Annotated in this window: 57 protein-coding genes (3 of these 57 cut by a window edge); 33 read left to right on the top strand and 24 right to left on the bottom strand. The window is 66.3% G+C overall.

Annotation, left to right across the window (positions count from 1 at the left end; genetic code table 11):
• Positions 1–48: the 3' portion of a bifunctional 3-(3-hydroxy-phenyl)propionate/3-hydroxycinnamic acid hydroxylase gene (locus AU185_RS22820; protein ID WP_059102013.1), read on the top strand. It extends 1,632 nt beyond the left edge of the window; only the last 48 of its 1,680 coding nucleotides appear in the window; its start codon lies off the left edge, out of view; it ends in the stop codon at positions 46–48.
• Positions 1–916, top strand: the 3' portion of a protein-coding gene (locus AU185_RS22815) for a 3-carboxyethylcatechol 2,3-dioxygenase (protein ID WP_082684040.1). 29 nt of this gene lie to the left of the window's left edge; 916 of the gene's 945 nt are visible here — the last part of the coding sequence; the start codon falls outside the window, past its left edge; the stop codon is at positions 914–916. Before AU185_RS22820 ends, AU185_RS22815 begins: the two co-directional genes overlap by 77 nt.
• Positions 909–2,678, top strand: a complete 1,770-nt coding sequence (locus tag AU185_RS22810) for an FAD-binding protein (RefSeq protein WP_059102011.1) — start codon at positions 909–911, stop codon at positions 2,676–2,678. The genes AU185_RS22815 and AU185_RS22810 overlap by 8 nt, the downstream gene beginning before the upstream one ends.
• A complete protein-coding gene (locus AU185_RS22805; protein WP_059102010.1) occupies positions 2,675–4,015 on the top strand; it encodes an LLM class flavin-dependent oxidoreductase in 1,341 nt (446 codons plus the stop codon). The genes AU185_RS22810 and AU185_RS22805 overlap by 4 nt, the downstream gene beginning before the upstream one ends.
• 50 nt (positions 4,016–4,065) lie before the next feature.
• Complete coding sequence (locus AU185_RS22800; protein WP_059102009.1) at positions 4,066–4,884, top strand: coniferyl-alcohol dehydrogenase; 819 nt, start codon at positions 4,066–4,068, stop codon at positions 4,882–4,884.
• 39 nt (positions 4,885–4,923) lie between these two features.
• On the top strand, positions 4,924–5,922 hold the full coding sequence (locus AU185_RS22795) for a cyclase family protein (protein WP_059102008.1): 999 nt from the start codon (positions 4,924–4,926) through the stop codon (positions 5,920–5,922).
• Positions 5,923–5,932: 10 nt separating this feature from the next.
• Complete coding sequence (locus AU185_RS22790; protein WP_059102007.1) at positions 5,933–6,523, top strand: NADPH-dependent FMN reductase; 591 nt, start codon at positions 5,933–5,935, stop codon at positions 6,521–6,523.
• Positions 6,520–7,374, top strand: a complete 855-nt coding sequence (locus tag AU185_RS22785; protein ID WP_059102006.1) for an alpha/beta fold hydrolase — start codon at positions 6,520–6,522, stop codon at positions 7,372–7,374. The genes AU185_RS22790 and AU185_RS22785 overlap by 4 nt, the downstream gene beginning before the upstream one ends.
• Positions 7,371–8,180, top strand: a complete 810-nt coding sequence (locus AU185_RS22780) for an SDR family NAD(P)-dependent oxidoreductase (protein WP_059102005.1) — start codon at positions 7,371–7,373, stop codon at positions 8,178–8,180. The genes AU185_RS22785 and AU185_RS22780 overlap by 4 nt, the downstream gene beginning before the upstream one ends.
• On the top strand, positions 8,177–8,887 hold the full coding sequence (locus AU185_RS22775; protein WP_059102004.1) for a TetR/AcrR family transcriptional regulator: 711 nt from the start codon (positions 8,177–8,179) through the stop codon (positions 8,885–8,887). Before AU185_RS22780 ends, AU185_RS22775 begins: the two co-directional genes overlap by 4 nt.
• 1 nt (position 8,888) lies before the next feature.
• A complete protein-coding gene (locus AU185_RS22770; protein WP_059102003.1) occupies positions 8,889–9,083 on the top strand; it encodes a ferredoxin in 195 nt (64 codons plus the stop codon).
• Positions 9,084–9,094: 11 nt separating this feature from the next.
• Positions 9,095–10,333 carry a cytochrome P450 gene (locus tag AU185_RS22765; protein WP_059102002.1) on the top strand — a complete coding sequence of 413 codons (1,239 nt, stop codon included), beginning with the start codon at positions 9,095–9,097 and terminating at the stop codon, positions 10,331–10,333.
• A 35-nt stretch (positions 10,334–10,368) separates the two neighbouring features.
• Positions 10,369–11,559: an amidohydrolase family protein gene (locus tag AU185_RS22760; RefSeq protein ID WP_059102001.1), complete on the top strand. Its 1,191-nt coding sequence runs from the start codon at positions 10,369–10,371 to the stop codon at positions 11,557–11,559.
• A gap of 68 nt (positions 11,560–11,627) precedes the next feature.
• Positions 11,628–12,803 carry a M24 family metallopeptidase gene (locus AU185_RS22755; protein WP_502688001.1) on the top strand — a complete coding sequence of 392 codons (1,176 nt, stop codon included), beginning with the start codon at positions 11,628–11,630 and terminating at the stop codon, positions 12,801–12,803.
• Positions 12,803–13,945: a M24 family metallopeptidase gene (locus tag AU185_RS22750; protein ID WP_059102000.1), complete on the top strand. Its 1,143-nt coding sequence runs from the start codon at positions 12,803–12,805 to the stop codon at positions 13,943–13,945. The genes AU185_RS22755 and AU185_RS22750 overlap by 1 nt, the downstream gene beginning before the upstream one ends.
• A gap of 100 nt (positions 13,946–14,045) precedes the next feature.
• Positions 14,046–14,987 (top strand): enoyl-CoA hydratase/isomerase family protein, encoded by a 942-nt coding sequence (locus AU185_RS22745; protein WP_059102112.1) that lies wholly within the window; start codon positions 14,046–14,048, stop codon positions 14,985–14,987.
• Positions 14,987–17,452: a CaiB/BaiF CoA-transferase family protein gene (locus AU185_RS22740; RefSeq protein WP_059101999.1), complete on the top strand. Its 2,466-nt coding sequence runs from the start codon at positions 14,987–14,989 to the stop codon at positions 17,450–17,452. The genes AU185_RS22745 and AU185_RS22740 overlap by 1 nt, the downstream gene beginning before the upstream one ends.
• A 122-nt stretch (positions 17,453–17,574) precedes the next feature.
• Positions 17,575–18,384 (top strand): SDR family NAD(P)-dependent oxidoreductase, encoded by an 810-nt coding sequence (locus tag AU185_RS22735; protein WP_059101998.1) that lies wholly within the window; start codon positions 17,575–17,577, stop codon positions 18,382–18,384.
• 8 nt (positions 18,385–18,392) lie between these two features.
• On the opposite strand, the gene AU185_RS22730 is transcribed toward AU185_RS22735, so the two are convergent.
• A complete protein-coding gene (locus AU185_RS22730; protein ID WP_059101997.1) occupies positions 18,393–19,235 on the bottom strand; it encodes an SDR family NAD(P)-dependent oxidoreductase in 843 nt (280 codons plus the stop codon).
• Positions 19,236–19,253: 18 nt separating this feature from the next.
• A complete protein-coding gene (locus tag AU185_RS22725; protein WP_059101996.1) occupies positions 19,254–20,339 on the bottom strand; it encodes an NAD-dependent epimerase/dehydratase family protein in 1,086 nt (361 codons plus the stop codon).
• 92 nt (positions 20,340–20,431) lie between these two features.
• Between AU185_RS22725 and AU185_RS22720 the strand changes: the two genes are divergently transcribed.
• Both AU185_RS22720 and fadD12 read left to right on the top strand, forming a co-directional pair.
• Positions 20,432–21,238 (top strand): lysophospholipid acyltransferase family protein, encoded by an 807-nt coding sequence (locus AU185_RS22720; RefSeq protein WP_059101995.1) that lies wholly within the window; start codon positions 20,432–20,434, stop codon positions 21,236–21,238.
• A gap of 2 nt (positions 21,239–21,240) precedes the next feature.
• A complete protein-coding gene (gene fadD12 / locus AU185_RS22715) occupies positions 21,241–22,848 on the top strand; it encodes an acyl-CoA ligase FadD12 (protein ID WP_059101994.1) in 1,608 nt (535 codons plus the stop codon).
• Here fadD12 and AU185_RS22710 read toward each other — a convergent pair.
• The 5 genes from AU185_RS22710 to AU185_RS22690 all read right to left on the bottom strand — a co-directional run bounded on the left by AU185_RS22710 (position 22,845) and on the right by AU185_RS22690 (position 28,469).
• Positions 22,845–24,281 (bottom strand): WS/DGAT/MGAT family O-acyltransferase, encoded by a 1,437-nt coding sequence (locus tag AU185_RS22710; protein WP_059102111.1) that lies wholly within the window; start codon positions 24,279–24,281, stop codon positions 22,845–22,847. The genes fadD12 and AU185_RS22710 overlap by 4 nt on opposite strands.
• A 73-nt stretch (positions 24,282–24,354) precedes the next feature.
• A complete protein-coding gene (locus tag AU185_RS22705; RefSeq protein ID WP_059101993.1) occupies positions 24,355–25,425 on the bottom strand; it encodes a phosphotransferase in 1,071 nt (356 codons plus the stop codon).
• Positions 25,426–25,431: 6 nt separating this feature from the next.
• Positions 25,432–26,268, bottom strand: coding sequence for a mycofactocin-coupled SDR family oxidoreductase (locus tag AU185_RS22700; protein ID WP_059101992.1), 837 nt, complete (start codon positions 26,266–26,268; stop codon positions 25,432–25,434).
• A gap of 44 nt (positions 26,269–26,312) precedes the next feature.
• Positions 26,313–27,440 (bottom strand): cytochrome P450, encoded by a 1,128-nt coding sequence (locus tag AU185_RS22695; protein WP_156425643.1) that lies wholly within the window; start codon positions 27,438–27,440, stop codon positions 26,313–26,315.
• A 312-nt stretch (positions 27,441–27,752) separates the two neighbouring features.
• On the bottom strand, positions 27,753–28,469 hold the full coding sequence (locus tag AU185_RS22690) for a TetR/AcrR family transcriptional regulator (RefSeq protein ID WP_082684037.1): 717 nt from the start codon (positions 28,467–28,469) through the stop codon (positions 27,753–27,755).
• A 122-nt stretch (positions 28,470–28,591) separates the two neighbouring features.
• Between AU185_RS22690 and AU185_RS22685 the strand changes: the two genes are divergently transcribed.
• The gene (locus AU185_RS22685) at positions 28,592–29,767 is read left to right on the top strand and encodes an acyl-CoA dehydrogenase family protein (RefSeq protein ID WP_059101989.1); all 1,176 of its coding nucleotides are present in this window, start codon (positions 28,592–28,594) and stop codon (positions 29,765–29,767) included.
• A 12-nt stretch (positions 29,768–29,779) separates the two neighbouring features.
• A complete protein-coding gene (locus tag AU185_RS22680) occupies positions 29,780–30,562 on the top strand; it encodes an enoyl-CoA hydratase (RefSeq protein ID WP_059101988.1) in 783 nt (260 codons plus the stop codon).
• Between the two features lie 87 nt (positions 30,563–30,649).
• Here the strand turns inward: AU185_RS22680 and AU185_RS22675 are convergent, their stop codons facing one another.
• The 7 genes from AU185_RS22675 to AU185_RS22645 are packed head-to-tail and all read right to left on the bottom strand — an operon-like array spanning position 30,650 to position 36,509.
• Positions 30,650–31,438: an acyl-CoA dehydrogenase family protein gene (locus AU185_RS22675; protein ID WP_059102110.1), complete on the bottom strand. Its 789-nt coding sequence runs from the start codon at positions 31,436–31,438 to the stop codon at positions 30,650–30,652.
• A gap of 14 nt (positions 31,439–31,452) precedes the next feature.
• On the bottom strand, positions 31,453–32,592 hold the full coding sequence (locus AU185_RS22670) for an acyl-CoA dehydrogenase family protein (protein WP_059157012.1): 1,140 nt from the start codon (positions 32,590–32,592) through the stop codon (positions 31,453–31,455).
• Positions 32,589–33,053 (bottom strand): nuclear transport factor 2 family protein, encoded by a 465-nt coding sequence (locus tag AU185_RS22665; protein ID WP_059101986.1) that lies wholly within the window; start codon positions 33,051–33,053, stop codon positions 32,589–32,591. The genes AU185_RS22670 and AU185_RS22665 overlap by 4 nt, the downstream gene beginning before the upstream one ends.
• Positions 33,037–34,320, bottom strand: coding sequence for a metal-dependent hydrolase family protein (locus AU185_RS22660; protein ID WP_231740454.1), 1,284 nt, complete (start codon positions 34,318–34,320; stop codon positions 33,037–33,039). Before AU185_RS22660 ends, AU185_RS22665 begins: the two co-directional genes overlap by 17 nt.
• Entirely contained in the window at positions 34,296–34,625 is a 330-nt protein-coding gene (locus tag AU185_RS22655; protein ID WP_059101985.1) for a hypothetical protein, read from the bottom strand. Before AU185_RS22655 ends, AU185_RS22660 begins: the two co-directional genes overlap by 25 nt.
• On the bottom strand, positions 34,618–35,961 hold the full coding sequence (locus tag AU185_RS22650) for an aromatic ring-hydroxylating oxygenase subunit alpha (protein WP_059101984.1): 1,344 nt from the start codon (positions 35,959–35,961) through the stop codon (positions 34,618–34,620). The genes AU185_RS22655 and AU185_RS22650 overlap by 8 nt, the downstream gene beginning before the upstream one ends.
• Positions 35,962–35,966: 5 nt before the next feature.
• The gene (locus AU185_RS22645; RefSeq protein WP_059102108.1) at positions 35,967–36,509 is read right to left on the bottom strand and encodes a carboxymuconolactone decarboxylase family protein; all 543 of its coding nucleotides are present in this window, start codon (positions 36,507–36,509) and stop codon (positions 35,967–35,969) included.
• Positions 36,510–36,768: 259 nt separating this feature from the next.
• On the opposite strand from AU185_RS22645, the gene AU185_RS22640 reads away from it, so the two are divergent.
• The 9 genes from AU185_RS22640 to AU185_RS22600 all read left to right on the top strand — a co-directional run bounded on the left by AU185_RS22640 (position 36,769) and on the right by AU185_RS22600 (position 45,743).
• Positions 36,769–38,064 carry an amidohydrolase family protein gene (locus AU185_RS22640; RefSeq protein WP_059101983.1) on the top strand — a complete coding sequence of 432 codons (1,296 nt, stop codon included), beginning with the start codon at positions 36,769–36,771 and terminating at the stop codon, positions 38,062–38,064.
• A gap of 138 nt (positions 38,065–38,202) precedes the next feature.
• On the top strand, positions 38,203–39,369 hold the full coding sequence (locus AU185_RS22635; RefSeq protein ID WP_059101982.1) for an acyl-CoA dehydrogenase family protein: 1,167 nt from the start codon (positions 38,203–38,205) through the stop codon (positions 39,367–39,369).
• A 19-nt stretch (positions 39,370–39,388) separates the two neighbouring features.
• A complete protein-coding gene (locus tag AU185_RS22630; protein WP_059101981.1) occupies positions 39,389–40,147 on the top strand; it encodes an SDR family NAD(P)-dependent oxidoreductase in 759 nt (252 codons plus the stop codon).
• Entirely contained in the window at positions 40,144–41,355 is a 1,212-nt protein-coding gene (locus tag AU185_RS22625; protein ID WP_082684036.1) for a CaiB/BaiF CoA transferase family protein, read from the top strand. The genes AU185_RS22630 and AU185_RS22625 overlap by 4 nt, the downstream gene beginning before the upstream one ends.
• Positions 41,352–42,146 (top strand): enoyl-CoA hydratase/isomerase family protein, encoded by a 795-nt coding sequence (locus AU185_RS22620; protein WP_059101980.1) that lies wholly within the window; start codon positions 41,352–41,354, stop codon positions 42,144–42,146. Before AU185_RS22625 ends, AU185_RS22620 begins: the two co-directional genes overlap by 4 nt.
• A gap of 2 nt (positions 42,147–42,148) precedes the next feature.
• Entirely contained in the window at positions 42,149–43,294 is a 1,146-nt protein-coding gene (locus AU185_RS22615) for a thiolase family protein (RefSeq protein WP_059101979.1), read from the top strand.
• Positions 43,295–43,312: 18 nt separating this feature from the next.
• Positions 43,313–44,461 (top strand): acyl-CoA dehydrogenase family protein, encoded by a 1,149-nt coding sequence (locus AU185_RS22610; protein WP_059101978.1) that lies wholly within the window; start codon positions 43,313–43,315, stop codon positions 44,459–44,461.
• 164 nt (positions 44,462–44,625) lie between these two features.
• Positions 44,626–45,243: a TetR/AcrR family transcriptional regulator gene (locus tag AU185_RS22605; protein WP_059101977.1), complete on the top strand. Its 618-nt coding sequence runs from the start codon at positions 44,626–44,628 to the stop codon at positions 45,241–45,243.
• Positions 45,240–45,743: a hypothetical protein gene (locus AU185_RS22600; RefSeq protein ID WP_059101976.1), complete on the top strand. Its 504-nt coding sequence runs from the start codon at positions 45,240–45,242 to the stop codon at positions 45,741–45,743. The genes AU185_RS22605 and AU185_RS22600 overlap by 4 nt, the downstream gene beginning before the upstream one ends.
• A 5-nt stretch (positions 45,744–45,748) precedes the next feature.
• Here the strand turns inward: AU185_RS22600 and AU185_RS22595 are convergent, their stop codons facing one another.
• From AU185_RS22595 to AU185_RS22560, 7 genes are all read right to left on the bottom strand, one after another.
• Positions 45,749–46,714, bottom strand: coding sequence for an NADPH:quinone oxidoreductase family protein (locus AU185_RS22595; RefSeq protein ID WP_059101975.1), 966 nt, complete (start codon positions 46,712–46,714; stop codon positions 45,749–45,751).
• Positions 46,711–47,703 carry a phosphotransferase family protein gene (locus tag AU185_RS22590; protein ID WP_059102106.1) on the bottom strand — a complete coding sequence of 331 codons (993 nt, stop codon included), beginning with the start codon at positions 47,701–47,703 and terminating at the stop codon, positions 46,711–46,713. Before AU185_RS22590 ends, AU185_RS22595 begins: the two co-directional genes overlap by 4 nt.
• A 32-nt stretch (positions 47,704–47,735) precedes the next feature.
• Positions 47,736–49,037: an acyl-CoA dehydrogenase family protein gene (locus AU185_RS22585; protein ID WP_059101974.1), complete on the bottom strand. Its 1,302-nt coding sequence runs from the start codon at positions 49,035–49,037 to the stop codon at positions 47,736–47,738.
• Between the two features lie 34 nt (positions 49,038–49,071).
• Positions 49,072–49,731: a TetR/AcrR family transcriptional regulator gene (locus tag AU185_RS22580; RefSeq protein ID WP_172800178.1), complete on the bottom strand. Its 660-nt coding sequence runs from the start codon at positions 49,729–49,731 to the stop codon at positions 49,072–49,074.
• Positions 49,732–50,303: 572 nt separating this feature from the next.
• Entirely contained in the window at positions 50,304–51,281 is a 978-nt protein-coding gene (locus tag AU185_RS22570) for an LLM class F420-dependent oxidoreductase (RefSeq protein ID WP_059101972.1), read from the bottom strand.
• Positions 51,282–51,293: 12 nt separating this feature from the next.
• Positions 51,294–52,037 carry a hypothetical protein gene (locus tag AU185_RS22565; protein ID WP_059101971.1) on the bottom strand — a complete coding sequence of 248 codons (744 nt, stop codon included), beginning with the start codon at positions 52,035–52,037 and terminating at the stop codon, positions 51,294–51,296.
• A 12-nt stretch (positions 52,038–52,049) separates the two neighbouring features.
• On the bottom strand, positions 52,050–52,970 hold the full coding sequence (locus tag AU185_RS22560) for an NAD-dependent epimerase/dehydratase family protein (protein WP_502687999.1): 921 nt from the start codon (positions 52,968–52,970) through the stop codon (positions 52,050–52,052).
• 45 nt (positions 52,971–53,015) lie between these two features.
• Here AU185_RS22560 and AU185_RS22555 point away from each other — a divergent pair, with 45 nt between their 5' ends.
• Positions 53,016–54,194 carry an acyl-CoA dehydrogenase family protein gene (locus AU185_RS22555; protein ID WP_059101969.1) on the top strand — a complete coding sequence of 393 codons (1,179 nt, stop codon included), beginning with the start codon at positions 53,016–53,018 and terminating at the stop codon, positions 54,192–54,194.
• Positions 54,195–54,289: 95 nt separating this feature from the next.
• Positions 54,290–55,036: an alpha/beta fold hydrolase gene (locus AU185_RS22550; protein ID WP_059102104.1), complete on the top strand. Its 747-nt coding sequence runs from the start codon at positions 54,290–54,292 to the stop codon at positions 55,034–55,036.
• A 69-nt stretch (positions 55,037–55,105) separates the two neighbouring features.
• On the opposite strand, the gene AU185_RS22545 is transcribed toward AU185_RS22550, so the two are convergent.
• The 3 genes in view from AU185_RS22545 to AU185_RS22535 are tightly spaced (each overlapping or abutting the next) and all read right to left on the bottom strand, a layout consistent with a single transcriptional unit that may run on beyond the window.
• On the bottom strand, positions 55,106–56,809 hold the full coding sequence (locus AU185_RS22545) for a VWA domain-containing protein (protein WP_082684035.1): 1,704 nt from the start codon (positions 56,807–56,809) through the stop codon (positions 55,106–55,108).
• On the bottom strand, positions 56,806–57,654 hold the full coding sequence (locus AU185_RS22540) for a CbbQ/NirQ/NorQ/GpvN family protein (protein WP_059101968.1): 849 nt from the start codon (positions 57,652–57,654) through the stop codon (positions 56,806–56,808). Before AU185_RS22540 ends, AU185_RS22545 begins: the two co-directional genes overlap by 4 nt.
• Positions 57,655–57,671, bottom strand: the final stretch of a protein-coding gene (locus AU185_RS22535) for a spirocyclase AveC family protein (protein ID WP_059101967.1). 1,147 nt of this gene lie beyond the right edge of the window; 17 of the gene's 1,164 nt are visible here — the last part of the coding sequence; the start codon falls outside the window, past its right edge; the stop codon is at positions 57,655–57,657.

Genomic DNA, 57,671 nt, shown 5'->3' with positions numbered 1-57,671 from the left:
GCACAGCCCGCTACTGAACCTTCCGGGACCGTCACGGGGACTCCTTGACGACATCGAATCCGCGCTGACCGAGGCCCGCCGGTTTGTCAGCGACTACGACCCCGAACTCGTCGTCGTCTTCTCCCCGGACCACTACAACGGGTTCTTCTACCGGACGATGCCGCCGTTCTGCATCGGCACGGCGGCCCAGGGTGTCGGTGACTACGGCTCCCATGCCGGTGCTCTGGATGTGCCCGCAGACCTCGCGACGGACTGCGCCCGAGCGGTTCTCGAGTCGGGTATCGATGTCGCGATCTCGGCCAGCATGGACGTCGACCACGGAACGGTCCAGCCGCTGCAGAACCTGTTCGGGGATGCAACGGCGCGTCCGATGATCCCCGTCTTCATCAACTCGGTGGCCACCCCACTCGGGCCGGTACGCCGCGTTCGTGCGCTCGGCACCGCGATCGGCACCTTCCTCGCGACCCTCGACAAGCGAGTGCTGCTCCTCGGATCCGGCGGGCTGTCCCACGATCCGCCGGTGCCGACGCTGGCCACCGCCCCGCCCGCGGCGCTCGAACGGATCGTGCACGGGACGCCGATGACACCGGAGCAGCGGCAGGCCCGGCAGGTCGCGGTGATGGACGCCGCCAAGGCGTTCGCACACGGGGACAGCCCGTTGCAACCGCTGAATCCCGAGTGGGACGCCGCGTTCCTCGAGTTGGTCGACGCCAACCGACTCGCCGAGGTGGACGGCTGGTCGAACGACTGGATCGAGCGAGAGGCGGGACATTCAGCGCACGAAATCCGCACATGGATCGCGGCTTTCGCCGCACTCGCCGCGCACGGCCGGTACCGGACCGAGCAGCGGTTCTACCGGGCGGCGCCGGAGTTGATCGCTGGATTCGCAATCAGGACGGCGGTACTGGATGTCTGAGAACTTCGACCACGTCGTCGACGTGCTCGTCGTCGGCTCCGGCGGTGGGGGGATGACCGCGGCACTGGCAGCCGACGCGTTCGGCCTCGACACCCTGGTGGTCGAGAAGGCGGCGCACTTCGGTGGCTCCACCGCGTTGTCCGGCGGCGGCATCTGGGTGCCCGGCGCACCGGCGCAGCGCAAGGCGGGTTACGTCCCGGACCGCGACGGTGTCGTCGAGTACCTACGCCGGATCACCGGCGGGCTGGCCAGCGACGCGCGGCTGCGCCAGTACGTCGACACCGCACCGGAGATGATGGAGTTCCTGGAAAAGCTCAGCCCGTGGTTCGAATTCGTCTGGAAGCCCGGCTATGCCGACTATTACCCGGAACTGCCGGGCGGCTCCGAGCAGGGCAGCACGATCAACGTGCCCGCCATCGACCTGCGCGAGCTGGGTGACGAGGAACAGCACCTGCTTCAGCCGCTCGCGATGGCGCCGAAGGGAATCTGGTTCGCGCCAAAGGATCTTCGACTGTTCTACCAGGTCCGCCAGAACTGGCGGGGCAAAGCCGTGCTGGTCAAGTTGATCTGGCGGATGTTTCGGGCGCGGGTGTTCGGCGACCGGATGGCGGCCATCGGCCAGTCGCTGGCGGCTCGGATGCGCCTGGCGCTGCGGCAGCAGGACATCCCGCTGTGGCTCAACTGTCCGATGACCGAATTGATCACCGACGTCGACGGCACCGTGACCGGCGCGGTGGTCGAGCGTGACGGACGTCAACAGCGCATCGGGGCCCGCCACGGCGTGATCCTGGCCGCGGGCGGGTTCGACCACGACATGGAATGGCGCCGACAGCATCTGCCGGTGCTGGAAGAAGATTGGAGCTTCGGCAACCCGGCCGCGATGGGTGATGCGATCCGGGCCGGGGAGAAGGTCGGCGGCTCAACCGATCTGCTCGACGAGGCGTGGTGGTTCCCCGCGATCTGCTGGCCGGACGGCCGGTTGCAGTTCATGCTCAACGAACGCATGATGCCGTCGCAGTTCGTCGTCAACGGCGAGGGCAAGCGGTTCATCAACGAGGCCGCCCCCTACATGGACTTCGCCCACGCGATGATCGAAGGACAGAACGCCGGGGTCACGCACATCCCATGCTGGCTGATCACCGACATCCGGTCGTTCCACCGCTATGTGGTCGCCGGGCACCTCCCGATTCCCAAGGTGCCGTTCGCGCCCGTGCCCACCGGCCGCAGGGTACCCAAGGCGTGGCTGGAATCCGGTGTCGTGCACGAGGGCGGCAGCTTCGAGGAACTCGCGGGCAAGATCGGTGTCCCGCCGGCGCAACTGCGTCAGACCGCCGAGCGGTTCAACGAACTGGCGTGCAACGGCCACGACGACGACTTCAACCGCGGCGACTCCGCGTATGACAACTACTACGGCGACCCGACGCTGGCGAACCCGAATCTGCACCCGCTGGGCAAGCCGCCCTACTACGCGTTCCAGATCATCCTCGGCGACCTCGGCACCTCCGGCGGCCTGCGCACCGACGAGCACGCCAGGGTGCTGCGCGCCGACGACAGCATCGTCAAACGCCTTTACGCAGTGGGCAATACGTCGGCAGCGGTGATGGGCCGCAGCTATGCGGGTGCCGGTGCAACCATTGGCCCCGCCATGACCTTCGGCTATGTCGCGGCCAAGCACATCGCCGAGCAGCTGTCCGACTCCGACGTCCCGGCGGGCACCAGTACCGATTCGACACTCGATACACATCGGAAGGTAACCAAATGAAGATCTCGCTGTTCTACGAATTCCCGCTGCCTCGGCCGTGGAGCGAAGACGACGAGCACAAGCTTTTCCAGGACGGTCTCGATGAGGTCGAGCTGGCGGACAAGGCTGGTTTCTCGACGGTGTGGCTGACCGAGCACCACTTCCTCGAGGAGTACTGCCACTCCACCGCGCCGGAGATCTTCCTGTCCGCGGCCAGCCAGCGGACCGAGAACATCCGCCTCGGATTCGGCATCATGCACCTGCCGCCGGTCGTCAACCACCCCGCCCGCGTCGCCGAGCGGATCGCGACACTCGATCTGATCTCCAACGGCCGCGTGGAGTTCGGCACCGGTGAGTCGTCGTCGGTCGGCGAACTGGGCGGCTTCGGGGTCGACCCGGCCGACAAGCGCGCGATGTGGGAAGAGGCGCTGGAGGTTTCGATCCGCTGCATGACCGAGGAGCCGTTCACCGGGTTCAAGGGTCAGCACATCGAGATGCCGGCGCGCAACGTCGTGCCCAAACCGCTGCAGAAGCCGCACCCGCCCGTGTGGGTGGCCTGTACGCGGCCGGCCTCGGTCGCGATGGCCGCGCAAAAGGGCCTTGGCGCATTGAGTTTCGCCTACACCGGACCCGGTCCGCTGACCGAGCGGGTGAACGGCTACTACAAGGAATTCGAGGAGAACGGCGCGCCCGTCACGCCCCATATGAACCCGAACATCCTGGCGATCGGCGGGGACCTGTCGATGATGGTGGCTCCCACCGACGAACAGGCCATCGAACGGCTCGGCAAGGGCGGTGGCTTCTTCGCGTTCGGCATCATGCACTACTACATGACCGGCATGCACACACCGGGCCGGACCGGAGTGTGGAAGCGCCACCTCGAGGAGATCGAGAAGGACCCGAGCATCGTCTACGGACCCGACCGCGGACCGATCGGCAGTCCCGACACTGTGCGAAAGTTCCTGCGCGGCTATGAGGAAAGCGGCGTCGACGAGCTGATCCTGCTGCTGACGCCCCGCCGCCACGACGAGACGATGGAATCCATCGAGCTGATGGGCAAAGAGGTGCTGCCCGAGTTCATCGAGCGCGACGAGAAGGCCCGGGCCCAGAAGGCCAAGCGTCTCGAGCCGATCATCGAGAAGGTGGAGGCGCGCCGGCCGGCATCGCAAGCGCCCGTCTTCGACGAGAGCTACGCCTTCGGCGGCCTGCCCACCGGACGCCAGAACTACACCGCCAACGAGGTCTCCCTGGCGATGGACGAGATGAACGCCGGCATCGAGGCTGCTGCGGCGAAACTCAAGTCGGGAGAAGGCTGGACCAGCCGCAACCCCGACGCGGACGTGAGGAGCACGCCGTGATCGCCGACGCGAGGAGCACCGAATAGGAAACCGGCGACGCGACATGAGCCATGAGCCCTACTGACGAACTGTGGCGCTACGACGGGCGCCGCGTCGTCGTCACCGGATGCGCGTCGGGTATCGGTGCCCACGTCGCGCGGCAGGTCGCCGATCTCGGCGCCGAGGTGATCGGACTCGACATCAAACCGCCCGCCGAGTCGTCCGGCGAATTCATCGGACTGGACCTGTCGGATCCGGCGTCGGTCGACCGGGCGGTCGGGGAGATCGGCGACCGGGTCGATGCGCTGTTCAACGTCGCCGGGGTGTCGTCGGGTATCAAAGATCCGCTGCGCGTGGTGACGGTCAACTTCCTCGGCACCCGGCGGTTCACCGAGGCGCTGATACCGAAAATGCCGCCCGGTTCGGCGATCGCGAACGTGTCATCGCTGGCTGCCTCGGCCTACCGGGAGAACGCGCCGGTCACCGTCGGCCTGGTCGACACGGACTCGGTCGACGCGGGAATCGAATGGTGTAAACGCAATCCCGAGGCACTGGCGGACGGCGGCGGTTACCGGTTGTCCAAAGAAGCGATCATCCTCTACGGCATGGCCCACGTCGCCGCTTTGGGCGCCAAAGGGATCCGCATCAACTGCACCGCCCCGGGGGTGACCGACACACCCATCCTCGACCAGTTGCGCAATGCGTACGGCCAGGGATTCCTCGACTCCTTCCGTACTCCGCTGGGCCGCGCCGCAGAACCCGAGGAACAGGCCAGCGTCCTGACCTTCCTGAACAGCAGGGCAGCCAGTTATCTCACCGGACAGGTGATCTGGGTCGACGGCGGCACGATGGGGGAGACGGACCTCGCGGGATCGGTGCAGCGACGATGAGAGGCGAGAATGGCTAAGACTTCTTCGATGACTTCTTCGATGACTTCTTCGATGAGCGACTTTCGCCGCGTCGCCGACGACGTGCGTAACTGGGGCCGCTGGGGTGACGACGACGAGCTCGGCACCCTCAACCTCATCACGCCCGAGAAGGTGGCCGAAGCCGCGTCGCTGGTGAAGAAGGGCACGGTGATTCCGCTGGGCGGCGACTTCGGGTCGAACGGTCCGCAGGGAGCGTTTCAGTTCCGGCCCAACCCCACCCACGTGATGACGGTCGACGGCGGGGACGCGAACACGCTGGCGCAGTACGGTCCGCAGTGGCTGCGTAACTCGGTGGCGCATCAGGTCAGCGAGTTCTTCGTGGACAACCCGTTCCGCTTCAACGACGACATGATCGTGATGCCGCTGCAGGCGGCCACGCAGTGGGACGCGCTTTCGCACGTCTACTACGAGGACAAGCTCTACAACGGATTCCCCGCGGACTCCGTGACCAGCTTCGGCGCCTTCCACTGCGGAATCGACAAGGTCGACGCCAAGGGAATCACCTCCCGCGGGGTCCTGCTCGACGTGGTGAAGCACCGCGGCGCCGACGTCTTCCTGGAGCCCGGAAGCCCCGTCACACCAGGCGAACTCGACGACATCGCCAAGGCGCAAGGGGTCACGATCACTCCCGGCGACATTGTCGTCGTACACACCGGATGGTGGACCAGATTCCTGTCGACCGGCGACGGGGCAGAACTCGGTTCCGGGCTGCACTGGACATGCGCCTCCTGGTTGCACGACCGCGACGTCGCGGCGGTCGCCGCTGACAACTTGATGGTCGAGGATCCCGACCCCGCCAACGGAGTCGAGGGCACGTTCCTGCCGATGCACATGATCTGTTTGCGTGACATGGGCCTGATGTTCGGCGAGTACTGGGACCTCACCGGCCTAGCGGCCGACTGCGCCGCCGACAGCGTCTACGAGTTCCAGCTGATCGCGCCTCCGCTGAAAGTCGTCGGCGCGGTGGGCGCTCCCGTCAGTCCGATCGCGATCAAGTAGTAGGTGAAACATGAGTGCACACACCGCAACCGGGGGCGCACCGTTCGTCGTCGGACTCGGCGGCACCCTGCGGGCCAACTCGTCGACCGAACGCGCGCTGCGCTGCTGCCTGGCGTCGGTGGAACAGCAGGGCGGTCGGACGCGGCTGTTCTCCGGTGAAGACCTCAACCTGCCGATGTACGCCCCGCACGAACTCGAGCGGACACCGAAAGCCCTCGAATTGGTCGGTGCGCTGCGCGACGCCGACGCCGTCGTCGTCGGTTCGCCCGGCTACCACGGGGCGATATCCGGGTTGGTCAAGAACGCGCTCGACTACATCGAGGACCTGCGCGAGGACCCCCGCGTCTACCTGGACAACACGCCGTGGGGGTGTATCAGCTGTGCCTACGGCTGGCAGGCGGCGGTCGGGACGCTCGGACAGTTGCGCTCCATCGGGCACGCGCTGCGTGCATGGCCGACCCCGCTCGGGGTGGCGATCAACTCCGCAGACCAGATCTGGGACGCGGACGGGCGGTTGGTGCACGACGCCACCCGCAGCCAGCTGGACATGCTCGCCACGCAACTGCTTTCCTTCGCCAGCGCCGCCCGGGAGAACGCGTGACCTCTTCCGGCGCTCGGGCAGAACGCAGGTCCATCCTGGTCGACGGGCTCGTCACCGGCTACCTCGAAGCGGGACAAGGTGATCCGGTGGTGCTGCTGCACGGCGGCGAGTTCGGGGCGGGCGCCGAGATCGGCTGGGAGCGCAACATCGCCGCACTGGCGGAGCAGCATCGCGTGCTGGCCCTCGACATGCTCGGCTTCGGCGAGTCGGCGAAGGTCATCGACTTCACTGACGGCCGGGGCATGCGGATCCGGCACATCGCGCGGTTCTGCGACGTCGTCGGTGTCGAGGCAGCGCACTTCGTGGGCAACTCGATGGGTGCGGTAAACCTGTTCGTCGATGCCACCTCCGAATCGCCATTGCTGCCGGCGCGCAGCCTGGTGACCATCTGCGGCGGCGGTGAGATCCAGCGCAACGAGCATTCGGCCGCCCTCTACGACTACGACGCGACACTCGCCGGAATGCGCCGGATCGTCGAGGCGCTCTTTTACGACGCGTCCTACCCTGCCGACGAGGCATACGTGCGGAGGCGCTACGACGCCAGCATCGCGCCCGGCGCGTGGGAAGCGTTGGCTGCGGCGCGGTTTCGGCGCCCCGGCCTGGATGCGCCGCCGATGCCGTCGAGCGAGCGGGCCTACGAGCGTATCGACGTGCCGACGCTTGTCGTCGAGGGCGGCGGCGACAAGCTGCTCCCGAAAGGCTGGGCGGCCGAGATAGCGGCCCGGATATCAGGTGGTCGCGCAGCGGTGATCGAGAACGCGGGGCACTGCCCGCAGATCGAGCAACCCGACGCGGTCAACGAACTGCTGCTCGGCTTCTTCGCCGAGATACACGAAGGGGTGGCGACATGACCGGCGAACTGGAAGGCAAGGTTGCGGTCGTCACCGGCGGTGCCTCCGGACTGGGTGAGGGCCTGGTGCGACGGTTCTGCGCCGAGGGAGCCAAGGTGGTCGTCGGCGACATCGACCGCGACGGAGGCGCGCAACTCGTCGCCGACCTCGGGGACCAGATCCGGTTCGTCGAAACCGATGTGGCCGAGGTCGATCAGGTCACCCGATTGGTCACGACGGCCGTCGAGGAGTTCGATGGCCTGCATGTGATGGTCAACAACGCCGGCGTGTCGGGCAAGATGTTTCCGAAGTTCCTCGACGATGATCTCGCGGACTTCCATCAGGTGATGGCGATCAACGTGCTCGCGGTGATGGCGGGTACCCGTGACGCCGCCCGGCACATGTCCCGACACGGTGGCGGGTCGATCATCAACCTGACTTCAATCGGGGGCATCCAGGCCGGTGGTGGGGTGATGACGTACCGCGCATCCAAGGCGGCCGTCATCCAGTTCACCAAGTCGGCGGCGATCGACCTGGCGCACTACGAGATTCGCGTCAACGCGCTCGCGCCCGGCAACATCCGGACCGCGATCGTGCGGAAATCGGCGGTGGGCGAGGACCTCCAGCGTCTGGAGGAGTTCGAGGAGAGGATCCGCGCGCAGATGCGCAACGATCGGCCGTTGAAGCGGGAAGGCACGGTCGACGACGTCGCCGAAGCCGCCCTGTACTTGGCCGGTGACCGGTCGCGGTACGTCACCGGAACGGTGCTGCCGATCGACGGGGGCACGAGCGCGGGAAAGGTGATCGTCCGCAAGTCACAGTCATGATTACTTTAAATCAGTCGCTTGACTTAACTGCGCGGCGGCGGTTGACTGTGACGGTGACCACCGCCAGAACTGTGCGCACCGAGCGAGCCAGCATCACCCGGGAAGCGATCCTGGCCGCCGCCGAGCGGCTGTTCGCCGAGCACGGTGTGTACGCGGTATCGAACCGCCAGGTCAGCGAGGCCGCCGGCCAAGGCAACAACGCCGCGGTCGGATACCACTTCGGCACCAAGGCCGATCTGGTGCGGGCGATCGAGCAGAAGCACCGCGTCTCGATCGAGCGGTTGCTCGACCGAATGGTGACCGCAATCGGGGACTCGACCGAATTGCGCGACTGGATTGCCTGCATGGTCTGCTCGCTCACCGAACACCTGGATCAGCTCGGCAACCCGACGTGGTACGCGCGGTTCGCCGCGCAGGCGCTGGCCGACCCCGCCTACCAGAAGATCGTCGTCAAGGACGCGCTGGCCTCACCGTCACTGCTGCAGGTCGTCGACGGCATCACCCGCTGCCTGCCCGACCTACCCATGCCCGTTGTCATCGAGCGGAACATCATGGTGCGCAACCTGATGATGCACACGTGCGCCGACTTCGAACGCGCCTTCGCCGAGGGCGCCGACATGCCCAGAACCACCTGGAGTTCGGTGGCATCGGGGCTCATCGACGCGATCGTCGGCCTGTGGCGGGCACCGATCACGGAGCAGCCCTGACATGAAAGTCGACGTCGACCAAGACAAATGCGTGTCCTCCGGACAATGCGTGCTCAACGCGAGCGACACCTTCGACCAACGCGACGACGACGGCGTCGTGGTCCTGCTCGACGACAGCCCCTCGGGGTCCCAGGCCGACGACGCCCGCAAGGCGGCCGCAGCCTGCCCCGCACTCGCCATCCACATCGAGGAGTGAGAAAGACACCCATGTCCGACACCTTGACCGGAACCCCAGACGTGTCCGCGGATATCCCCGAGTACCCGATGGAGCGCGACGCCCGCTGCCCGTTCGCGCCGCCGCCCCAGATGCTCGAGATGGGTGAGGCCAAACCGCTGTCGCGGGTGCGGATCTGGGACGGCAGCACGCCCTGGCTGATCACCGGTCACGCGGTGGCGCGCGAACTGTTCGCCGATCCGCGGGTCAGCGTCGACGACCGCCGTGAAGGGTTTCCGCACTGGAACGAACACATGCTGTCCACCGTGCACAAGCGGCCGCGCTCGGTGTTCACCTCCGATGCCGAGGAGCACACGCGGTTCCGCCGGATGCTGTCCAAGCCGTTCACCTTCAAACGGGTGGAGGGCCTGCGGCCGGCCATCCAGCAGGTGACAGACGAGTGCATCGACAACATCCTCGCCGGCCCGCAACCCGCCGACATCGTCACCGCACTGGCGCTGCCGGTGCCCACCCGGGTGATCAGCGAGATGCTCGGCGTGCCTTACGAAGACCACGAGTTCTTCCAGCACCACGCCAACGTCGGCCTGGCCCGCTACGCCTCCGCCGAGGACGGCCAGAAGGGCGCAATGAGCCTGGCGAAATACCTGAGCGACCTCGTCAAGGCCAAGATGGAGAACCCCTCCGAGGATGCGGTGTCCGACCTCGCCGAGCGTGTCAACGCCGGTGAGATCAGCGTCAAGGAAGCCGCGCAGCTGGGGACCGGGCTGCTGATCGCGGGACACGAGACCACGGCGAACATGATCGGTATCGGGGTGCTGGCGTTGCTGGAGAACCCCGAGCAGGCTGCGCTGCTGCGGGATTCGGACGACCCGAAATTCATCGCCAACGCCGTCGAGGAGCTGATGCGCTACCTGTCGATCATCCAGAACGGCCAGCGCCGCGTGGCCATCGAGGACATCGAGATCGCGGGCGAGACCATCCGCGCGGGCGAGGGCATCATCCTCGACCTGGCGCCGGCGAACTGGGATGCCGGCGCCTACCCCGAACCCGAAAAGCTCGACCTCGGCCGCGAGGCCGGCCAGCAGCTGGGCTTCGGCTACGGCAGGCATCAGTGCGTCGGGCAGCAGCTTGCCCGGGCCGAGTTGCAGATCGTGTTCCACACCCTGCTGCGGCGCATCCCGACACTGCGCCTGGCCGTCCCGATCGACGAGGTGCCGTTCAAACACGACCGTCTCGCCTACGGCGTCTACGAACTTCCGGTGACCTGGTAGCCAGGTCTTTTCACAGCCCGATTGGAGTGTCAACGATGTCAGCACATTCAACGACTCCCGCCCGCCCCCCGAGCACCACTCTTTATCCTCCCGAGGGATTCGGCGCCCCCAAGCACCGAAAGGGCCACGCCACGGGCGATTTCGGTCTCCCGGCGGGCACCGAGATCTTCTCGGCCGACAACCACATCTCGGTCGCCGACGACATCTTCTATGAACGCTTCCCCGAGGAGCTCAAGGGCGCCGCGCCGCGAATCTGGTACGAGGACGGCGCCTACATGGTCGGCATGAAGGGCAAGGCCTGGACCGGCGGCGATTTCGGGCGAGTGCTGATGCAGTACGACGACCTGGCTGGCGCCGCGTCCAACAACATCGAGGCCCGTGTCCGCGAGCTCAAAGAGGACGGCATCGACAAGGAGTTGGCCTTTCCCAACGCCGTGCTGGCGCTGTTCCATTACCCGGACAAGGCGTTGCGCGAGCGCGTGTTCCGGATCTACAACGAGCACATCGCCGATCTGCAGGAACGCAGCAACGGCCACTTCTACGGCGTCGGGCTGATCAACTGGTGGGACCCCAAGGGCACCCGCAGCACGCTCGAGGAGCTGAAATCGCTGGGGCTCAAGACCTTCCTGCTGCCGTTGAACCCGGGCAAGGACGACGAGGGCAACATCTACGACTACGGCAGCACCGACATGGACGCGGTGTGGGACGAAATCGAAGCGGCCGGCGTGCCGGTCAGCCACCACATCGGGGAAACACCGCCCAAGACGCCGTGTCAGCACAACAGCGTGGTGGTCGGCATGATGGTCAACGTCGACTCGTTCCGGGAACAGTTCGCCAAGTACGTGTTCTCCGGCATCCTCGACCGTCATCCGCAGCTCAAGATCGGGTGGTTCGAAGGCGGTATCGCCTGGGTGCCGACGGCACTTCAGGATGCCGAGCACATGTTCGCTTCGTACCGGCACATGTTCAACCACCAACTCGAACGCCCGGTCCGGCACTACTGGGACAACCACATGAGCGCGTCGTTCATGGTCGATCCGCTCGGGTTGGAGCTCATCGACAAGATCGGCGTGAACAACGTAATGTGGTCGTCGGACTATCCGCACAACGAATCCACCTTCGGCTACTCGGAGAAGTCGCTGAAAACCGTCGTCGACGCGGTCGGGCCCGAAGACGCCACCAAGATCGTCAGCACCAACATCAAGAACTTCCTGGGGCTCTCGTGACTGTGGGGTCTGCGGCGTCGTCGCTCAGCACGTGCTTCGACATACCCGAGCTGCCGGACCGCGCCCGGATGTACCGCGAATGCGGGGCCCGGCTGCGCGACTCGATGAACGAAAAGGGCGTCGATGCACTCGTTCTCATCGGCAACGGGAACGTCGTGTACGCGACGGGTGTCAGCTGGCCGCTGCTCGATGCCGGGCTGTCCCACGTCGAACGGCCGGTGGCGATCGTGCTCGCCGACGACCCGCACCCACACCTGTTCATGCCGCTGCGCGAGGGATCGGCCGCGCAGTACGAGGTGCCGGCCGATCACGTGCACGGCCCGCTGTACCTCGAATTCGACGAGGGCGTCGCACAATTCGCGAAGGTGCTGGCCGACCTGGTGCCCGTCGGTGGCGCCGTCGCGGTGGACGAGCTGACCGGTGCGATGCGCCGCGCGTCGGGCACGCTGTTCCCCGCCGGCCCGCCGTCGGACGCCGCGCAGGTCGTGGGACCCGCCAAGTTGGTCAAGACGCCCGACCAGGTCTCGTGCGTCCGCAACGCCTGCCGCATCACCGAAGAAGCCATGGTGGATGTGCAGAAGGCGCTCGCGCCCGGGGTTCGCCAGGTCGATCTTTCGGCGGCCTTCGTCCGGCGGGCGTTCGAACTCGGGGCGACGGCCAACATGCTCGAGGCCATCTGGCAGGTGATGCCGACGACGAAGACCAGCGGGTCTGTCTGGACCACCACCGGTGATCTCGCGCTGCCGCTGCTGACCACCGAACGCGAACTCGCACGCGGGGACGTGTTGTGGACCGACGTCAGCATCACCTACACGGGTTATTGCTCGGACTTCGGCCGCACCTGGCTGGTCGAGGAGGAGCCGTCGGACCGCCAGCAGGCGCAATTCGACAAGTGGCGGGAGATCCTGTCCGCGGTGCTGGCGGTCACCAAAGCCGGTGCGACGTCCGGTGACCTGGCTCGCGCGGCCATCGCCGCCAACGGAGGCGACAAGCCGTGGCTGCCGCACTTCTACCTCGGCCACGGAATCGGCACCAATGCGGCCGAAATGCCGATGATCGGAACCGATCTCGGCGAGGAGTTCGACGACAACTTCGTGTTTCCGACCGGGATGCTTCTGGTGCTGGAACCGGTGGTGTGGGAGGACGGTACCGGTGGTTATCGAAGCGAGGAGATCGTGGTGATCACCGACGACGGCTACCAATCGATTACCGACTACCCCTACGCACCCTACGGACGGATCTGATGGCACTCCAAATCCTCCCTGATGCAGCCGATCTGCGAAGGGGACGCCGCGAACGCGCGCTGGCCGAGATGGCGGACCGCGACATCGACATCCTCGTTCTGGGCCGCCAGGCCAACGTCCGATACGTGACCGGTGCCCCGCAACTCTGGGTCGCGGGCACCCGCCCTTTCGGGCCGATCTGCGAGGTCGTGCGGTCGACCGGAGAGATCCACCTCAACAGCACGTGGGACGAGGGTATCCCCGACGAGATCCCGCACGACCACCTCTACGGGTTGGCGTGGAACCCGATGACGCTCGTCGAGGTGCTCAAGGCGCTCCCCGGCGCTGCCACCGTCAAACGAGTCGGAACCGACTCGCTGACACCGACATTCGCCCAACTTCTGCCGATGGCATTCCCGAACGCCGAACTGGTCGACGCCGAACCCGCGCTGCGGGCGGCCCGCCGGATCAAGACGGCCGACGAGATCGCGGTGCTGCGCGGCGCGCTGGGAGTGGCCGAGGCGGCGCTCGAGGCGGCCCGCGCCGAGTTGACACCCGGCGTCACCGAGCAGGCGTTGACCGGGGCGCTGATGGAAGCGATGGCGGCCGGCGGCGTCACCACCCCCGCCACCCAGGACGGTGCCTGGGCGACCAGCAAGGAGCATCCGTGGCGGCGTGCCCGCGGCGACGGGCGCATCGAGAACGGGGACCTGGTCGCGTTCTCCGCGGGCGCGTTGGCCGACGGCTATGTCGGCGAGGTCGGTCGCACCTGGCCGGTCGGCGACGTCGACGGAACAGCGGTGCCGGAATTGTATGACCGGTGGAACAGGCTGTGGGACAGGTTGATAGCGGCCTGCCGTCCGGGTTATCCGGCCAGTGACCTGCTCGGTGCATATGAGGCGGCAGGCGAGCCGCTGCCCGCCATGCCCGTCGCCCACGGCCTCGGCCTCGGCTACGATTCACCGGTCGTCACCCCCGCGCTGCGAGCGACCGTGGCCGAGGAGGTGCTCGAACCCGGCATGGTGCTCGCGGTCACCGGCTACGTCTGGCAGCAGGGCGTCGGCGCGGTCTTCGGTCGCGAGGCCGTGCACATCACCGCCGACGGCGGCGAGGTGTTGACCTCCAGCGCGTTCTGGAGTGGTGCGGGCGTCGGAATCGGTTGACCGATGACTGCTTCTCCTTCTCCCCGCGAGCGTCCGTGTCTGCACACGACACGCCGTCAATCGGCGACATTTTGTGGTCGCTCGCGGTGAAAGGACCACCGTGACAGGCCCGCCCGCTCCTGAGGACATCGTTCTCTACGCGAAGGACCCGTCGACCAAGATCGCGACGATCACGTTCAACCGGTCCGAGTACTTGAACGCACCCACGTCGGCGGCCCGGCTGCGATACGCCGACCTGCTGCGCGGCGCCACCGTCGACGACGACGTCAAAGTGGTTGTGATTCGCGGTGTTGGAGAGGACTTCGGCAGCGGTGCCGATCTGCCGGACTTCATGGCCGGTGACGACGAGGCCCGGTTGGCCGAGTTGCGTGTCGACGATCCGGACGTCACGTATCCGCCGAAGGGGTCGTTCCGGCACGGCGCGACGATGGGGCAGTGGTACGCCAACGTCGCCGCCGGAAACCGGGCGCTGCAGGAGCTCAAGAAGATCAGCATCGTCGAGGCGAAGGGCTACTGCTACGGCTGGCACTTCTACCAGTGCGCCGACGCGGACCTGGTGATCTCCAGCGACGACGCGCTGTTCGGTCATCCGTCGTTCCGGTACTTCGGGTGGGGCCCGCGGATGTGGACGTGGGTGATGACGATGGGGCTGCGGCCGTTTCAGGAGATGGTGTTCACCGGTCGGCCGTTCACCGCCGACGAGATGTTCGGTTGCAACTTCCTCAACAAGGTGGTGCCGCGAGATCAGCTCGAGGCCGAGGTGGCCAAGTACGCGCACGCCTGCGCCCGAAACCGCCCGGTGGACAGCGTGTTTCAGCAGAAGATGTTCTTCGAGGTGGTCAAGCAGTTCCAAGGCGAATATCTGGGCAGCCTGTTGTCGGCGATGTTCGAGTCGATGGGCGGCTTCGCGCGACCCGACGGCGAGGACTTCATGCTGGGGGATGCGATCGACGCGGGCCTCGCCGACGCCGTCAACGACAACGACGACAAGTTCCCTCCGGAGTTCCGGTTGAGCAAGCGGAATCGAGAGAAGGGCCAGTAGTGGCGGCGTTGGACGACTACACCGTCATCGATCTCTCGAGCGGGATCGCCGGTGCCTACTGCACCAAACTGCTCGCAGACGGTGGTGCCACGGTCGTCAAAGTGGAGTCTCCGGAAGGTGATCCGCTGCGGACCTGGTCGGCTTCGGGTGCGCGGATCGAACCCGGCAGTGACGGCGCGCTGTTCAGCTTCCTGTCTTGCTCCAAGTACAGCGTCGTCGTCGACCCTCAGAGCGCCGACGACGTGGAGCTCCTCCGTGGGCTGCTGCGGTCTGCGGACGCGGTGGTGTGGTCACGTGGATCGACGGTCGCGGCGCTCGACGAATTCGCACCGGCCGCCATCGCAGATGCGTACAGCGATCTGACCGTCACTGCGATCAGCCCCTTCGGCCTCGAGGGGCCGTGGGCCGACAAGCCCGCCACCGAGTTCACGGTGCAGGCGTGGTCGGGTGGGGTGATCGGGCTGGGCCGCGGGGCGCAGGACCGCGCGCCGCTGTTCGTGGCGGGACAGATCGGGGAGTGGCTCACCGGCGCCTTCGCGGCTGCGGGCACGATGGCGACCGCCGCGGGGTTGGTCGACGTCTCGATGCTGGAAACCGAAATCCTCAGCCTGACCTACTATTCGGTGTCCTTTCACGACGCGCTCGGGCGACCGTTCCGCGACCGTCGCCGCCTGACGATCCCCGGTGTGGCGTCGGCGGCCGACGGCCTGGTGGCGTTGGGCTGCGGCACCGCGCAACAGTGGTTCGACCTGTGCGCCATGGTCGGCCATGACGAATGGATCGACGAACAGGCCGACCTGTCCATCACCGAACAGGCCAACATCCACGCCGAGCAGATTTACGCGTGGGTGCGCGACAACCGCGTCGAGGACATCCTCGAGTTGTCCAGTGCGTTCCGGATCCCGAACGCACCGGTCGGAAACGGCGCCAACGTCACCTCGTTCGACCACTTCGAGGAGCGCGGCACATTCGTCACCAATCCGCGCGACGGCTTCACGCAGCCGGGCGCGCCGTACCGCACCAGCCCGTCGCTGCTGCGCAAGCCGCGGCCCGCGCCCCGGCTCGGCGAGCACACCGAGCAATACCGTTTGCGAACGGTACGCCAGGGTGACCCATTAACCGCCGAGCGCTCATCCATGTACAGTTTCGAGCCCTCAAACCGTACAAGAGTGAGCGCTCGTGCAACGGAGAGTGAGATCCGTTCGCCGATCGAGGGCCTGCGGGTGCTCGACTTGACGAGCTTCTGGGCCGGGCCGTCGTGCACACACGCGCTGGCGCTGCTGGGGGCAGAAGTGATCCACGTCGAGTCCACCGCGCGGCCCGACGGCACCCGGCTGATCGCCGGCGTGCCGACCAGCGAGGAGCAGTGGTGGGAGCGCTCACCGATCTTCTCGGGGTTGAACACCAACAAGAAGAGCGTCACGCTCGACATCCGCTCGGACCGCGGCGTGGAACTGCTGCGCGAATTGGTCAAGACCTGTGATGTCATCGTCGAGAACTACACACCTCGGGTGCTCGACCAGATCGGCCTCGACTTCGATGCCGTGCACCGGTTGCGCCCCGACGCGATCATGATGCGCATGCCGGGCTTCGGGCTCGACGGTCCGTGGCGCGACAAGCCCGCGTTCGCCTACGTGATCGAGGACTGCTCCGGGATGACCTGGCTGACCGGGCATCCCGACCAGAATCCCGTCGAACCGTATTCCGTCGGCGACCCGAACGCCGGTGTGCACGGTCTCAACGCGTTGCTGCTCGCACTGGCGCACCGGCGGCGAACGGGCGAGGGTGTGCGGATCGAAGCGGCCATGGTCGACGCCGCACTCAACGTCGCGGCCGAGCAGGTAGTCGAGTACTCGGCATACGGCAATCTGCTGCAGCGGCAGGGGAATCGGGGACCCACCGCGGCGCCGCAGAACCTGTACCGCACCGGTGAACTCGACGAGTTCGGCCGACCCGACGACTGGGTGGCGATCGCGGTGGCCACCGACGAACAGTGGGCCGCCCTGGTCGCCGCCCTCGGCGACCCGGCCTGGGCGACCGAAGAACTCACCACCCTCGATGGCCGTCGCCGGCACCACGACGCGATCGACGACCATCTGAGCCGGTGGTGCGGCACACGGACCGGTGACCAGATCGTCGAAACACTGTGGGAGGCCGGAGTACCGGTGGCCAAGGTGATGCAACCGCACCGGGTCGGCGAACTACCGCAAGTGGTGCACCGCGGCTTCTACGAGCACGTCGACCATCCCGTCAACCCCATGGCCCGGCACAGCACGCTGCCCATGCGCATCTCCTCGGCGCGGCAGGGCTTCCATCGCAGCCCGGCACCGCTGCTCGGACAGCACAACCACGAAGTACTGGCCGGGCTGGGGCTCTCCGACGATGAGATCATCGACCTCGAGCGACAGGGGGTCATCGGCAACGCGCCGAAGGGACTCACGATCCGCACCACCAAGACCGGATGACGGCCGCATGGATGACCGTGACGTCGTGCTACGGCCGAGATTGCAGCCACGGCTGTCCGTCAGCGAACGACCCTCACTGCAATCTCGGCGCTAGGCGCGTAGCGAGTCGCTAACCTCGACCGATGGCCATCAACCCCACAGACATCCTGCTGACCGGACGCGTCGCGGTGGTCACGGGCGGCGGCGCGGGCATCGGCAGAGGAGTCGCCGCAGGGCTGGCCGCATTCGGCGCGTCGGTCGCGATTTGGGAACGCGACGCCGAGACCTGCGCGGCGACGGCCGAAAGTATTGGCGCACTGGGCATCGTCACCGACGTCCGGGACAGCGGCCAGGTCGACGCTGCGCTCGAGCGCACCGTCAACGAACTCGGCGAGGTGTCCATCCTGGTCAACAACGCCGGCGGCGTGTTCTTCTCCCCGCTGCTCGACACTACGGAGAACGGCTGGGATGCGCTGTACAAAGCCAACCTGCGCCATGTGCTGCTGTGCACCCAGCGGGTGGCGCGGCGCCTGGTCGACCGTGGGCAGCCCGGCAGCGTGATCAACGTGACGTCGATCGAAGGTGTCAGGGCCGCACCGGGTTACGCCGCCTACGCCGCCGCCAAGGCGGGCGTGATCAACTACACCCAGACCGCGGCGTTCGAACTCTCGCCGCACCGCATCCGCGTCAACGCGATCGCTCCCGACCTCACGCTGACCGAGGGACTGATGCAGATGTCGGGCGGCACGCTTCGGCCCGATGTCGCGCCGGGCATTCCGATGGGCCGGCCGGGACATGTCGACGAGATCGCCTCCACGGCGGTCTTTCTCGCTTCGGACATGGCCAGCTATATCACCGGACAGACGATCCACGTCGACGGGGGCACGCACGCGGCGGGCGGCTGGTACCACCACCCACGGACCGGCAGGCCGACACTCGGTCCTGCAGAGTGATCGGCGGCTCAGTGTGGCCAGCCGTCGGCGGCCTGGTCGTCGAAGGTGCGATCGATGCGCTCGAACCGGCGCCGGATCGAGCCGCGGGCCGCGCTGTGCGGCAGCACATACAGCCGGTTGGCCTGGATCGCGTCGACGGTCAGCCGCGCCACCTCGTCGACGTCGAGCACCGAGTCGTCGCTGGGGTCGGACGCCAACTGCTGCACGGTCTCGGCATCCGACGGGGTGGGCGGGCCGTAGTCCTGGCTGCGGACGCGTTCGGTGTTGGCGAGCAGGTTGGTGTCGACGATCATCGGGCACAGCACCGTCACGCCGATGCCGTTGCCGCGCATCTCGCGGGACAACGTCTCGGCGAGCGCCACGACACCGTATTTCGCCACGCAGTACGGTCCCAGGCCGACGTTCGGAATGAGGCCCGCGAACGACGACGTGAACGCGATATGGCTGTCGGCCTCCTGCGCGATCAGCCGCGGCAGGAAGGCCTCCACGCCGTGGATCGGGCCCCACAGGTCGACGTCGATGACGAACCGCCAGTCGTCGTGGCTGGTGTCGGCGATCGGTCCGGCGTAGGCGATGCCGGCGTTGTTGAACACCAGGTGCACGTCGCCGAACACGCCGAAGGCCTCATCGGCCAACCGGTTGACGTCGTCGAGCTTTCGCACATCGCACACCACGCCGCGCGCGTCGACGCCGTCGGCACGCAGGTCCGCGACGGCACGGTCGAGCGCCGCCGAGTCGATGTCGCTGAGCATGATCCGGGCGCCGCGCCGGGCGAATTCGGTTGCGGTGGCGAACCCGATGCCGCTCGCGCCGCCGGTGATTACCGCCGCGCGCCCGCTAAAAGTGTCCACCCGGCGAACCCTATGCGCTCAGGACAGCTCGCGGGGTTGATCCCACGCGGGCTCCCCCAACCGGTTGCGGATCGCGCCCCAGGGGTCGGCGTACTGTCCGGGCGCCTTCCAGTACGCGCCGCGACGTTTGAGGATTTCGCGCAGCAGCGGTGCGAGCGGGGTGAGCAGCCGCATCAGATGCCGGGTCCAGCCCGCATTGGCCGCGGCCTCGGCCTGCATGTCCGGCCACGAATAGTGCTGGAACTGCAGGGCCTCCTGCGCGCGGGTGGTGTCCATCCAGTCGGTGACGAACCAGGCGTCGTCGCGGTTGGGGTCGCCGGGCCTGCCGGGCGGCAGCACACCGGTGAGGCCGCGCGCCGCCGCGAGCGCCACGCCCACTTCGCTCTGCCGGATCCGGTGCGAGTCGTCACCGGCGATCAGCAGGATCTCCCCGAGGACGTCGGCGGTGGTGGCGGCGGCGAACGCCCACGCGACATCGCGGACGTCGACGCTGTGCAACCGACCGTCGGTGGGCAGCAGGCTCTCGAAATACAAGGCGTCCGAACTCAACGCCATCGCTTTCGGATCGGTGCTCAGCACACCACCGAGTCGCAACACCACCCACGGCAGCGTCGAGGACCGGACGATCGCTTCGGCCTCCGCCTTGGTTCCGCTGTACAGGTCGCACGGGCGCATCGGGTCGTCGGCCCGCAGCGGTGCCTGCGCGGTGTGCGGGTTGCGCGCACCGAAAACCGCGTTGCTCGAGGCCTGGATGAAGCGTGGTGGCATCGGCTGTTGTTCGGCGATGCGCACCAGCGTCGCGGTGGCGTCGACGTTGACGCGCCGCGCGAGTTTCGGGTTCTTGTAGATGGGCGGCGGGATCACGGCGGCGAGGTGGATGATCACCTCCGGGGCGACGTCGGCGATCAGGCGCTGCACCTGATCCTCGTCGGTCAGGTCGGTCCACCGAACCGAGGTGCCGCGGGGTAGCGTCGACTGCGCTTTACGGTTGGCGGGAGTGTCCAGGTCGGCCACGACCACCGAGCGGCCGAGTTCGGCCAGCCTGCGCACGGTCGCCGAACCCACCAGGCCGAAGCCGCCGGTCACCACCACTGTCCCCGCCACAGCGCCTCCCACCTGCGAATATGACATTCTCTTTTTCCGAAAGTAGCATAATCGGGTGCAAGAGGCGGGGGCGCGGGTATGACAGGTACCACATGAGCAGCACGGGGGCTGAAAAGCCGGAAGTCGCCAAGTGGGATCCCGCGTTCACGCGGGGCGTGATCAACACGGTCGGCCCACTCATCAAGCGGTACTTCCGCGCCGAGGTGCGTGACATGGACGCGATGCCGGCGGCCGGCGGCGCGCTGGTGGTGTCGAACCATTCCGGTGGGATGTTGACTCCGGATGTGCTGATCTTCGCCCCGGCTTTCTACAAGAAGTTCGGCTTCGATCGTCCCGTGTACACGCTCGCCCACTACGGGGTGTTCATCGCCAACCTCGGTGACTGGCTGCGTCGCGCCGGGGTCATCGAGGCGAGCCGCGAGAACGCCGCCAAGGCGCTGCGGGACGGCGCCGTCGTGCTGGTGTTCCCGGGCGGCGACTACGACTCCTACCGGTCGACGTTCTCCGAGAACGTCATCGACTTCGCCGGTCGCACAGGCTATGTCAGGACCGCGATCGAGACCGGTGTGCCGATCGTGCCGATGGTGTCCATCGGCGGTCAGGAGACACAGCTGTTCCTCGCGCGCGGCGACTCGATCGCGCGGCGCCTCGGCTTGAAGAAGGTGCGGATGGAGATCCTGCCGCTGTCCGTCGGATTCCCGTTCGGATTGTCGGCGATCTTCCCACCGAACCTCCCGCTGCCTGCCAAGATCGTCACGCGGGTGTTGCCGCCGATCGATGTGGTCGAGCAGTTCGGCGAGAACGCGGATGTGAAGGAGGTCGACGCGCACGTGCGCTCGGTGATGCAGGCTGCGCTCGACGAGCTGGCCTCAGAACGCCGCTTCCCGGTGCTGGGCTGACCGTGGCCGACGTTCTCGGACTCGTGCAGACGCTGTGGCGGGCCGGCCTGATCGCGCCGCTGCGGCCCGACAAGTACCTGCGGATGGGCGCGGCGATGCGCCGGGTCGGAATGACCGCGACGGTCGGCTTCGCGGCGGCCGCACAACGGTGCCCGGACCGCCCGGGCCTCGTCGACGAACGCGGCACGCTGACCTGGAAGCAGATCGACGACCGCTGCGACGCCGTGGCCACCGGGCTGCAGAACCTGCCCGGCGGTACGCCGAAAACCGTTGCGGTGATGTGCCGCAACCACCGCGGCTTCATCGAGTCACTGGTGGCGTCGAACCGGGTGGGCGCCGACGTGCTGCTGCTCAACACCTCGTTCGCGGGTCCCGCGCTGGCGGAGGTGGTCGATCGCGAAGGCGCCGACGTCGTCATCTACGACGAGGAGTTCGCCGCGATAGTCGAGCGGGCGATGGCCGACAAGCCGGATGCCGTCCGCATCCTCGCCTGGACCGACGGGCCCGCCGACGGGCGGACGCTCGACGGGCTCATCGATGCCAATCTCGGCAAGCGACCGGCTCCCGCCGAGCGCAAGAGCGACATCATCCTGCTGACGTCGGGCACCACCGGAACGCCGAAGGGCGCCAAGCGCGGCGAAGGCAGCGGCGGCGCAGGCGATCTCAAGGCGGTGCTCGACCGCACACCGTGGCGCGCCGAGGAGGCGACCGTCATCGTCGCACCGATGTTCCACGCGTGGGGCTTTTCTCAACTGCTGTTCGCCGCGCTGCTGGCCTGCACCATCGTCACCCGCCGCAAGTTCGATCCGGAGGCGACCCTGGACCTGGTCGACCGGTACCGGGCGACCGGCCTCGTCGTGGTGCCGGTGATGTTCGACCGCATCATGGACCTGCCCGAAGAAGTGCTGAACCGCTACAGCGGCAAGTCACTTCGGTTCGCCACGGCATCAGGGTCGCGGATGCGCTCCGACGTGGTGATCAAGTTCATGGACCGGTTCGGTGACGTGATCTACAACAATTACAACGCGACCGAAGCCGGAATGATCGCCACCGCGACGCCGAGCGACCTGCGGGCGGCGCCCGACACGGCCGGAACACCCGCCGACGGCACCGAGATTCGCATTCTCGACGCGGAGTTCCACGAGCTTCCCAACGGGCAGACAGGGCAGATCTTCGTGCGCAGCGGCACGCTGTTCGACGGGTACACCTCGGGCAAGACCAAGGACTTCCACGAGGGCTTCATGGCGTCGGGCGACGTGGGCTACCTCGACGACGCGGGCCGGTTGTTCGTGGTCGGTCGAGACGACGAGATGATCGTCTCCGGCGGAGAGAACGTCTATCCGATCGAGGTCGAGAAGACGCTGGCCGCGCATCCCGACGTCGAGGAGGCGGTGGTGCTGGGCGTCGACGACGAGCAGTACGGCCAGCGCCTCGCGGCATTCGTCGTGCTCGGCGGCGGTGCGAGCGCCAACCCGGACGACCTCAAGCAGCACGTGCGGGAGAACCTGGCGAATTACAAAGTGCCGCGGCAGATCACGGTCCTCGACGAGTTGCCGCGGGGCAGCACCGGCAAGGTGCTGCGCAACGATCTCCGCGATCTGGTGACCTAGGTCGTGGTGGCGGTGGCCGGCGCCATCGCCGTATCGACCGTCGACAGCGCCGGAAGCCCTGCGGCGTCACGTATTTCGGCCAACCCGTGGATCATCGCGTCGGTGGCTTCATGGACGTCGTCGAAGGTCTGGTCATCGGAGAGCACCGAGATGTCGACCTGATCGACGTAGCTCCACACCGTCATGTTGAACGCACTGCCCGGCGACAGCACACCGACCGAATAGATCTCGCTCACCTTCGCGCCTCCGACATGACCGTGCCTGCGCGGTCCGGGGACGCTGGAGATCGCGACGTTCATCAGCGGATTGTGGGACGCGCGTCGGGCCTGCCAGCGGAACAGCGCCGGCGCGAGCGGCGGCGGCAGGTAGTCCATCATCCGCGCCTGCAGTGTCGGGCCGAGTAGTTCGTAGACCTCTTTGGCTCGCGAGGTCGCGAAGGACGTCAAGCGGACGCGTTCCAACGGGTCGTCGATGTGTACGGGCAACGACACCGACAGCCCGCCGATTTCGTTGCCGGTGATCCGGTCGGGCGACCGGTCGGTGGACACCGGCACCGACGCCATGATCGGCCGGTCGGCCCGCCCGTCGTAGCGCAGCAGCAGTTCTCGCAAGCCACCGGCCGCCATGGCCAGGAGAAGGTCGTTGAACGTCACGCCGAGGTGTTTGGCCGTCTCCTTGACGTCGGCGAGGGACACCGAGGCGGTGGCGAAAGTGCGGACAGGCGACACCACATGGTTGAGGAATGTGGGTGGCGTCTTGAACATCTTGGCCAGATCGGGGGACTCGCTCTGGCCCCGGAACCGCCGCCGCAAGCGACTGACGCCCCGCCCCGCGTCGACGAGAAGGCGCGGCAACGCCGCGACGTGGCGAGCGTTGTCGCGGCCGGCCTCCCGCAGCAACTGCGCCTTCGTCGGCGGATCGCATGTCGCATAGTCTTCGCGCTCGTCCTGGGCCCCATCGGCCAGATCCATCAGCCGCGCAAGCAGATTCGCCGAGGCGACGCCGTCGGCCAGCGTGTGGTGCACCTTGCCGATGAGCGCGAAGCGGTCGTCAGCCATTCCCTCGGCGAAGTGGAACTCCCACAGCGGCCGGGTGCGGTCGAGCGGCGTGCTGGCGATCCGGCCGATCACCTCGTCGAGCTCGCGGCGGCCGCCCGGGCTCGGCACCTGCACGCGGCGCAGGTGATAGTCGAGGTCGACCGGGCAGTCCTCGAGCCACATCGGATGATGCAGCTTCCACGGGATGTCGACGAGCCGGTAGCGCAACGGGTCGAGCAGGTGCAGCCTCCGGGCGATGGTGCGCCGGAACAGGTCGAACGTGAACTCGCCGTCGAAGTCGGCGGCGTTGACGATCGCCACCTTCAACGTGTGCGTGTGCAGGTTTGGTGTCTCGCTGTAGAGCAGCATGGCGTCCATGCCGTTGAGTCGCTTCACACGCACCCCCTGCGGACCGTCGGCCCCGAAGGCTCTATCGAACCACCGGACCGTCAAGATCGGGGGATTTCGGCTAAGTGATCGCCGCCAGCGCCGCCCGCGTGTCGAGGTCGAGGAACGCCGCCGAATACCGTTGCGCCAACGCGAGGCAGACGGCTGCGTCCTGCCAGGCGTCGCCACCCGACAGGGTGGCCATCCAGATGGCGAGCCCGTGCGCGACGGACGCGCGGTACCGTAGCCAAACCTCTTCGGCCGACGGAAGTTCGGCCGCGGGCAGGGTGAGTGCCGCGCGGTACTCGTCGAGCAGATCGCGCTCGCACCGCCTGCGGTCCTCGATCGTCAACGCGCCCTGCAGGAAATAGCCGAGATCCAACGACCAGTTGCCGCGGCGGGCCATCTGCCAGTCCAGGAACCCGACCTCGTCGCCGGGAAGGACGTAGGTGTTGCCGATGTGCGGATCACCGTGCAGCAGCGTCTGAGGCGCAGTCGTCAGCGTGCCGATGTAGCGGGCCCAGACGTCGACGAACAGCTCCGTTCCGCTCAAGCCGAGAATCTCCGAGGATACCGAATTCCCGAGTCGCTCATGGGCGATGTGCAACGGGGCGTACTCGAGCCCTTCGAACGCGACGAACGGCTCGAGCCAGCCCAGCGCGGGGTCGGCGATCAGCCGCTCACCCCAGAACTGGCTGTGCATCCGCGCCAGCCCGCGGACTCCGTTGGCGACCTGCTCGACCGACATCGGCCGGGTCGAGTCGCGCGGATCGGCGCCCCGGGCGACGACATCCTCCATGATCATCAGGAAATTGGAGCCCGGCTCGTCGATGAGCGCCGCGTAGACGGTCGGATGGTCGAGCGGCAGCGTCACACCCGAGCTGAAGAGTCGCGGTTCGTGGAACAGGCCGCTGGTGAGCGCGACGAGCTCGGCGTGGTCGGGGTCGACGGCCTTGGCGAACACCGTCGCAGGCCCCGAACCCGCCGAGTACGTCAACGCCAGCCGCGCCCGCCGGTTGGTGCCGTCGTCACGCAACGCGACGGTGACACGTTCGACGGTGGCGCCCGGAAAGTGCTCGGCGAGCGCCGCAGTCATCCAATCGGGCGTGATTTCGTCCCAATTACCGGGCAGGGACAGCTCCGCTGCGGTCACCCGGAACTACTTCAGGCAACTGCCGCCGTCGACGGGCAGAGTCACACCGGTGATGTAGCGGCTCTCGTCGGAAGCGAGGAACAGCACGGCGTTGGCGATGTCCTCCGGTTCGACCCAACCGATCGGCAGCGTATGCATCAGCTGGCCGACAACCTTCATGTCGTCGGGGCCCGGGTTCTCCAGATCGGGCCGGAACAGTTTCATCGTCGGTTCGTTCATGAACAGCGGGGTGTTGACGTTCGTCGGGTGCACCGAGTTGACGCGGATGTTCTGCGCACCCAGCTCGACGGCGAACGTCCGCATCAGGCCCACCACACCGTGTTTGGCTGCGACATAGTGACCCGTGTGCGGGTAGGCCTTCAAGCCGCCGACCGAGCTGGTCAGGATGATCGAGCCGCCGCGGCCGCCCGCGAGAATGTGCGGGACACCGGCCTTGACCGTCTTCCACACGCCGGCCAGGTTGACGTCGATCATGTCGGTCCAGTCACCCTCGCTGGTCTTGTCCAGCGTCTCGCCACCGTTGCCGATGCCGGCGTTGGCGACGATGATGTCGAGCCTGCCCATCTGCTCCACACCGGCGTCGACCGCGGCCTTGAGCGCGTCGAAGTCGCGGACGTCCACCTCGGCGGTGTAGATGCGGCGGTTCAAACCCTTGACCAGGTCGGCGGTTTCGGCCAGATCCTCCGGAGTGGACAGCGGGATTCGCACGCTGTCGATCTGCTTGCAGATGTCGACGGCGATGATGTCGGCGCCCTCCTGCGCCAGGCGGACGGCGTGCGCGCGGCCCTGGCCACGGGCGGCGCCGGTGATGAAAGCGACCTTGCCTTCGACACGTCCAGTCATTGGTTACCTCAATTCGTAGTTGCTGGAAGGAAATTCATAGAAGGTCACGGAAGGAGAGCCGGCATTGACTCCCAGCCGCGGACAGTCGATGTCGGGGACAGCGACGCGTTGGCCACGTCGACGTCCCATTCGGGGAAGCGCTTGAGGATCTCCTCGAGGGCGACGCGTCCCTCGAGCCGGGCGAGGGCCGAGCCGAGGCAGTAGTGCGTGCCCACGCTGAATGCCAAGTGCTGACGGGGTTCCCGGTGGATGTCGAACACGTCGCCGTCCGGCGGGAACTGGCGGTGATCGCGCACTGCGGCGCCGATCAGCATCATCATCACGCTGCCCGCCGGCACCGTCCGGCCGTAGAATTCGGCGTCGCGGGTGACGTAGCGGGCCACATGCGGCGCGGGCGGTTCGAAACGCAGAATCTCCTCGATCGCCTGGGGGATCAGGGCCGGGTTCTCAACCAGGTCGCGGCGCTGATCGGGGTGTTCGGCCAGGACCTTGCCCGCCCAGCCGATCAGTCGCGTCGTGGTTTCGTTGCCTGCGCCGGCCACCACATTGAGATAGGTCAGCAACTCCTGGCGGGTCAGCCGTCTGGTGGTGCCTGTCTCGTCGACGAACTCGGCGTTGAGCAACTCGGTCATGATGTCGTCGGAGGGATGCTCGACGCGCCAGTCGATGTAGGCCTCGAACAGGTCACCGACCGCGAAGTCGGTGCCGGCCTTCATGGGTTGGCCTGCCTCCGTGCGCAATTGCGCGTTGGCGTGATCGCGGATCATCTCCTGGTCGTCTTCGGGGATGCCCAACAGTGCGCTGATCACCTTCATCGGCATCTGCGCGCCGAGGTCGGCGACGAAGTCGAATCGCGAGGCGCCGATCAACGGGTCCAGGCTCTGGGCGCAGTACTCGCGTATCACCGGCTCGAGCGCGTTGACCTTGCGCGGGGTGAACATCCGGGCCAGCAGCTTGCGGTGGATGTCGTGGATCGGCGGGTCCTCGAAAATCACTGTGCCCGGGGGCATCTCGAGGTTGGCTTTGATCAACTCGACGATGGCGCCGCGGGCAGAGCTGAAGGTCTCCCAGTCCACCAGGGCCCTGTTGACGTCCGCGAAGCGGCTGACTGCGTAGAAGTCGTGCTGCTCGTTGTAGTACAGCGGCTGCTCGTCGCGTAGCCGCCGGAACATCGGGTACGGATCGGCGTTCAGTTCTACGTCGTACGGATCGAAGTACACGGCGTCGACGGTCGGATTCTGGGCACTGATCGTCACGGGGTCGCCTCTCGGTGGACCAGGGTGGCGTAAGACATCGGAATGGTATTTGTCTCACAACTCTGGCATTCGCCACACGAGGGTGTCAACAAGCGATTCATCTTCGCCTAATCCGGCTCTTCATTACGAAGAACATCGTTCTCAGATGGGCCGCGGTCGTCGTCGCACCGACGCGCTTTGGAGGGGAGAACACGATTCTCGCTCAAGGCGCGAGAACGCAGTTCTCGGCTAGCGGGCGGCGAAACCGTGGGAGCAGAAATCCCACACTTCGTCGGCTGTGATGGGCTTGGTGGTGCCGTCTTCGGCGCCGTTCGACTGCGCCACGAACATCACCGTCTGCATGGTCATCGCCGCCATCCGCTTGGGATTGATGCCCTCGCGGAGTTGACCGGCCTCGCCGGCCTCTTCCATCAACTCGGTGAGCAGTGCCAGCAGCGGCGCATGGGCGACGCGCACCTCGGTCGGATGCGACAGCAGAAGCCGGGGTGCGAAGTCGGTGAACAGCGGCCGCTTCGCCGTGGGGTCGGGCCGCGACGACTCGAAGAGCAACTGCACCGCGACCTTGAGCCGCTCGATCGGCTCATCTTCGGTGGTGGTGGCGGCGCGGATCTGGTCGGCAGACCGGCTCAGGGCGTCCTCGAAGAGCGCCAGCAAAAGCTCGTGCTTGCCGTCGAACTGCAGATAGAAACTGCGCAGCGACTGCCGCGAGCGGTCCACGACCTCCTGCACGGTGAAGTCCGTGCTGCCCTTCTCGATGATGATCGCCTGGGCGGCATCCAGGAAGCGCTGCACCCGCTGCGCGGCCCGGAGTTTGGCGGTTTTGATCGATCGCTCGACCGCGCGTTGCTTCCAGGCCGGCTCTTCGCTTGGGCTCGTCACCGGCGACTCAGACGCAGGTCGAGTGGGGAGAACATGAACTGACTGTACCGGAGAACGCCTTGCCATTGCGGTCCTCGACCCCCTCGCGGCCAACGTGTCAGAGATTGTAACTTTCTCACGATGAGAATAGTATTCTCATTTTGGAGATAACAGTAGGCTTACCAAAAATTTGATCCAGCGGGAGTCTCGTGCAGCTGACCTTCGATGCTGATGTCGAGGCGTTCCGCGCCGAGTTCAACGCGTTCCTCGACGAGCATCTTCCCTCCGACGCCGCGGCCGTCGAGCGGTCGCGGTCCAGCAGTGATGTCCCGGCCTGGGCTCGGGACTGGCAGCGGCTGATGTTCGACAACGGCTGGCTGCTGCCGGGATATCCGCCGGAATTCGGCGGCCGTAACGCCACGATCCTGCAGCAGTATGTTCACCAACAGGAACTGGCACGCCGTCGCGTGTATCTGACGTACAACCCGCAGGGTGTGGGCATCATCTCCGCATCGCTGATCTCGTTCGGCACCCCCGAGCAACAACAGCGTTGGGCGGTTCCGATCCTGCGGGCCGAGATCACCGCGTCGCTGGGGATGAGCGAACCGGGCGCGGGGTCCGACCTTGCGTCGCTGCGCACCAGCGCCGTCCTTGACGGTGACCACTTCGTAGTCAACGGGCAGAAGGTGTGGACGTCGGGCGCACACGACGCCGATGTGTTGCTGACCTTTGTCCGCACCGATCCGAAAGCCGCCAAACACAAGGGCATCAGCGTGCTGCTGATCCCGACCGACCTCCCCGGAGTGGTGCGGCGGCCGTTCGCATCGCTGTGCGACGTCGACGACCTGGACTTCAATGAGGTTTTCTTCAACGACGTGCGGGTGCCCGTCGAGAACCTGGTCGGGCCGCTGAACGAGGGCTGGAGGGTAGCCAACGGTTCGCTTGGTCATGAGCGAAACATGTTGTGGCTCAGCTATGCCGATCGCCTGCAGGAGCTCGTCGAAGATTTCCGGCCCTGCTCCCCGCTCGATCGTGACCGGTACGCCGGGCTGGTGATGGACAACCAGGCGTTGCGGCTGCTCGGCTCGGTCGCGCTGGCCCGCGCAGCACGCGGCGATGAAGACGTGTCCGCGCTGTCGGTGCTCAAACTTCTCGGCTCGGAGGCGTCGCAGGCGGCGACGGAGTACGCGCTCGCCGCCGCGGGCACCGACGCGCTTTTCGCGCCGAACTTCTCCGGCCCGTACAGCGCTCATCACCTCGACCTGTACAGGTGCGGCTGGTTCGAACGCTACGTGCGGACGTTCGGCGGCACGATCGCCGGCGGCACCTCCGAGATCCAACGCAACATCATCGCCCAGCGACTGCTGGGCCTGCCGCGAAATTAGAAGGATTGCAACATGTACATCGAATACGACGTCGCCGACCGTATCGCGACCATCACGTTGAACCGGCCCGAGGCTGCCAATGCGCAGAACCCGGAGCTGCTCGATGAACTCGACGCGGCGTGGACCCGCGCGGCAGAAGACAACGAGGTCTCGGTGATCGTGTTGCGTGCCAATGGGAAACACTTCTCAGCCGGGCACGATCTGCGCGGCGGGGGACCCGTACCGGACAAGATCACGTTGGACTTCATCATCCAGCACGAGGCCAAGCGTTATCTGGAGTACACGCTGCGCTGGCGCAACGTGCCCAAGCCGTCGATCGCCGCGGTCCAAGGCCGCTGCATCTCCGGCGGGCTGCTGTTGTGCTGGCCATGCGACCTGATCATCGCCGCGGACGATGCGCAGTTCTCCGACCCGGTGGTGCTGATGGGTATCGGCGGCGTCGAATATCACGGCCACACTTGGGAACTCGGTCCGCGCAAGGCCAAGGAGATTCTGTTCACCGGGCGGGCGATGACGGCCGACGAGGTGGCCGGCACCGGCATGGTGAACAAGGTGGTGCCGCGCGATCAGCTGGACTCGGAAACCCGGGCGCTGGCCGAGCAGATCGCGAAGATGAACCCGTTTGCGCTGCGGCAGGCCAAGCGTGCGGTGAACCAGACGCTGGATGTGCAGGGTTTCTACGCGGCGATCCAGTCGGTGTTCGACATCCACCAGACCGGCCATGGCAATGCCCTGAGCGTGGGTGGTTGGCCGGTGCTGGTGAACCTCGACGAGATGAAAGCCAACATCCAGTAGGTGAGTTCATCTGCGCGAGCGACCGCCAAATGTACGCGGTGACCGGTGTGTCGGCGTACAGACACGGTCGCTCGCGCAGAAGGGGAGCTACAGGTAGGCGAGGCGGGGGGCCGAGCCGCGGGCCCGCAGTCCGGCGCCGGCCTTTCGGGTGAGTTCCCGTGAGCTGCCGAGCAATCCGTCGAGCACGAGGGCGCGCTTGATGTGGCGATGCAGATCGTGCTCGGCGGTGAAGCCGATCCCCCCGAGCACCTGCTGGCAGTGCTTGGCCGCGGTCAGCGCCGCCTTGCCCGCGGCCGCCTTGGCCAGCATCGCGGTCAGGTCAGCGCTTTCGGTCCCGGGCAGTCCGAGTGTCGCCTCGGCGCCTTCGATCGCCACCAGCGTCTCGGCCAGCCGGTGCCGAACCGCTTGAAAGGACGCGATCGGCTTGCCGAACTGCACCCGGTCCAGTGCGTGCTGGCGGGCCAGGGCCAGCATCCCTCGGGCCGAGCCGACCAGCCACCAGCCGACGGCCCGTCGCGCCTCGCCCATCCGCATCAGCTCACCGTCGGGCACCCGGCGCAGCGGCAGGTCAGCCAGTGTGGGTTCGTTGTTCGACGCGCGTTCCCACACCACCCAACTGCCCCCGGCGTACGGCATCGGCGGCGTACCGCCCGGCATGCCACCAATGGTCTCCAGCAGCACATCGTTGAGAACCGAAGCGTGTGAACCCGTTTCGCCGAGCAGCCGGAACACCAAGGGAATTGCCTGATCGGGCATGTCCGACAGCATCTCGGCCCAGCCGAGCTCGGCCAGCGCGGCGTCCAGCTCGGCGCCGGAGGCTGACAGCATCGTCTTGCGCAGCGTGTCCTCGAGCATCGCCAGCGATTCGGCGTCCATACCGGTCTCCACGGTCACTCCTTACCGAGATCGAGCAGGCGACGGGCGATGATGTTGCGCTGCACTTCGGCGGTTCCGCCGTAGATGCTCGCGGCCCGCGAATACAAAAACTCCGTCCGCCATGCGTCGTCGTCGAGTTCGATCCTGCCCGGCAACAGATCGCGCGCGGTGTCGTAGAGCCGTTGCTCGGCGGTTGCCAACAGCACCTTGTCGATCGAGGTGTCGGCGCCCAGCTTCTCACCGCCCGCCAGCCGGTACTGCGTCGCACGCGACCGGCAACGCAGCGTGTGCAGCGCTAGATATGCCTCGCCTAGATCCGAGTCCGATGCCGTGCCAAGCCCTTTGACTTCGTCGATGAGCGCGTCGAACCGCGAGTACAGATAGGCGATGCGCTGCCAGAAACAGGTCGAACGCTCATAGGGCAGCAGATCCATGGCCAGCTTCCAGCCGTCGCCGGGCCAGCCGAGCATGCGGTCTGCAGGCACGACGACGTCATCGAAATAGACCTCGCAGAACTCGTCGATGTCGTGCATGGTCTGCAGCGGACGCACCGAAACCCCCGGTGAGTCCAGGTCGATGAAGAACGCCGTGATGGCCTCGTGGTTCGGGGTGCCCGCATCGCCGGTACGGGTGAGCAGGATGCAGCGCGTCGCGTACTGCGCGAAGCTCGTCCACACCTTCTGCCCGTTGACGATCCAGGTGTCACCCTGCTGCACAGCACGAGTCGTCAGCGAGGCCAGATCACTGCCCGCACCGGGTTCGGAGAAGCCCTGGCACCAGGACTCCTGACCCGACAGCAGCCGCGGCACCATCTCGGCGGCCAACTCGGGCCGGGCATAGTCGATCATCGTGGGGGTCAGAACGTCGAGCATCGAGTACGGCCCGGGATGGTCGAGCCCGCGCCCGACGATCTCCTCGCCGACGATGGCGCGCAGGATATCCGGTCCGCCCAGGCCACCGGCCGACTCCGGCCACCCGTAGCGCATCCAGTCGGCGTCGTACAGGGCCTTGAGCACGCGCAAGTGCTGGGCTTGATGCGCGTCGAGGGAATGGTTGTCGGTGAGCGGGGTCAGTTCGCCGGAATCGAGCTTGTCGTCGAGCCATTTGCGCAGCGCCGTGCGGAACGCGGTGGGATCGAGGAGGTCGTCCGTCATCGCGCCTCCGGAGCCGCATCGGGGTCGGGCCGTCCGATCGCGTGGGGGCGGCCGGAGTCGTGTTCCCCGCTGCGCCGAATGAACGTCATGGCACGGGTTTTCAGCCGCCAGCCGTCGTCGGTGCGGACGTAGGTGTCGTTGTAGTAGCCGATGCGCATGTCGTGTTTGGAGTGCTCGATGAAGCACAACGGTTGGGTGCCTGTCGCCTTGTCGGGGTCCTTCTGATCCAGGTGCACCAACGACGTCCCGGTCATGAACAGTCCCTTGGGGGCGGCGTCGACCAACTCGGGGAAGCGGTTCAGCGTGTAGGTCGAGCCGAACGCGCTGTACGTGCCGTCCGGGGTGAACACCGAGACCAGCCCCTCGATGTCGCCCTGGGTGATGGTGACGGCGTACTTCGCCAGCAGTTGCTGGATCTCGACGAGGTCGTCGGTCCTGGTTTTGTCAGTTGGCACAGTCATTCTTGAAGACCTTACCGCCCTTCATTACAAAGTTGACATCGCGTGTAACGCTGATGTCCGTCAGAGGATCGCCGGGTACCGCGATGATGTCGGCGAGAAAGCCTTCCGCGATGCGGCCCAGGTCCGGCTTGCTGATCAGGTCGGCGGCGACGACGGTCGCCGCGCGCAGCACCGCAGCGGGGGGCATACCCCAGTCGACAAGGGTCACCAGTTCATCGGCATTCTTGCCGTGCGGAATCGCGGGGGCATCGGTGCCGACGGCGATCTTGACACCCGCCTCGTAGGCCGCCTTGATCGACGTGCGCGCCTTGGGGAACATCTCGGCAGCCTTGTCCTGCAACGCCTTCGGCGCCTTGGACACGTCCATCGCCTCGGCCAGCCGACGCGTCGTCACAAGCCACCGGTCGTTGTCGACCAGCATCTGGATGGCCTCATCGTCCATCAGGAACCCGTGTTCTATGCAGTCGATGCCGCAGGCGACCGCGTGCTTGACGGCCTCGGCGCCATGCGTGTGAGCGGCGACCCGCAGGCCACGCCGGTGCGCCTCGTCCACGATGGCCCGCAGTTCCTCATCCGAATAATGTTGTGCGCCCGCCTCTCCGGTCAGCGACATCACACCGCCGGAGACACAGACCTTGATCAGCTCGGCGCCGTGCTTGATCTGGTACCGCACTGCCTTGCGGATCTCGTCGACACCGTTGGCGATGCCTTCCTCGATCGTCAGCTCCAGCGCCCCGGGCATGAAGGCGGCGAACATCGTCGGGTCGAGATGGCCGCCCGTCGGGGTGATCGCATGCCCCGCCGGAACGACGCGCGGACCCTCGATCCAGCCGGCATCGATCGCCTTGCCCAACGCGACGTCGAGTAGGTAACCGCCTGTCTTGACGAACAATCCGAGGTTGCGCACCGTCGTGAAGCCCGCCCGCAACGTGCGTCGGGCGTTGCCCACGGCGCGCAGCACGCGGGTCGCGGGATCGTCCTGCACCTGGGAGAGGCCGGGGTTCTCGCCCCGGCCGCCCATCAGCAGGTTGACCTCCATGTCCATCAGGCCGGGCAGAAGGATCGAGTCACCCAGGTCGATGACGTCGCCCTCCGCTGCGCCACCGATGGCGACGATCCGGTCGTCCTCGACCCGCACGACGCCGGGCCGGACGATCTCGCCGGCGTCGACGTCGAGCAGACCCGCTGCCTTGAGGGTCAATACGCCCGGCGATGGGCCGCTCGCGCGAAGAGCAGACAATGTCAGACCACCGGCTCCTTGATGCATGTGATGTATGTGGCGCCACTGTCGAGCACCCGTGGCTGCTTCCACACTTCGATCGGGAACGACACGTTGACCAATGACTGCATCATGTGGATGAGAGCCTTTGCATCCTCGGGCATTCCGTCCAGGGGGAACCTGGCGTCGCAGTATTCCATGACCGCCTCGAGCCGCGGGAACGCGGTGTCGTAGAAGTCCTGCATCTCGGCCATCGTCGAGGACAGCCGCTTCTGATAGCGCTCCTCCTCGGTGGGCAGGCACCAGTCCGTGAACCGCTCGAGGTCGGCGAATTCTTCGGGCAACTTAGGCATTGATCGAATCCTTCTGGCTGGCCGGCGAGGTGGCTTGACCGTTACCCTCACCGCTCTCGAGGCCCTTTTCCTTCTTGTAGGCGTTCACGTAGTCCCACGCCGTCTTGTGCAGATGGCGCAGCAGGATTTCCTGGTCACACAGCGGGAATTCCTTGACCACCCCGGTGTTGATCATCGTCTGGGTGGCTTCCAGCGTGTTGGCGTCCTGGAACGCGTACTCCTTGAACGTCACCGCCGCGAGTTCGTGCGCAAGCCGCTCGCGGGTGTTGGTGGCGGGAACGAAGTAGAGCGTGCACTCGAAGATGTGCTTGTCCACGTCCGTGGGCCAGTAGTGGTAGGTGAGGTACCAGCCCGGCGCCCAGAGCAGCAGCGTGAAGTTCGGGAAGAACTCGAAAGAGTCCTGGCCCCAGGACGGATGGCGCGCCGGATTGACTGCCGGTGGCAGCTCGTCGGGCAGAATGCCTTTGATGTTGGGGCGGTCCCACGGTCCGAACAACCCGCTGTGCAGCACGCGTTCGATGGGCTTGACCATGTTCAGGTCTTTCGGCGGGCTCATCCCGCCCCACGACGAGATCATCGAGTGCCTGCCCTTGATGTCGTAGTGCAGGGCCTCGAAGCCGTAGCTGGCCAGCTTTTCGGCTTCCTCCTTGACCGCTTGCTTCATGTGCAGGACCGGTGCGTGGTAGAACTCGACGAACGCGTCGATGAACAGCTTCCAGTTCGAATTGACCTCGGCCCGGTAGGAATACGTCTCCGTCATCTCGTGGAAGGGATAGCCCTCCAGGTCCTTGGCGAACTCGCCGAGGTAGTCCGTGAGCGGTTCGGCGTTGTTGTCGAAGTTGATGAAGATGAAGCCTTCCCACACCTCGCAGCGCACCGGCACCAACCCGTAGTCGGCCTTGTCGACGTCGAAGAACTCGCCTTCCTGCTGGATGAACGTCAGGTCACCCTTGAGGTTGTAGCGCCAGGCGTGGTACTTGCAGGTGAACTGCCGGCAGGTACCGGAAACCTCTTCGCCGGGATAGTCGTTCCACACCAACTTGTTTCCGCGGTGGCGGCACATGTTGTAGAACGCGCGCACCTCGTTGTCACCGTCCTTGACGATGATCACCGACGTGCCCGGGCCCGCCGATGGCATCTCGCGAGTGAAGTAGCTGCCCTTTTTGGGAAGACGTTCCACCCGACCGACATTCAGCCAGCACTTGCGGAAGATGGCTTGCTGCTCGAGCTTCCACTGCTCGGGGTCGATCGAGTCGGTGTAATCGACTGGCGAGGTACCGAGCTCCGGCCAGTGTTCGGTCCAGCTTCCCTCGGCTGGTTTGGGGAAAAACGCCACGATATCTACCTCTCTGCGTGCATTTCGGAGTCGGGTTCTACGCCGAAAGTGTTGATCGCCATGGCCAGTGCGCCATAGCAGCCGATCGTGAAGACGAGGTCCATCAGCTGACGTTCCTCGAGGTGCTCGGACAAGGCGGCCCACGTCGCGTCGGAGACGTTGGCCTTGTCCTGGAGTTCGTCCACCGCATGCAGTACGGCCCGGTCGAGCTCGTCTGAGGCCTCGCCGCGCTGCAGGGCATCGATGACCTCATCGGTCAGACCCTCGTCACGGCCCATCTCGACGTGGTGCCGCCACTCGTACTCACAGTTCGTCAGATACGCGACGCGGAGCACCGCCAACTCGCGCAGCCGGGGCGGCAGCGTCGAGGAGAACAACAGGTGATTGTTGAACCGCAGGAACGCCCGGGTGAGCTTCGGGTGCCGAACCATTGTGGCGAGCAGATTGCCTGCGTCTTCGGGGTTGCGCCGCTCCGCAGGCAGCATGCCGGAGATCGAGTGGTCGACGGCTTCATCCCACTCTTCTGCGGGCAGCGGCGACACGCGCAAGGCGACTCCTTCCTGTGTCCTCTCGGCGATGAGAATCAGGTTCTCATATTTCGCCAATAGATTTCCACCTTTCGCGGGAATGGTCAACGTGTGACGCCGGAACGGGTGGTCACGACGGTGCGGCGCGGGGCCCAACAGTGCTGCCAGAGGGGCCTAGGGTGGCTTTCGGACATTGATTCTCGTACGGTGAGAAGATAGTTTCCTCACATTGAGAACAGCGTGATGGATAGCCTCGGAGGATGCGACGAAAGGAACGGGCATGAACAAGGACGACATGATCTTGATCAGCGTCGATGATCACATCGTCGAACCGCCCGATATGTTCAAGAATCATCTGCCGCGCAAGTACATCGATGAGGCGCCGCGGTTGGTGCACAATCCCGATGGTTCGGACACCTGGCAGTTCCGCGACACGGTGATCCCCAATGTCGCGCTCAATGCGGTCGCCGGGCGGCCCAAGGAGGAGTACGGCCTGGAGCCCCAAGGTCTGGATGAGATCCGGCCCGGTTGTTGGCAGGTCGATGAGCGGGTCAAGGACATGAACGCCGGGGGCATTTTGGGTTCGATGTGTTTTCCGTCGTTTCCGGGTTTTGCCGGCCGGTTGTTCGCCACCGAGGATCCGGAGTTCAGTTTGGCGTTGGTGCAGGCCTACAACGACTGGCATGTCGAGGAGTGGTGTGGGGCCTATCCGGCGCGGTTCATCCCGATGACGTTGCCGGTGATCTGGGATCCGGTGGCGTGCGCGGCAGAGATTCGGCGCAATGCCGAGCGTGGGGTGCATTCGTTGACGTTCACCGAGAACCCGTCGGCGATGGGTTATCCGAGTTTTCATGATTTCGAGCACTGGAAGCCGATGTGGGATGCGTTGGTCGACACCGAGACGGTGCTCAATGTGCACATCGGGTCGTCGGGGCGGTTGGCGATCACGGCCCCGGATGCGCCGATGGATGTGATGATCACGTTGCAGCCGATGAACATCGTGCAGGCCGCGGCTGATCTGTTGTGGTCGCGTCCGATCAAGGAGTATCCGACGCTGAAGATCGCGTTGTCTGAGGGTGGGACGGGTTGGATTCCGTACTTCCTGGAGCGGGTGGATCGCACCTATGAGATGCACTCGACGTGGACGGGCCAGGATTTCGGCGGCAAGTTGCCCAGTGAGGTGTTCCGCGAGCACTTCTTGACCTGCTTCATCGCCGACCCGGTCGGAGTGGCGGTGCGCCACCAGATCGGGGTGGACAACATCTGCTGGGAAGCCGACTACCCGCACAGCGATTCGATGTGGCCCGGGGCCCCCGAGCAGCTCGACGAGGTCCTCAAGGCCAACGACGTGCCCGACGACGAAATCAACAAGATGACCTTCGAGAACGCGATGCGCTGGTACCACTGGGACCCGTTCACCCACATCAGCCGCGAACAGGCCACCGTCGGCGCCCTGCGCAAAGCCGCCGAAGGCCATGATGTCTCGATCCAAGCCTTGTCGAAGAAGGAAAAGACCGGCGCGAATTTCGCGGACTTCGCAGCGAGGGCCAAGGAGCTGACCGGCAACAAGGACTGAACATGGGACGATCCTCCGGCCGACGACTGGGGGAGCGTCTCGTAGTGCGCCGGTGCGGGAAGGGCGTTCACGCGCCGGCGCACTGACGTGTGCGCCGTTGAGTAGAGGAGAACAGACGTGTCAGACGTGTCTGGGGGGATGACGTTCGAGCTGAGCGAGGATCAGCAGATCATCCGCAAGTCGGTCGCCGAACTGTGCAGCAAGTTCGACGACGAGTACTGGATGAAGAAGGACCTGGCACACGAGTTCCCGCAGGAGTTCTACGACGCGATCGCCTCCGGCGGGTGGCTGGGCATGACCATCCCGGAGGCGTACGGGGGGCATGGGCTGGGCATTACCGAGGCCACGCTGCTGCTGGAGGAGGTTGCCCGGTCCGGTGCGGCGATGAACGGCGCCAGCGCCATCCATCTGACGATTTTCGGGATGCAACCGGTCGTCAAACACGGCTCCGACGAACTCAAGGCCGCGACGCTGCCGCGGATCGTCAACGGCGATCTGCATGTCTGCTTCGGTGTCACCGAACCCGGTGCGGGACTGGATACTTCGCGGATCACCACGTTCGCCAAACGCGAGGGGGACCACTACCGCGTCAACGGTCGCAAGGTCTGGATCTCCAAGGCGCTGGAGTCGGAGAAGATCCTGCTGCTCACCCGGACCACGCCGTTCGACGAGGTCAGCAAGAAGACCGACGGTATGACGTTGTTCCTCACCGATCTCGACCGCGACCACGTCGACATCCGGCCGATCAAGAAGATGGGACGCAACGCAGTCAGCTCCAACGAGGTGTTCATCGACGACCTGATGGTCCCGGTGGGCGACCGGGTCGGCGAAGAAGGCAAGGGCTTCAAGTACATCCTCGACGGGCTGAACCCCGAACGGATGCTGATCGCCGCCGAAGCGCTGGGCATCGGGCGGGTGGCCCTCGAGAAGGCGGTCAAGTACGGCAACGAGCGGCACGTGTTCAACCGGCCGATCGGTATGAACCAGGGCCTGCAGTTCCCGCTCGCCGACTCGTTGGCCCGACTGGACGCCGCCGAGTTGGTGCTGCGCAAGGCCACCTGGCTCTACGACAACGGCAAACCCTGTGGGCGCGAGGCGAACACCGCGAAGTACCTGTGCGCCGACGCCGGTTTCGGTGCCGCCGACCGTGCGCTGCAGCTGCACGGCGGCATGGGGTATTCGGAGGAATATCACGTGTCGCGATACTTCCGCGAGTCCCGGCTGATGAAGATCGCCCCCGTGAGCCAGGAGATGATCCTGAACTTCCTGGGTGAACACGTCCTGGGCCTTCCCCGTAGTTACTGACGATGGAGAGCACTACCGAATGAGCACCTACTTCGATCTGACCGGCCGTTCGGCGCTGGTGACCGGCGCCGCCGGGGGCATCGGCTCCGCCGTCGCACAGGCCCTGGCCGACGCGGGCGCGGCCGTGCTTGTCACCGACGTCGACAAGGATGCCGCCGCCGCTGTGGCCGAACGCATCTCGGCAAGCGGTAAGCGCGCCGAAGCCGCCGCGCTCGATGTGTCGGACCGTGAGTCTGCCGACGCCGCCGCTGCGCAGGCCGCTGCATTGGCCGACGGCAAGCTGCACATCGTGATCAACAACGCCGGCGTCACGAAGCCGGCGATGTTCGAGAAGACGTCGCAGGAGTCGTTTCGGTTGCTGTTCGACATCCACGTGATGGGCGCGTTCAACGTCACGCAGGCGGCGTTGCCGCACATTCCGACCGACGGCACCGGGCGCATCGTCAACGTCACATCGGCGGCGGGCCTGACGGGCACGCTGGGGCAGGTCAACTACTCGGCGGCCAAGGCGGGCATCATCGGGTTCACCAAATCGCTTGCGCGCGAACTTGCGACCAAAAGCATCATGGTCAACGCGCTGGCCCCGCTGGCGGCCACGCCGATGACCGAGACCATCCGGACGAACGAGAAGTTCGCGGCCAACATGATGAACCGCATCCCGATGAAGCGGTGGGCCGAGCCGTCCGAGGTCGCGGGTGCGTTCGTGTTCATGGCCTCCGATGCGGCGTCCTACATCACGGGGCAGGTGCTGCCGGTCGACGGCGGCATGGTGATGTGACGGGTCCCCTGAGCGGCGTCACCGTCGTCGCAATGGAACAGGCCGTCGCCGCGCCCATGTGCACCCGCGTGCTCGCCGACTTCGGTGCCCGCATCATCAAGATCGAAAATCCCAACGGGGGTGACTTCGCCCGCGACTACGACGATGTGGTCAACGGGCCCGGCGGCCTGGCGGCGCATTTCGTCTGGTGCAACCGCGGCAAGGAGTCGGTGACGCTCAACACCAAGGCCCCCGAGGGAATGGACCTGCTGCACCGGCTACTCGACCGGGCCGATGCGTTCGTGTCCAACCTGGCGCCCGGCGCCATCGTCCGCATGGGTTTGGCGCCCGCAGACCTGGCGGTGCGGCACCCGAACGTGATCCCCGTCGAAATCGACGGCTACGGTCCGGGCGGGCCGATCTCCCACAAGCGCGCGTATGACCTTCTCGTGCAGGCGGAATCAGGATCGTGTGCCGTTACGGGATATCCGGGCATGCCCGCGAAGCCGGGGCCGGCGATGGCCGACTTCACTACCGGCCTGTACGCGGCCACCTCGATTCTGGCGTTGCTGATCGGCCGCAACAAGAAGAGCACCGAGACGGCACCGTCGGTGGCGCTGAGCCTGTTCGACGTGATGACCGATGTGATGGGCTATCAGCTGACCTACACCCAGCATTCGGGGATCGACCAGGAGCCTCTCGGGGTCGGCTCACCAGCCGTCGCGCCCTACGGCGCGTTCCCGACGCGCGACGGGCAGACCGTGGTGCTCGGCACCACCAACGACAGGGAATGGCAGCGGGTGGCGCGTGAGATCATCGACCGCCCCGACCTCGCCGACGATCCGCGCTTCGCCACCAACCCGGGCCGCTGCGTACATCGCGAGATTCTCGACCAGGCCATCGGAAATTGGTGTGCACAACACGATCTCGCCGAAATCCAGAAGATCGCCGACGACGCCGGGATCGGCAACTCGCGTTACAACGTGCCCAGTGAGGTGGTCGCGCATCCGCAGTTGACGGCGCGGGACCGCTGGCGCACGGTCGACACACCCAAGGGCGAGATCCGGGCGCTGCGCCCGCCGCCGGTGATCAACGGATTCGAGCAGCCGATGGGCGCGGTCCCGGGGCTGGGCCAGCACACCGACGCCGTGTTGAGCGAACTGGGGCTCAACGCAGCCGATCTCGAGCGGTTGCGGGCCGAGGGCGTGATCGGACCGGCCTACTCGTGACCGAGCACGTCCTGTTGACGTCCGACCGCGATGGCGTCCGTACGCTGACGCTGAACCGGCCGGAACGCAAGAACGCGATCAACGCGCAGTTGTGGGAGGAGTTGGCCGACGCCTTGCGGGCGGCGGCCCGTGACACCGAACTTCGCGCGGTGGTGATCACCGGTGCCGGCGGGGCCTTCTGCTCGGGCGCCGACATCGGCACCGGAGAGGACATTCACCCGCGCCACAAGCTGCGCAGGCTCACCGATGTCGCGCTGGCCCTGCATGAACTGTCTGTGCCCACGATCGCCAAGGTCACGGGCGTGGCCGTCGGCGCAGGCTGGAATCTCGCGCTCGGGTGCGACTTCGTCGTTGCGACCCCGGAATCGCGGTTCTGCCAGATCTTCTCGAAGCGCGGACTGTCGGTCGATCTGGGCGGATCCTGGCTGCTGCCCAAGCTCGTCGGCCTACAACAGGCCAAGCGGCTGGTGTTGCTGGCCGACATGATCGACGCCGAGGAAGCGCGGAGCCTGGGGCTGGTCACCTGGATCAAAACCGCCGACGAAATCGACTCCTTCGTAGTAGATCTGGCGGCGAAGTTGGCGGCCGGTCCGCCCGTCGCGCTCGCGCAGAGCAAGGCGCTGCTCAACGACGGGGCCAACGCGACGCTGCGTGAGGCGCTGGCCAACGAAGCCCGCGCGCAACCGGGCAACTTCGCCACGGCAGACTCGTCAGAGGCGTACGCGGCGTTCGCCGAGAAACGTCAGGCCACCTTCACCGGGCGGTGGGCCGTGTCCAGATCGGAGAGATGACAATGCGTGAGACCGTGATCGTCGAGGCCGTACGCACCCCCGTCGGCAAGCGCAACGGCGGGCTGTCGGACATGCACGCCGCGGACCTGTCCGCGATCGTCCTCAACGCGCTCGTCGAGCGCGCGGGTATCGATCCCGACATCGTCGACGACGTCGTCTGGGGCTGCGTGTCGCAGGTCGGCGACCAGTCGAGCAACATCGGGCGATACTCGGTGCTGGCCGCGGGCTGGCCCGAGTCGATTCCGGGCACCACAGTCAACCGGGCTTGCGGATCGAGTCAGCAAGCGCTGGACTTCGCGGTGCAGGCAGTGATGTCCGGACAGCAGGACGTCGTCGTCGCCGGTGGCGTCGAGGTGATGAGCCGGGTGCCGCTCGGGGCGGCCAGGGCAACCGGCATGCCGTACGGCCCGAGAGTGCTTGACCGGTACAAGGATTTCTCGTTCAACCAGGGCATCTCGGCCGAACTCATCGCCGAGAAGTGGGGCTTCTCGCGGACCCGGCTCGACGAGTACTCCGTGCGCTCGCACGAGTTGGCCGCCGCCGCCCAGGACAGCGGCGCGTTCGAGACGCAGCTCATGCCGGTGTTCACCGAGGGTGAGCCCGTGGTCGCCGACGAAGGGGTGCGGCGGGGAAGCACCGTCGAGAAGCTCGCGGGACTCAAGCCAGCGTTCAAGGACGACGGCGTCATCCATGCGGGGAACTCCTCGCAGATCTCCGACGGCGCCGCGGCGCTGCTGGTGATGGCGGCCGACAACGCGGTGGCGCTGGGGCTGAGCCCGATCGCCCGTTACCGCGCCGGCGCGGTCACCGGCGCTGACCCGGTGCTGATGCTGACCGGCCCGATTCCCGCGACCGAGAAGGTTCTCCACAAGTCCGGCGTGACCCTCGACGAGGTCGGGGTGTTCGAGGTCAACGAGGCGTTCGCACCGGTGCCGCTGGCCTGGCTCGCCGAGACGGGTGCCGATGAGAGCAAACTCAACCCGCTGGGTGGCGCAATCGCGCTCGGGCATCCGCTCGGCGCGTCCGGTGCGGTGCTGATGACCCGAATGCTGAACCACATGCGCGACAACGGCATTCGTTTCGGCCTGCAGACCATGTGCGAGGGCGGCGGAACCGCCAACGCCACTCTGGTCGAACTCATCGCCTGAACTCACTGAAGGGCCGCCGTGCAAAGAGATTTGTTCACCGAGGACCACGAGGCGTTTCGCGAACTCGCCCGCGACTTCGTCGAAAAGGAGGTGGTTCCGCACTATCCCGAGTGGGAGAAGCGCGGAAGGATGCCTCGTGAGGTCTTCAAGCAAATGGGATCACTGGGCATGCTCGGCATGGCCATCCCCGAGGAGTACGGCGGGGCCGGCACCGACGACTACCGCTACAACGTCGTGCTTCAGGAGGAGGCGGCGCGCGCGTTGGTCACCCTGTCGACGGTCCGCACGCAGCTCGAGGTGATCCTGCCCTACTTCTTGCATTACGCGAACGCCGAGCAGCGCACCCGCTGGTTTCCCGGCTTGGCGTCGGGCGAGTTGTTGACCGCTGTCGCGATGACCGAACCGGGTACCGGCTCCGACCTGGCCGGGATGCGGACCACCGCGGTGCGCGACGGTGAGGACTGGATCCTCAACGGCGCCAAGACGTTCATCACCGGCGGCATGCAGGCCGATCTCGTGATCGTGGTGGCACGCACCTCGACCGACCCGGACAACCGGCGCAAGGGGCTCACACTGTTCGTCGTCGAGGACGGGATGCCGGGCTTCACTCGGGGTCGCGAGCTGGAGAAGATGGGCTGCAAGGTCCAGGACACCGCGGAACTGTCCTTCGTAGACGTGCGGGTGCCGGCCGCCAACGTGCTGGGGGAGGAGGGCGAGGCGTTCGGCTACCTCGGCCACAACCTGCCCCAGGAGCGGCTCACCGTCGCGGTGGGATCCGTCGCGCAGGCTCGCTCGGCGATCGCCGCGGCGATCGACTACACCAAGAACCGCAAGGCATTCGGCACGCCGGTGGCGTCGTTCCAGAACACGAAATTCGAACTGGCGGCCTGTTCGACGGAGGTGGAGGCCGCGCAGGCCATGCTGGACCGCGCGGTGGGCCTGCACGTCGATGGGCAGTTGTCCGCCGCTGACGCAGCGCGCGTGAAACTGTTCTGCACCGAGATGCAGCAGCGCGTGGTGGACCGCTGCTTGCAGTTGTTCGGCGGCTACGGCTACATGATGGAGTATCCGATCGCGCGGTTGTACACGGACGCGCGGGTGGCCCGCATCTACGCCGGTACCAGCGAGGTGATGAAGGTGATCATCGCCAAGTCGCTCGGCCTCTGAGTGATTTCGGTGTAGTTGGTTGCGCTTGGCGCGCATTTCTACACCGAAATCGCCGGTGACCTGCGATGTGACGCCGGCCTAAACCTTTTTTCGCTGAGATGCTTGTCACAGCGGCAAAACCTACCTACTGTGTGTTCACTAGGTTGGTTGAACGAAGGGGTCGAGTGTCCGCCACGGAGTCTGTGAGGCCGTACGCCACGCTCCTCGCCAAAGGCGAGGACCGCAGGCAGCGCATCCTTTCGGTGGCCGAACGCCTGCTCGCGCGCAACGGGTGGCGCAGCACGTCGCTGGCGCAGATCGCCAAGGAAGCCGGCGTCACGCCGGCAGGTCTGCTGCACCACTTCGAGTCCAAGGAGCAACTGCTCAACGCGGTGCTCGACGCCCGCGACGCCGACGACGCGATCCATGCCGACTACCGCTCCGGCGACCTGGTCACCGAACTCGGCCGGGTGCCCGAACGCTTCGATCGCGCACCCGAGCTGGTCGGCACGTTCACGGTGCTGCTGGTGGAGAACATCGCGCCCGATGCACCGCTGCACGACCGCTTGGTCAAGCGCTACAGCGATGCGGTGGACATCATCGTCGGGATCATCCAGCGCGGCCAGGAATGCGGCAAGTACCGCACAGATGTCGACGCGGCAGCCAAGGCCGTGGAAATACTCGCGTTCATCTATGGAATGGAGACCCTATGGTTGCTCGACCCCTCAATTCAGTTGGCCGAGGTGTTCAAGGGGTACGCCGAGTCGCTGGGGCGCGAGTTGGCGCCACGGAGCTCGACATGAGGTATCGCCTGGATGTCGTCGCGCCAACCGTGTCCGACGCGGTGAGGTACGCGGGCGGCTGGATCTACGACAGGGTGATGGCCGGATGGGATGTCACGGTCCTGGTCGGCGGCGACGACGACCTCCGCCCGCTGACGATCCTGGGCGCCAGGACGTTGGATCTGGAATCGGTGCTGCAAGCCTGGCAGGACCGGCCGCATCCCCAGACGATCGCGGTGGCCGCCGAGATGTTCGAACGTGATCCGCGCGTGCTCGCCCACGTGCGCACCGCGCTCGACCAGGGCGCCACCGAGGTGACGCTGTGGGGCGAGCGGTTGCCCGCCGAACTCGACAGCAGCGTTGACTCCGTCGAGCATCACTTGAGCGCAGCGGCACGGGCTTTCAAGGCCAAAGCGCTTGCCGCGGCCCAGGATTCGGGCACCGGCGGCGTCCACTCCTGTGAGACGTTCCGCTGCGGGATGATGGTTTCGGTCGCCGCGGACCTGGTGCCCGCCAGCTAGCCCGCTCAGGCGAGGTCGATGACCACCTTGCCGACCGCACGTCCGTCGGCGACGTGACGCAGCGCCTCGACCGTCTGCTCAAGCGGGTAGACCGCGCCGATATGCGGGCGGATGCGGCCGCTGACCAGAAGTTCGCGTAACTCCGATTCGTTGCGGGCGAACTCGTCGGGCGCGACGTCGTGGAACTGAAAGCCCAATACCTGCACGCCCTTCATCAACACCAGGTTCAGCGGGATGCGGGGGATGACGCCGGAAGCGAACCCCACCGTGACGAATCGCCCGCCACGGCGCAGCGACCGCAGCGCGGGTTCGGAAAGCTCACCGCCAACCGGGTCGACGACGGCGTGCGCGCCGTCGGGAAGGGCGTCGCGTAGCGCGTCTCTCAGGGCGTCGGCGCGGTGATTGACGACGTGACGGGCGCCGTAACCCGCAGCCACCGCCAGCTTTTCGGCCGTCGATGCGACGGCGGTGACCGAGGCGCCCAGCGCGACGCCGAGTTGCACGGCGGCCAACCCGACGCCGCCGCCAGCACCGAGCACGATCAACTCGTCGCCGCGCTGGATCCGGGCCATCGAGCGCAGCGTGTGGTACGCGGTGCGATACGCCACGCCGAACGCTGCCGCGGTGCGATCGTCGACACTGTCGGGAGTGTGCGCGAGGCCCGCGGCCGGTACTGCGACCTCCTCGGCGAACGCGCCGCAGAGGACGGCTCCGCTCACCCGGTCGCCGACGGCGAATTTATCGGCATTGTCGCCCAGTTCGACGATCTCACCGGCGAACTCGCTGCCCGGCACGAACGGGGGCGGCACGCTGATCTGGTACTCGTCGCCGATCAGCAACACGTCGGGAAAGTTCACCGCGGCGGCCCGGACGCGCAGCCGGACCCGGCCTGCGCCGACCGCCGGTGACGGCTGATCCTGGATCTGCACCACGTCGGGCGGCCCGTACCGCGGGCAGACCGCGGCCCTCACCGGTAGTCGCTGGATTCGGCGAGATCGGCCGCCGAGCGCATCAACTCGACGATGATCGGCCCGTACGCCAGCAGCTTCTCGTTGTCACCGGCCCGCTGAAAACCCTGCTCCAGCACGATCGCGAGCTTCCACTTGGCCAGCACCAGATAGTAGTCGAGGTCGTCGACCTGGCGTCCGGACACCTTCGCGTAGTACTCGACAACCTCTGTGCGCGAGGGCATTGCGCGCATGTCGACGTAGCTCATCTCCGACTTCGTCGGAGCGGAAGTGTCCTCAGGCCAGCTCTGCACCATCCACCCGAGATCGAGTTTGGGGTCGCCGACGGTGCCCATCTCCCAGTCGACGATCGCGGCGAGTTGTGCCGGTGCGCCATGCCGGTACATGACATTCGCGAACTGGTAGTCGCCGTGCATCAGGCCGGGAATGAAGTCCAGCGGGCGACGCGCGCGCAACCATTCCGTCGCAACATCGAGGCCGTCGATCTCGCGGCCCTTGATGCGCTCGAAGAATGCGGTCCAGCGGTCCACTTGGCGTTCGTGAAAGCCGTCCGGACGGCCGAGATCGTGCAACCCCTTGGCTTTCCAGTCGACTTTGGAGAGCAGGGCGATGCCCTCGGCCAGTTGGTAGGACAGTCCGGCACGCGCCTCGGGGTCGGAGTCGAACGGCTCCGGCCACCGCCGATCCTCGAGCTCCATCGGCGACCAGCCGTCGACGAAACCCATCAGGTAGAACGGCCGGCCCAGCACGTCGGCGTCCGGGCACACCGCGACGGCCGGTGTGTGTGGAACGTCGGTGCCGTCGAGCGCCTCGATGATGCGCCACTCACGCAGAATGCCCTTGTCCCGATCCGGAGGCGCCTCGGGCGGAGGCATTCTCAACACGCAGCGGTGCTCGCCACGGCGCAGCTCGTAAATGACGTTCTGCGTGCCCCCCGACAGGAACCGGGTCTGAAGCGGTTCGCCCTTCCCGGGCAGCGCGGCCTCGTCCATCCAATCGGCCAGGCGGACAACGTCGACGCCGCTCACAGGTTGCCCACCTCGTTCTCGAGGTACTCGGCGAATTTTGCGCGGGCCTGTTCGCGTTTGGCGGGTATCCACTCCGTCGGCCACGTGTCTGCGTTCGGCCGATAGTCGCGCAGCACCTGCTTGGCCACCGTTGCCTTGTGTACCTCGGTCGGCCCGTCGGCCAGTCCCATCACGGCGGCGCCGGTGACCATCCCGAGGAACGGCATCTCATTGCTGACACCGAGCGCGCCGTGCACCTGCATTGCGCGCCAGGCGATGTCGTGCAGCACGGTCGGCATCACGACCTTGACGGCGGCGATGTCCTTACGGACTTTCTTGTAGTCGTTGTACTTGTCGATCTCCCACGCGGTGTAGAGCACCATCAGCCGGAACTGCAGCAGTTGCGCGTACGAGTCGGCGATGTAACCCTGGACGAACTGTTTCTCCGACAGTCGGCTGCCCTGCGTCTCGCGGCTCAACGCGCGCTCGCACATCATGTCCAATGCCTTGCGCGACAGCCCGATCGTTCGCATCGCATGGTGGATCCGGCCGCCGCCGAGGCGGGTCTGAGCGATGACGAACGCTTGGCCTTCGCCGCCGAGTAGCGCCTCGCCGGGCACTCGCACCTTGTCATAGTGGATCAGCGCATGCGAGCCTTCGTCTTCGCGCTCGCCGTGCAGTCCGACATTGCGGACGATGTTGACCCCGGGTGTGTCCGTCGGCACCAGGAACATCGACATGCCCTGATACGCGCTCACCTCGGGGTTGGTCACCACCATGACGATCAGGAACGACGCGGTCCTGGCGTTGGAGGAGAAGAACTTCCAGCCGTTGATCACCCAGTCGTCGCCATCGCGCACCGCGGTGGTCTGGAACAGGGTCGGATCGGCGCCGGCATGCGGCTCGGTCATCGAGTAGCACGAGAAGATCTCGCCCTCGAGCAACGGGCGCAGGTACCGCTCCTTCTGCGCGTCGGTGCCGTAGTGGGCGATGATCTCGGCGTTGCCGGTGTCGGGAGCCTGGCAGCCGAACACGATCGGCGCCCATTGCGAGCGACCGAGAATCTCGTTGAGCAGCGCGAGCTTGAGTTGTCCGTAGCCTTGGCCGCCCAGCTCCGGGCCCAGATGGGTGGCCCACAGCCCGCGGCGGCGGACCTCCTCCTTGAGCGGGTCGATCACTTTGCGGCGGTTGGCGTTCAACGGTACGAACTGCTGATCTGGGAACGCCAGGTCGAGCGGTTCGACCTCCTCGCGGACGAACTCATCGGCCCAGTCGAGCACCTTCTGATACTCGGGATCGGTTTCGAAATCCCACGCCATGGGGTCTCCCTTCGCTTGAGGTGAACGATCGGCGTCAGCGTGCAGCTCTAACGTTGAATCCGGCGACCAGCGCGGCGATGTCCTCGCCCACGACCTCTGCGAACGATCTCTCGCCGAAACTCCCTCCGGCCCAGTGCCGCACGCCCTCGCTGACGTGCATACCGGCCAGCCGGGAGAGGTGGCCGACGTCGACGCGGGCTGCCAGCTTGCCGTCGCGTTGGGCGCGGGCGAACAAGTCGCCGAACATGTCCGCGTCGGCGGTGTCGTCGTCCGCCTCGCCGGCGAGGATCCGGTGCTCGTGCCGATAGCCCTCGAGGATGGTCTCGATGATCAGCTCGCGCGGATTGCGCGCCATCGACCGTTCGAGGCTCCGCAGCGCCTCCCGAATGACGGCCTCGACGTCGTAGTCGCCACGCAGCATTGACCGGATCTTCTGTTGTGCCGCGCGCGTCGACAGCAACCCGACCTCGAAGAGGATGTCCTCCTTGGCCGGGAAGTAGAAGTAGAACAACGCCCTCGACACGCCCGCGGCCCGGCAGATGTCGGCGACCGTCGTCTTGGCGTACCCGTTGGTGCGCCACAGCGCCATGGCCGCCTGCACGAGCGCGCGTTTGGTCTCATGCGACCTGGCGCGTTGATACGACGCCCGGCGTTGACCACCGTTAACGGCTTCGGCCGCGCTGCTCCCCGCCATGACGGCACAGTATCAGGCAGATTGACGCCTGCAAACAGTTGACGCGTGCCTAACTAGTTACCCAACCACTCATCCGGGAGATCGCATCCAGGGCTGTTGCGGCTCGACGACCACAGCCATGGGCGCAATATTGAGCGGTCGACGACGCCGTTGGTCATCGGCGCTATCGAAGGGACTTCAGATGCCGAATTCGCTGCACCATGTCGTCATGCGAAGCCATTCCGCTCAGACGCTCACCGCGTTCCTGACCGACGTGGTCGGAATGACGGTCCAGTTCAAGATGCACGTACCGGGTGAGGTGCTCGAACAGACGCTGGGATGGCCGCCGTCGGACGGGGCCGGCGTGACGATGCTGGGCGGTGGCGACGCCGGCTTACTCGAGGTGCTCGACGTTCCCGAGCACCTACGTGCGCTGGTGCCCGAAGGGCTTGCGGCGTTGTCCTTCATGACCGACGACTTCGGTGACACCCGCGAGAAGGCCAGCGCCTTCGCCAGCGACGTGACCATGCTCGACACCGGCGTGCCGGGCGTCGACCTGTTCTTCTGCACCATGGGCGGGGTGCCCATGGAGTTCATGGGAAGCTATACCCCGAGGCGAATTCAGCAGACAACGACGCGACGAACTCCTGAGTCCGTGTGCGGGATGCGCGGCGCTCCTCGGCATCGTGACCCAGCGGAACGATTCTCGCCGCGAGGTCGGTGACGCCGGCGTCGCGATAGCGGCGCAAGCGGGACGCGATCGTCGCCTCGTCTCCGGCGGCCATGGTGTCGCCGACGTCCTCGGCGTCGCCGTGTTCGAGCAGGCGGACGTAGTTGGGGGAGAAGTCGGCGTGCCCGAGCACCTCGCTGGCGTACGTGCGGGCGTCGTCGACCTCGCCCGCTGAGCACAGCGCTACGGGAACGCCTGCCACCACGCGGATTCCGTTACGCCCGGCGTCCGCAGCGGCCTTGGTGATGCTCGGCACGACGTAGTCGCCGATCGCACGCTCGTCGGCCATCCACAGAATCGTGCCGCCGGTGCGCTCGCCGGCGATACGCAGCATCGTGGGCCCAAGAGCGGCCACCAGCACCGGTACCCCGAACGCATCGCTGACATCGATCGGGCTGTCCACGTGGTACGAATCATTGTCGATGGCCACCGCGCCGGGACCGGCGAAGGCGGCGGCGAGCACGTCGAGGTAGTCGCGCACCAGTCGCGCGGGACGGTCGTAGGGCAGGCCGAGTTGGTCGGTGATGATCCAGTGGTGCGACGGCCCGAGGCCAAGGGTGAAGCGGCCTTCGCACGCGATCTGGGTGGTCAGCGCCTGCTGGGCCATGATGAGCGGATGGCGGGTCTGAATGGGCACCACCGCGGTGCCGATCTCGATGCGGTCGGTGACCTGGCCGAGCAGCGCCACGGCGGTCATCGCGTCGAGGTAGCCGGGCACCTGCGGCATCCAGAACGACGCGAAACCCTGGCTCTCCGCGGTCTTTCCGTCCTCGAGCACGCCGCTCAAGCGGTCGGCGCGCGGACGTTCCTTGTCCGAGCCCACCATCAATCCGAAGCGCATCGCGACCTCCGCTCACGGCACATAGCGGCCCCATTCGTGAGGGACGACGGGATAGAACGGCGCGGCGAAGAGCGGTTCGACGCCGGCGTCGCTCCACCGCTTGTCGAGCACCGGTATCAGTTTTTCCGCGGTGACGACCGGGTCGTCGTCGAGGAAACAGTACGAGATCATCTGGCCCGCCTGCGCACTGGCCAATCGCGCGTCGACGGGCAGCGAGGTCGCCGACCACACCCCGGCGACACCGTCGACGTCAACGAGATCCGTTGGTGCCGAAGCGGCCGATTCCAGCACCAGGTATGCGCCGCGCACCGGCCACCATGGCAGGACGTCGGCACCGACCTTGATGCGCGGCGCAGCGGTCTTCTGCCCGACGTCGTAGACGCCGCGTTCGACCGGCGGCAGCAGCGGCAGTTTGCGCCCCGCGTCACCGAGCGCCTTCGACAGGGCCAGAAACGGTTCCATGCCACCGGGATCGGTGAAGAAGTAGGTCATCACGTGATCGATCTCGTCGTAAGGGTCATGGCTGTACGCCCGCGCCGAGCGGCACTCCGGCGTCGACACCAGCCGCAGCGACGCCCGAACCTGGGCGAGCCGGTGCTGTTCAGGTCGGTGGTCGAGCGTGTGCCAGCGCAGATAGTCGGCGTCGGCTCCGTCGGGATGCCGCCTGGCCATCGACACGAACAACGTGCTGATGTCACCGCGGCCTTCGGCGATGACGTCGGGGACCTCGTCAGACGGTGTGCCGGGTAACTGCATCGGCTGTTCCCTTCAGCTCGAGCCAGGGCGAAGAAGTTCCGGACGTCGTGCCTCGATCATCCGCCGGAAGCCCTCGCGCCAGGGCACTTTCGTCGATCCCAGCACCTCATGCATGTAGGTGACGTCGGGCCACAGCGGGGTGTGCGCGTCGGGGGTGTAGTCGAACCTCGGTTCCACGCCCACCAGTTCGCCCATGTAGGCGCAGTACTCCTCGACGCTGACGGTCTCACTGCCGGCCCAGTTGACCACGATCGGCGGGGTGTCGGCGACCTCCATGGCACGGATGCCGAGTTCGACGTAGTCGTCCTCGTAGATGGGGTTGTAGTTGTTCGGCTTGTCCGGGTACAGCCGAATCGACTTGCCGGCCAACATCATCTCCAGCCGGTCGGCGGGTGCGCCGCCTTCGGGGCCATAGGTGGAGCAGATGCGGATGATGGTCAGCGGTATGCCGTATTGCTTGGCGATCCATGTGCATACCGCCTCTGCGGCGATCTTGGAGAAGCTGTAGTTCGCGCGCAGCGGTACGCCCGGGGGATCGGATTCCCGCAGGGGACGCTGCCCCTGATAGCCGTAGACCGAACCGGTCGAACAGAAGACGAAGCCCCTCGCGGCGCGACAGTGATACAGCAGATCACCGGACTTCTGCGCGTTTGTGTCGACGCATCGTGGCCAGTCGCCCTGGCCCGTGTCGACCGCGGCGTGAAAGACGTAGGTGAAATCGTCGGGCAGCTCGGAGAAATCTCCGGTGCTCATGTCGAGTGCGACCGGAGTGATGCCGGCCGCGGTCAGCTCCTCGCGGTCGCCTGGATTCCTCAGCCGGGCCGCGCCCCACACTTCGTTGCGCTGCGCGAGAGCGCGCGCAATGGGAAACGCGATCTTGCCGGTCGCGCCGGTGATGAGAATCTTCTCCGCGTCGAGCATCCCTTCAGTCATAGCGCACCGGACCGCAAATGTTAAGTACTTGATATCCTCGGTTGCGTGCAGCTCACGTTCGACGCCGACGTCGAGGCCTTCCGCGCGGAGTTCATCGCGTTCCTCGACGAGCACCTGCCCGACGAGGCGGAAGCGGCCGCCGAACGGTCGCGGTCGACGTCGCACGTCCCGGCGTGGGCGCGCCGATGGCAGCAGGTGCAGTTCGACCACGGCTGGCTGCTACCCGGCAACCCGCCGGAGTTCGGCGGTCGTAATGCGGGGATCTTGCAGCAGTTCGTCCATCGCGAGGAACTCTCGCGACGGCGGATCTATCACGCGTTCAACCCGCAGGGCGTTGGGATCATCGCCGCATCGCTGCTGTCGTTCGGCACCGACGAACAGAAGCAGCGGTGGGCGGTGCCGATCCTGCGCGCGGAGATGACCGCCTCGCTGGGAATGAGCGAACCCGGCGCGGGTTCCGACCTGGCGGGTCTGGCCACCCGCGCGACGGTCGACGACGACGGCTTCGTCGTCAACGGCCAGAAGGTGTGGACCTCGGGCGCCCACGACGCCGATGTCATCCTCGCGTTCGTGCGCACCGATCCGGATGCGCCGAAGCACAAGGGAATCAGTGCACTGCTGATACCGACCGACACTCCCGGTGTGACGTGTCGGCCGTTCGCGTCGGTGCACGACCGTGAGAGCTTGGATTTCAACGAGGTGTTCTTCACCGACGTGCGGGTGCCGGCCGAGAACCTGGTCGGCCCGTTGCACGAGGGGTGGCGCGTCGCCAATGGGTCATTGGGTCACGAGCGCACGATGATGTGGATGTCGTTCGCCAACCGGCTGAACCAGCTCCTCGAGGACTTCCGTCCGGTTGGGGCGGTGAACCGCGACCGGTACGCGACCATCGCGATGGACTACCAGGCGCTGAGGTTGCTCGGGTCCAAAGCGCTGGGGCAGGCCGCGCGCGGCGAGCGCGACATTCCCGCCGTTTCGGTGTTGAAGGTGTTGGGTTCAGAGGCCGAGCAGAACGCGATGAGGCATGCGCTCGAGGCGGCGGGTGCCGACGGGCTGACCGATCCCGCGCTGACCGCCCCGGACAACCCCTACGCGCCAGATCTTTTCACCGCGAGCTGGTTCGCCCGTTACGTCAGCACGTACGCGGGCACGATCGCCGGCGGCACGTCGGAGATCCAGCGCAACATCATCGCCCAGCGCGTTCTCGGTCTGCCGGCGCGCTGAGCGGAGCTTCGATTGTGAATCTGACGACGCTCGAGAGGCGATTTGCGTCGCCAGATTCACAATTGATCGTCGGATGACATGCGAGGATGGTGACCGTGACTGTGGTTCTGGTGCATGGCAATCCGGAGACCGACGCGGTCTGGGGGCCGCTCGTCGAAGCGCTCGGACGGCGGGATGTGGTGCGGTTGTCGCCGCCGGGATTCGGCGCCCCGTTGCCCAGCGCCTTCTCGGCAACGTTTTCCGCCTACCGCGACTGGCTCATCGACGAGCTGCGAACAATCAACGGGCCGGTCGAACTCGTCGGACACGACTGGGGCGGATGTCATGTGGTGAACGCCGTGATGCAGCAACCCGATCTCGTCCGTAGCTGGGCCAGCGACACCGTCGGCTTGTTCGACCCGGAATATGTATGGCACGACATGGCGCAGGTGTTCCAGACTTCCGAGGCAGGCGAGCAGGTGGTCGAGGCGATGATCGTGTCTTCGGTGGAGGATCGGGCGCAACAACTGACCGATTTCGGCATACCCGCTGACGTCGCGAAATCGTTCGCCGCAGAGCAGGGTCCCGAGATGGCCAAGGCGATCCTGGCGTTATACCGCTCGGCACGTCAGCCGGCCCTGGCCGATGCGGGGCGGGCACTCGAGAATGCCGCCGCCCGCCCAGGACTGTCGCTGTTGGCCACCGAGGATCCCTACGTCGGATCCGACGAGATGCGCCGCCGCGCCGCCGGTCGAGCGGGCGCGCGGACCGAGGTGCTCGACGGGCTGGGACATTGGTGGATGGTGGAGGACCCGGCCCGCGGGGCAGCTGCGTTGAATCGGTTCTGGAGCTCGCTGGACTAGCCGCCGGGTGCACGGTCCAGGTACGAAAAAGCGCCGAAAACGGACGTGGAGCGTGCGTTCGGCGCCGAACTACACCCGCGCTGGTTTCGGCGCGGCAAGTTCCGCGAGCGCCGACATGAACAACTCGTCCATCTGCGGGCTCAGCTCGGCCAGGGTCGCGGCGCTGGCGAAGCTGGCGGAACCGAAGACGCGTTCGAGCACATCGGTTTCGGTGGAAGTACCCAGCGACAGGCACAGGCAGGCAACGCCCTCGGTTCGCAATTCTTCGAGGGCCTTGTGGGCGTCGGCTTCCGCGTAACGACCTTCGTAGCCGTCGTCGTAGGGAAAGCCGTCCGACAGCACGAGCAGCAGCCGGTTCGGCGTGCCGGCCTCGTTCTTGAGAACCTCGCCCGCCCCGCGGATTCCGGCGCCGAGGCGGGTGTAGCTCGCCGGCTCGAGCTGGTTGAGGCGGGCCCGGCCGACGGCGCCGAAACTCTGGTCGAACGTCTTGATGGCGGGCAAGTGCACGGCGTGGCGGCCCTGTGAACGGAACGCGTAGACGGCGACGCGGTCACCGAGTTCTTCGAGGGTGACGGCCAGGGTGGCGGCCGCCCGTCGCTGGTGGTCGTGCACCGCGAGGCCCTCCGGATCGGCGTCGACGGCGGACCCGGAGGCGTCGATCAGGATGAGCACGCCGAGGTTGCGTGCGAGTTTGCGCCGCTCCAGGTAGACGTGCTCGGGCGAGGAGAAGCCGGATTGCAGATCGACGAAAAGATCGATGAGCGCCTCGATGTCGAGGTCGTCTCCATCGGCGCGGCCGCGAAGAACCTTCGGGCCGAGTCCGACGCGGGCCAGGCGCCGACGCAGCACGTCGTCGTGCGCGACCCCGGCGTCGGAGACGTCGGCGGAGACGGTCAGCGGAAAGTCGATGACGCGGCACCAGTCGGGCTTGTAGCGGTCGTTGAAGACGTCCCACTCCGGATACAGCGCGCCGCCCACGCCTAAGGCAGCGCCCGGCTTGCCATCGTCGGTGAACTGGATCCGGGTGGGCAGGGGTCGGGCATTCGGTCCGATCTCCTGCACCCGCCGGATGGAGCGAACCGTCATCTCGGCGCCCGCGGCGGACTCGCTGTCGGAACGCTTACCGCCGAACATCTTTCGGAAGTAGTCCGACACCGCTTGGTTGTTGAACAGTGGAGTCTGAAACAGTTTGAGGATCTTGCTCTCGTCAGAGGGCCCGTCGTCGTCGTCGTCTTCGTCGTCGTCCTCCGACTCCGGCATGTCGATGGGGTCGAACTGCAGTTGCAGGTCCTTGTTGGTGGCATGCCCGCCGGGGCCAGCTGAAGATCCCAACAGGCGCGACGGTTTGATGACGCCGAACCACTCCGGTGGGTCGGCAACTTCGGCGCGGCTCTTGGCCACTTCGAGTGACTCGTCGGCGGTCGCAGTGCTGGGTTCGCCGTCGGGGAGGAGCGCGCCATCGAGCGGAATCTGTCGGGCGAGTTCGGTGAGAACCCGGCGGCCCTCGAGTTCCAGGTAGCGGCGCGCCACCGTAGCCCGCGCCCGCAATCCCTTCACCAATCGTGGATCAAGGCTGCCCGCGCCGAGAAGGGCGGCCTGAACCAGCATTTCGCGGCGCTGCCCCTCGACCGAACCGCCGGCGGAGACGAAGATGAACTGTCCGTTCGTGTGCGCAGGCTGGCCCGCCGGCGCCTCGGTGACGTCGATAGACCGGCCGGCGATGTAGGTGGCGAGGAATCGGAACCGGTCGGGGTTGTCCGAAATGGCGGTCACGTCCGAGGTTGAATGTCGCCGCCGCTGCGGCTCCGAGGCAGAACAGAATTGACGAGTTCATCGAGGGCACGGATGACGTCGTGGTCGTCGGACAGCACCTCGACGACAGCCGCGTGGACGGCGCTGCGCAGGTTGAGCCCCTCTGCCGCGAGGCCGCCGGCGAGAATCAGCATGCGGGTGGAGGCTACTTCGCGCAGCGGTGAGCCATCCAGGGTTCGGATGGCGTAGGCAAGTTTGACCAACGCCCGCGCGGTCTCGGTGTCGACCCCGGCTTCATACGCCACCACCTCCGTCTCGACCTCGGGGGACGGGTAGCCGAGTTCGATGGCGATGAACCGCTGGCGGGTCGACTCCTTGAGGTTCTTCAGAACGCTCTGGTATCCGGGGTTGTAGGAGATCACCAGCTGGAATCCGGGCGCCGCCTGCAGCGTCGTGCCGAGCCGGTCGACGGGGAGCTCACGGCGGTGATCGGCGAGCGGATGGATGACCACGGTGGTGTCCTGGCGCGCCTCGACCACCTCGTCCAGATAGAAGATGGCGCCCTCGCGCACGGCGCGGGTCAACGGCCCGTCCACCCAGACCGTCTCACCGCCCTTCAACAGGAATCGGCCGACCAGGTCCGCCGACGTCATGTCCTCGTGACCGGCAACGGTGATCAGATCCCGGCCCAGCGCATGTGCCATCGCCTCCACGAATCGTGTTTTCCCGCAACCGGTAGGGCCCTTCAACAGCACCGGCAACCCTCGGCGGGCCGCCGCGCGGAAGACCTCCACCTCGTCGCCGACCGGACGGTAGAACGGTGCGTTCGAAACGGGGGTGACGACCGCGGATGTGCTGTTGTGCATTTACTCTCCTCGCTCGA

This window comes from Mycobacterium sp. GA-0227b (assembly GCF_001499855.1).
Taxonomy (GTDB): Bacteria; Actinomycetota; Actinomycetes; order Mycobacteriales; family Mycobacteriaceae; genus Mycobacterium.
This window is presented reverse-complemented; position numbering and strand designations above follow the sequence as displayed.

Coding starts and splice junctions, on each gene's coding strand:
- AU185_RS22655 (WP_059101985.1), bottom strand. CDS start 34,625: ATGCCTAAGTTGCCCGAAGAATTCGCCGACCTCGAGCGGTTCACGGAC.
- AU185_RS22580 (WP_172800178.1), bottom strand. CDS start 49,731: ATGGCGGGGAGCAGCGCGGCCGAAGCCGTTAACGGTGGTCAACGCCGG.
- AU185_RS22690 (WP_082684037.1), bottom strand. CDS start 28,469: ATGGCAAGGCGTTCTCCGGTACAGTCAGTTCATGTTCTCCCCACTCGA.
- AU185_RS22570 (WP_059101972.1), bottom strand. CDS start 51,281: ATGCGCTTCGGATTGATGGTGGGCTCGGACAAGGAACGTCCGCGCGCC.
- AU185_RS22750 (WP_059102000.1), top strand. CDS start 12,803: ATGGCACTCCAAATCCTCCCTGATGCAGCCGATCTGCGAAGGGGACGC.
- AU185_RS22775 (WP_059102004.1), top strand. CDS start 8,177: ATGATTACTTTAAATCAGTCGCTTGACTTAACTGCGCGGCGGCGGTTG.
- AU185_RS22590 (WP_059102106.1), bottom strand. CDS start 47,703: ATGGACGAGGCCGCGCTGCCCGGGAAGGGCGAACCGCTTCAGACCCGG.
- AU185_RS22780 (WP_059102005.1), top strand. CDS start 7,371: ATGACCGGCGAACTGGAAGGCAAGGTTGCGGTCGTCACCGGCGGTGCC.
- AU185_RS22540 (WP_059101968.1), bottom strand. CDS start 57,654: ATGCACAACAGCACATCCGCGGTCGTCACCCCCGTTTCGAACGCACCG.
- AU185_RS22765 (WP_059102002.1), top strand. CDS start 9,095: ATGTCCGACACCTTGACCGGAACCCCAGACGTGTCCGCGGATATCCCC.
- AU185_RS22810 (WP_059102011.1), top strand. CDS start 909: ATGTCTGAGAACTTCGACCACGTCGTCGACGTGCTCGTCGTCGGCTCC.
- AU185_RS22670 (WP_059157012.1), bottom strand. CDS start 32,592: ATGACGGACGACCTCCTCGATCCCACCGCGTTCCGCACGGCGCTGCGC.
- AU185_RS22700 (WP_059101992.1), bottom strand. CDS start 26,268: ATGACTGGACGTGTCGAAGGCAAGGTCGCTTTCATCACCGGCGCCGCC.
- AU185_RS22665 (WP_059101986.1), bottom strand. CDS start 33,053: ATGACTGTGCCAACTGACAAAACCAGGACCGACGACCTCGTCGAGATC.
- AU185_RS22585 (WP_059101974.1), bottom strand. CDS start 49,037: ATGGCGTGGGATTTCGAAACCGATCCCGAGTATCAGAAGGTGCTCGAC.
- AU185_RS22565 (WP_059101971.1), bottom strand. CDS start 52,037: ATGCAGTTACCCGGCACACCGTCTGACGAGGTCCCCGACGTCATCGCC.
- AU185_RS22720 (WP_059101995.1), top strand. CDS start 20,432: ATGAGCAGCACGGGGGCTGAAAAGCCGGAAGTCGCCAAGTGGGATCCC.
- AU185_RS22675 (WP_059102110.1), bottom strand. CDS start 31,438: ATGGACGCCGAATCGCTGGCGATGCTCGAGGACACGCTGCGCAAGACG.
- AU185_RS22695 (WP_156425643.1), bottom strand. CDS start 27,440: ATGTTCCGGCGGCTACGCGACGAGCAGCCGCTGTACTACAACGAGCAG.
- AU185_RS22615 (WP_059101979.1), top strand. CDS start 42,149: ATGCGTGAGACCGTGATCGTCGAGGCCGTACGCACCCCCGTCGGCAAG.
- AU185_RS22805 (WP_059102010.1), top strand. CDS start 2,675: ATGAAGATCTCGCTGTTCTACGAATTCCCGCTGCCTCGGCCGTGGAGC.
- AU185_RS22635 (WP_059101982.1), top strand. CDS start 38,203: ATGACGTTCGAGCTGAGCGAGGATCAGCAGATCATCCGCAAGTCGGTC.
- AU185_RS22760 (WP_059102001.1), top strand. CDS start 10,369: ATGTCAGCACATTCAACGACTCCCGCCCGCCCCCCGAGCACCACTCTT.
- AU185_RS22600 (WP_059101976.1), top strand. CDS start 45,240: ATGAGGTATCGCCTGGATGTCGTCGCGCCAACCGTGTCCGACGCGGTG.
- AU185_RS22795 (WP_059102008.1), top strand. CDS start 4,924: ATGACTTCTTCGATGAGCGACTTTCGCCGCGTCGCCGACGACGTGCGT.
- AU185_RS22660 (WP_231740454.1), bottom strand. CDS start 34,320: ATGCATCAAGGAGCCGGTGGTCTGACATTGTCTGCTCTTCGCGCGAGC.
- AU185_RS22790 (WP_059102007.1), top strand. CDS start 5,933: ATGAGTGCACACACCGCAACCGGGGGCGCACCGTTCGTCGTCGGACTC.
- AU185_RS22755 (WP_502688001.1), top strand. CDS start 11,628: ATGTACCGCGAATGCGGGGCCCGGCTGCGCGACTCGATGAACGAAAAG.
- AU185_RS22800 (WP_059102009.1), top strand. CDS start 4,066: ATGAGCCCTACTGACGAACTGTGGCGCTACGACGGGCGCCGCGTCGTC.
- AU185_RS22630 (WP_059101981.1), top strand. CDS start 39,389: ATGAGCACCTACTTCGATCTGACCGGCCGTTCGGCGCTGGTGACCGGC.
- AU185_RS22640 (WP_059101983.1), top strand. CDS start 36,769: ATGAACAAGGACGACATGATCTTGATCAGCGTCGATGATCACATCGTC.
- AU185_RS22680 (WP_059101988.1), top strand. CDS start 29,780: ATGTACATCGAATACGACGTCGCCGACCGTATCGCGACCATCACGTTG.
- AU185_RS22560 (WP_502687999.1), bottom strand. CDS start 52,970: ATGACTGAAGGGATGCTCGACGCGGAGAAGATTCTCATCACCGGCGCG.
- AU185_RS22735 (WP_059101998.1), top strand. CDS start 17,575: ATGGCCATCAACCCCACAGACATCCTGCTGACCGGACGCGTCGCGGTG.
- AU185_RS22770 (WP_059102003.1), top strand. CDS start 8,889: ATGAAAGTCGACGTCGACCAAGACAAATGCGTGTCCTCCGGACAATGC.